General features: G+C 66.6%; 52 protein-coding genes (2 of these 52 cut by a window edge). 25 read left to right on the plus strand and 27 right to left on the minus strand.

Translation table 11 applies throughout. The annotated features are described in order from the left end of the window. Window positions 1-28: the beginning of a hypothetical protein gene (locus DT603_RS09350; RefSeq protein ID WP_162349609.1), read on the minus strand. The gene continues 287 nt to the left of window position 1, outside the view; the window shows 28 of its 315 coding nt (coding positions 1-28); it begins with the start codon at window positions 26-28; its stop codon lies beyond the left edge, outside the window. A 2-nt stretch (window positions 29-30) separates the two neighbouring features. Here DT603_RS09350 and DT603_RS09355 point away from each other — a divergent pair, with 2 nt between their 5' ends. Both DT603_RS09355 and DT603_RS09360 read left to right on the plus strand, forming a co-directional pair. Then, window positions 31-318 carry a hypothetical protein gene (locus DT603_RS09355; RefSeq protein ID WP_162349610.1) on the plus strand — a complete coding sequence of 96 codons (288 nt, stop codon included), beginning with the start codon at window positions 31-33 and terminating at the stop codon, window positions 316-318. 49 nt (window positions 319-367) lie between these two features. Then, entirely contained in the window at window positions 368-595 is a 228-nt protein-coding gene (locus tag DT603_RS09360; protein ID WP_162349611.1) for a hypothetical protein, read from the plus strand. Between the two features lie 167 nt (window positions 596-762). Here the strand turns inward: DT603_RS09360 and DT603_RS09365 are convergent, their stop codons facing one another. After that, window positions 763-1,674 (minus strand): AraC family transcriptional regulator, encoded by a 912-nt coding sequence (locus tag DT603_RS09365; RefSeq protein ID WP_162349612.1) that lies wholly within the window; start codon window positions 1,672-1,674, stop codon window positions 763-765. Window positions 1,675-1,776: 102 nt separating this feature from the next. Between DT603_RS09365 and DT603_RS09370 the strand changes: the two genes are divergently transcribed. After that, the gene (locus DT603_RS09370; RefSeq protein WP_162349613.1) at window positions 1,777-2,562 is read left to right on the plus strand and encodes an SDR family oxidoreductase; all 786 of its coding nucleotides are present in this window, start codon (window positions 1,777-1,779) and stop codon (window positions 2,560-2,562) included. Between the two features lie 321 nt (window positions 2,563-2,883). On the opposite strand, the gene DT603_RS09375 is transcribed toward DT603_RS09370, so the two are convergent. From DT603_RS09375 to DT603_RS09405, 7 genes are all read right to left on the minus strand, one after another. Continuing rightward, window positions 2,884-4,230 carry a serine hydrolase domain-containing protein gene (locus tag DT603_RS09375; RefSeq protein WP_162349614.1) on the minus strand — a complete coding sequence of 449 codons (1,347 nt, stop codon included), beginning with the start codon at window positions 4,228-4,230 and terminating at the stop codon, window positions 2,884-2,886. 224 nt (window positions 4,231-4,454) lie between these two features. Then, window positions 4,455-7,067 (minus strand): putative bifunctional diguanylate cyclase/phosphodiesterase, encoded by a 2,613-nt coding sequence (locus tag DT603_RS09380; protein ID WP_162349615.1) that lies wholly within the window; start codon window positions 7,065-7,067, stop codon window positions 4,455-4,457. Window positions 7,068-7,137: 70 nt separating this feature from the next. Further along, on the minus strand, window positions 7,138-7,620 hold the full coding sequence (locus DT603_RS09385; protein ID WP_162349616.1) for a type II secretion system protein: 483 nt from the start codon (window positions 7,618-7,620) through the stop codon (window positions 7,138-7,140). A gap of 394 nt (window positions 7,621-8,014) precedes the next feature. Beyond that, the gene (locus DT603_RS09390; RefSeq protein ID WP_162349617.1) at window positions 8,015-8,248 is read right to left on the minus strand and encodes a hypothetical protein; all 234 of its coding nucleotides are present in this window, start codon (window positions 8,246-8,248) and stop codon (window positions 8,015-8,017) included. A gap of 279 nt (window positions 8,249-8,527) precedes the next feature. Next, on the minus strand, window positions 8,528-10,060 hold the full coding sequence (locus DT603_RS09395) for an ABC transporter permease (RefSeq protein WP_162349618.1): 1,533 nt from the start codon (window positions 10,058-10,060) through the stop codon (window positions 8,528-8,530). Continuing rightward, window positions 10,057-10,941, minus strand: a complete 885-nt coding sequence (locus DT603_RS09400; protein WP_162349619.1) for an ABC transporter ATP-binding protein — start codon at window positions 10,939-10,941, stop codon at window positions 10,057-10,059. Before DT603_RS09400 ends, DT603_RS09395 begins: the two co-directional genes overlap by 4 nt. A 221-nt stretch (window positions 10,942-11,162) precedes the next feature. Continuing rightward, the gene (locus tag DT603_RS09405; protein ID WP_162349620.1) at window positions 11,163-12,059 is read right to left on the minus strand and encodes an AraC family transcriptional regulator; all 897 of its coding nucleotides are present in this window, start codon (window positions 12,057-12,059) and stop codon (window positions 11,163-11,165) included. A 132-nt stretch (window positions 12,060-12,191) separates the two neighbouring features. Here DT603_RS09405 and DT603_RS09410 point away from each other — a divergent pair, with 132 nt between their 5' ends. Beyond that, window positions 12,192-12,947: an SDR family oxidoreductase gene (locus tag DT603_RS09410; RefSeq protein ID WP_162349621.1), complete on the plus strand. Its 756-nt coding sequence runs from the start codon at window positions 12,192-12,194 to the stop codon at window positions 12,945-12,947. Between the two features lie 201 nt (window positions 12,948-13,148). Here the strand turns inward: DT603_RS09410 and DT603_RS09415 are convergent, their stop codons facing one another. Both DT603_RS09415 and DT603_RS09420 read right to left on the minus strand, forming a co-directional pair. After that, window positions 13,149-15,683 (minus strand): diguanylate cyclase, encoded by a 2,535-nt coding sequence (locus DT603_RS09415; RefSeq protein ID WP_162349622.1) that lies wholly within the window; start codon window positions 15,681-15,683, stop codon window positions 13,149-13,151. A 29-nt stretch (window positions 15,684-15,712) separates the two neighbouring features. After that, on the minus strand, window positions 15,713-15,937 hold the full coding sequence (locus tag DT603_RS09420) for a hypothetical protein (protein ID WP_162349623.1): 225 nt from the start codon (window positions 15,935-15,937) through the stop codon (window positions 15,713-15,715). Window positions 15,938-16,267: 330 nt separating this feature from the next. Between DT603_RS09420 and DT603_RS09425 the strand changes: the two genes are divergently transcribed. From DT603_RS09425 to DT603_RS09450, 6 genes are all read left to right on the plus strand, one after another. Beyond that, entirely contained in the window at window positions 16,268-17,269 is a 1,002-nt protein-coding gene (locus DT603_RS09425) for a GGDEF domain-containing response regulator (protein WP_211368368.1), read from the plus strand. After that, window positions 17,262-19,397, plus strand: coding sequence for a GAF domain-containing sensor histidine kinase (locus tag DT603_RS09430; RefSeq protein ID WP_162349624.1), 2,136 nt, complete (start codon window positions 17,262-17,264; stop codon window positions 19,395-19,397). The genes DT603_RS09425 and DT603_RS09430 overlap by 8 nt, the downstream gene beginning before the upstream one ends. Further along, window positions 19,397-19,798, plus strand: coding sequence for a response regulator (locus tag DT603_RS09435; RefSeq protein WP_162349625.1), 402 nt, complete (start codon window positions 19,397-19,399; stop codon window positions 19,796-19,798). Before DT603_RS09430 ends, DT603_RS09435 begins: the two co-directional genes overlap by 1 nt. Before the next feature lie 369 nt (window positions 19,799-20,167). Beyond that, complete coding sequence (locus DT603_RS09440) at window positions 20,168-21,319, plus strand: SPFH domain-containing protein (protein ID WP_162349626.1); 1,152 nt, start codon at window positions 20,168-20,170, stop codon at window positions 21,317-21,319. Window positions 21,320-21,336: 17 nt separating this feature from the next. After that, window positions 21,337-22,647 carry a TFIIB-type zinc ribbon-containing protein gene (locus tag DT603_RS09445; RefSeq protein WP_162349627.1) on the plus strand — a complete coding sequence of 437 codons (1,311 nt, stop codon included), beginning with the start codon at window positions 21,337-21,339 and terminating at the stop codon, window positions 22,645-22,647. Then, the gene (locus DT603_RS09450) at window positions 22,644-22,904 is read left to right on the plus strand and encodes a hypothetical protein (protein ID WP_162349628.1); all 261 of its coding nucleotides are present in this window, start codon (window positions 22,644-22,646) and stop codon (window positions 22,902-22,904) included. Before DT603_RS09445 ends, DT603_RS09450 begins: the two co-directional genes overlap by 4 nt. 160 nt (window positions 22,905-23,064) lie before the next feature. Here the strand turns inward: DT603_RS09450 and DT603_RS16250 are convergent, their stop codons facing one another. Next, complete coding sequence (locus DT603_RS16250) at window positions 23,065-23,835, minus strand: AraC family transcriptional regulator (protein WP_211368369.1); 771 nt, start codon at window positions 23,833-23,835, stop codon at window positions 23,065-23,067. A gap of 88 nt (window positions 23,836-23,923) precedes the next feature. Here DT603_RS16250 and DT603_RS09460 point away from each other — a divergent pair, with 88 nt between their 5' ends. Then, window positions 23,924-24,769, plus strand: a complete 846-nt coding sequence (locus DT603_RS09460) for an NAD-dependent epimerase/dehydratase family protein (RefSeq protein WP_162349630.1) — start codon at window positions 23,924-23,926, stop codon at window positions 24,767-24,769. A gap of 100 nt (window positions 24,770-24,869) precedes the next feature. On the opposite strand, the gene DT603_RS09465 is transcribed toward DT603_RS09460, so the two are convergent. The 3 genes from DT603_RS09465 to DT603_RS09475 all read right to left on the minus strand — a co-directional run bounded on the left by DT603_RS09465 (window position 24,870) and on the right by DT603_RS09475 (window position 27,284). Further along, complete coding sequence (locus tag DT603_RS09465; protein WP_162349631.1) at window positions 24,870-25,310, minus strand: SRPBCC family protein; 441 nt, start codon at window positions 25,308-25,310, stop codon at window positions 24,870-24,872. 114 nt (window positions 25,311-25,424) lie between these two features. After that, entirely contained in the window at window positions 25,425-26,348 is a 924-nt protein-coding gene (locus DT603_RS09470) for an alpha/beta hydrolase (RefSeq protein WP_162349632.1), read from the minus strand. A gap of 108 nt (window positions 26,349-26,456) precedes the next feature. Beyond that, complete coding sequence (locus DT603_RS09475; protein ID WP_162349633.1) at window positions 26,457-27,284, minus strand: type II toxin-antitoxin system RelE/ParE family toxin; 828 nt, start codon at window positions 27,282-27,284, stop codon at window positions 26,457-26,459. Window positions 27,285-27,790: 506 nt separating this feature from the next. Between DT603_RS09475 and DT603_RS09480 the strand changes: the two genes are divergently transcribed. After that, window positions 27,791-28,504, plus strand: coding sequence for a VTT domain-containing protein (locus tag DT603_RS09480; protein WP_211368370.1), 714 nt, complete (start codon window positions 27,791-27,793; stop codon window positions 28,502-28,504). Between the two features lie 90 nt (window positions 28,505-28,594). On the opposite strand, the gene DT603_RS09485 is transcribed toward DT603_RS09480, so the two are convergent. Both DT603_RS09485 and DT603_RS09490 read right to left on the minus strand, forming a co-directional pair. Next, complete coding sequence (locus tag DT603_RS09485) at window positions 28,595-28,942, minus strand: hypothetical protein (RefSeq protein ID WP_162349634.1); 348 nt, start codon at window positions 28,940-28,942, stop codon at window positions 28,595-28,597. Beyond that, window positions 28,921-29,724, minus strand: a complete 804-nt coding sequence (locus tag DT603_RS09490) for a serine hydrolase domain-containing protein (RefSeq protein WP_246191737.1) — start codon at window positions 29,722-29,724, stop codon at window positions 28,921-28,923. Before DT603_RS09490 ends, DT603_RS09485 begins: the two co-directional genes overlap by 22 nt. Window positions 29,725-29,917: 193 nt before the next feature. Between DT603_RS09490 and DT603_RS09495 the strand changes: the two genes are divergently transcribed. The 3 genes from DT603_RS09495 to DT603_RS09505 all read left to right on the plus strand — a co-directional run bounded on the left by DT603_RS09495 (window position 29,918) and on the right by DT603_RS09505 (window position 33,040). Next, a complete protein-coding gene (locus tag DT603_RS09495; protein ID WP_425500950.1) occupies window positions 29,918-30,712 on the plus strand; it encodes an EAL domain-containing protein in 795 nt (264 codons plus the stop codon). A 159-nt stretch (window positions 30,713-30,871) separates the two neighbouring features. Then, window positions 30,872-32,644: a sensor domain-containing diguanylate cyclase gene (locus tag DT603_RS09500; protein WP_162349636.1), complete on the plus strand. Its 1,773-nt coding sequence runs from the start codon at window positions 30,872-30,874 to the stop codon at window positions 32,642-32,644. 243 nt (window positions 32,645-32,887) lie between these two features. Beyond that, entirely contained in the window at window positions 32,888-33,040 is a 153-nt protein-coding gene (locus DT603_RS09505) for a hypothetical protein (RefSeq protein ID WP_162349637.1), read from the plus strand. Window positions 33,041-33,292: 252 nt separating this feature from the next. On the opposite strand, the gene DT603_RS09510 is transcribed toward DT603_RS09505, so the two are convergent. Next, window positions 33,293-34,084, minus strand: a complete 792-nt coding sequence (locus tag DT603_RS09510; protein ID WP_162349638.1) for a hypothetical protein — start codon at window positions 34,082-34,084, stop codon at window positions 33,293-33,295. 11 nt (window positions 34,085-34,095) lie between these two features. Further along, on the minus strand, window positions 34,096-34,662 hold the full coding sequence (locus tag DT603_RS09515; RefSeq protein WP_162349639.1) for a hypothetical protein: 567 nt from the start codon (window positions 34,660-34,662) through the stop codon (window positions 34,096-34,098). A 623-nt stretch (window positions 34,663-35,285) separates the two neighbouring features. Here DT603_RS09515 and DT603_RS09520 point away from each other — a divergent pair. The 3 genes from DT603_RS09520 to lnt are packed head-to-tail and all read left to right on the plus strand — an operon-like array spanning window position 35,286 to window position 39,555. Continuing rightward, window positions 35,286-36,374, plus strand: coding sequence for an SGNH/GDSL hydrolase family protein (locus DT603_RS09520; RefSeq protein ID WP_211368371.1), 1,089 nt, complete (start codon window positions 35,286-35,288; stop codon window positions 36,372-36,374). Between the two features lie 20 nt (window positions 36,375-36,394). Further along, window positions 36,395-37,054, plus strand: a complete 660-nt coding sequence (locus tag DT603_RS09525; RefSeq protein ID WP_162349640.1) for a hypothetical protein — start codon at window positions 36,395-36,397, stop codon at window positions 37,052-37,054. A 59-nt stretch (window positions 37,055-37,113) separates the two neighbouring features. After that, window positions 37,114-39,555, plus strand: coding sequence for an apolipoprotein N-acyltransferase (gene lnt / locus DT603_RS09530; RefSeq protein WP_162349641.1), 2,442 nt, complete (start codon window positions 37,114-37,116; stop codon window positions 39,553-39,555). A gap of 174 nt (window positions 39,556-39,729) precedes the next feature. On the opposite strand, the gene DT603_RS09535 is transcribed toward lnt, so the two are convergent. Together DT603_RS09535 and DT603_RS09540 are read right to left on the minus strand one after the other, a co-directional pair. After that, a complete protein-coding gene (locus DT603_RS09535) occupies window positions 39,730-41,454 on the minus strand; it encodes a TPR end-of-group domain-containing protein (RefSeq protein ID WP_162349642.1) in 1,725 nt (574 codons plus the stop codon). A gap of 370 nt (window positions 41,455-41,824) precedes the next feature. Beyond that, window positions 41,825-42,178 (minus strand): YkgJ family cysteine cluster protein, encoded by a 354-nt coding sequence (locus DT603_RS09540; RefSeq protein ID WP_246191724.1) that lies wholly within the window; start codon window positions 42,176-42,178, stop codon window positions 41,825-41,827. Between the two features lie 612 nt (window positions 42,179-42,790). On the opposite strand from DT603_RS09540, the gene DT603_RS09545 reads away from it, so the two are divergent. The 4 genes from DT603_RS09545 (at window position 42,791) to DT603_RS09560 (ending at window position 50,113) form a co-directional block, all read left to right on the plus strand. Further along, entirely contained in the window at window positions 42,791-45,802 is a 3,012-nt protein-coding gene (locus DT603_RS09545) for a bifunctional diguanylate cyclase/phosphodiesterase (protein ID WP_162349644.1), read from the plus strand. Between the two features lie 468 nt (window positions 45,803-46,270). Further along, window positions 46,271-47,851, plus strand: coding sequence for a CocE/NonD family hydrolase (locus DT603_RS09550; protein ID WP_162349645.1), 1,581 nt, complete (start codon window positions 46,271-46,273; stop codon window positions 47,849-47,851). Window positions 47,852-48,416: 565 nt separating this feature from the next. Continuing rightward, complete coding sequence (locus DT603_RS09555; protein WP_162349646.1) at window positions 48,417-49,388, plus strand: HPP family protein; 972 nt, start codon at window positions 48,417-48,419, stop codon at window positions 49,386-49,388. A 263-nt stretch (window positions 49,389-49,651) separates the two neighbouring features. Beyond that, entirely contained in the window at window positions 49,652-50,113 is a 462-nt protein-coding gene (locus tag DT603_RS09560; RefSeq protein WP_162349647.1) for a hypothetical protein, read from the plus strand. Between the two features lie 130 nt (window positions 50,114-50,243). Here the strand turns inward: DT603_RS09560 and DT603_RS09565 are convergent, their stop codons facing one another. Then, a complete protein-coding gene (locus DT603_RS09565; RefSeq protein WP_162349648.1) occupies window positions 50,244-50,627 on the minus strand; it encodes a hypothetical protein in 384 nt (127 codons plus the stop codon). Window positions 50,628-50,897: 270 nt separating this feature from the next. Between DT603_RS09565 and DT603_RS09570 the strand changes: the two genes are divergently transcribed. Continuing rightward, on the plus strand, window positions 50,898-51,173 hold the full coding sequence (locus DT603_RS09570; RefSeq protein ID WP_162349649.1) for a hypothetical protein: 276 nt from the start codon (window positions 50,898-50,900) through the stop codon (window positions 51,171-51,173). A gap of 68 nt (window positions 51,174-51,241) precedes the next feature. On the opposite strand, the gene DT603_RS09575 is transcribed toward DT603_RS09570, so the two are convergent. The 5 genes from DT603_RS09575 to DT603_RS09595 form a co-directional block, all read right to left on the minus strand. After that, the gene (locus DT603_RS09575) at window positions 51,242-52,084 is read right to left on the minus strand and encodes a class I SAM-dependent methyltransferase (RefSeq protein ID WP_162349650.1); all 843 of its coding nucleotides are present in this window, start codon (window positions 52,082-52,084) and stop codon (window positions 51,242-51,244) included. A 118-nt stretch (window positions 52,085-52,202) separates the two neighbouring features. Beyond that, window positions 52,203-52,670 carry a hypothetical protein gene (locus DT603_RS09580; protein ID WP_162349651.1) on the minus strand — a complete coding sequence of 156 codons (468 nt, stop codon included), beginning with the start codon at window positions 52,668-52,670 and terminating at the stop codon, window positions 52,203-52,205. Between the two features lie 177 nt (window positions 52,671-52,847). Beyond that, window positions 52,848-53,852 (minus strand): DUF2272 domain-containing protein, encoded by a 1,005-nt coding sequence (locus DT603_RS09585; protein WP_162349652.1) that lies wholly within the window; start codon window positions 53,850-53,852, stop codon window positions 52,848-52,850. A gap of 122 nt (window positions 53,853-53,974) precedes the next feature. Beyond that, a complete protein-coding gene (locus DT603_RS09590) occupies window positions 53,975-54,400 on the minus strand; it encodes an organic hydroperoxide resistance protein (protein ID WP_162349653.1) in 426 nt (141 codons plus the stop codon). A 143-nt stretch (window positions 54,401-54,543) separates the two neighbouring features. Next, window positions 54,544-54,999 carry a MarR family winged helix-turn-helix transcriptional regulator gene (locus DT603_RS09595; RefSeq protein ID WP_162349654.1) on the minus strand — a complete coding sequence of 152 codons (456 nt, stop codon included), beginning with the start codon at window positions 54,997-54,999 and terminating at the stop codon, window positions 54,544-54,546. A 143-nt stretch (window positions 55,000-55,142) separates the two neighbouring features. Here DT603_RS09595 and DT603_RS09600 point away from each other — a divergent pair, with 143 nt between their 5' ends. Both DT603_RS09600 and DT603_RS09605 read left to right on the plus strand, forming a co-directional pair. After that, window positions 55,143-56,240, plus strand: coding sequence for a DNA glycosylase AlkZ-like family protein (locus tag DT603_RS09600; RefSeq protein ID WP_246191725.1), 1,098 nt, complete (start codon window positions 55,143-55,145; stop codon window positions 56,238-56,240). A gap of 123 nt (window positions 56,241-56,363) precedes the next feature. Beyond that, on the plus strand, window positions 56,364-56,711 hold the 5' portion of the coding sequence (locus tag DT603_RS09605) for a VOC family protein (protein ID WP_162349692.1). Its footprint extends 63 nt past the window's final position; the window shows 348 of its 411 coding nt (coding positions 1-348); it begins with the start codon at window positions 56,364-56,366; the stop codon falls past the right edge of the window.

The following is a 56,711-nucleotide window of genomic DNA, read 5'->3' on the forward strand; positions in this document are numbered from 1 at the left end:
CGTCACCACCCAGCGTCAAAAGCGTCATGCATGACGCTCAAAGCGTCATCGTTGCCGCTTTCAACGCCATCGATGCCGCTTTTTTCGCCATCGACGGCGCTTTTGACGTTGAAAGCAGCGTCGACTTCGCTATCCATTGACGCTTTGAACGCCAGCGATGACGCTCAAAGCGGCATCGATGGGGAAAAAAGCGCCAGCGATGACGAAAAAAGCGTCACCGCTGGCGAAAAAAGCGTCATCCCTTCTTCCCGCCGGCTGCCCCGGCAGGGTCGGGCGCCGCCAAAAAAATTAGCGGGCAAGCCCATCACGGACCGGTAATGAGAACGGGTCCAGGCTGGCTTCCTCCTCCTTTTTCCAGGTAAACGCCATGGACGATATCCCCAAGTACATCCAGGAAATCCATCGAGTCGGACACCACACCGTGGACGGCGTCGAGAGCTGGACGGCCACGCCGGCGATCCGCGTCAACGAAAATGGCGAGACGCAAACCGTGAATCTGGATGCGGTGGAAGCAGCCAACGAGGACGACGTCAGGAACCTGGCCAGCGCCGCCTCGGAAAAATGGATCCACGAGGATATGAAAAAGCCCAGGTGAGCAATGGCGCCGGGCTGATCCATATCTGCATTGGCGGCGGCCCCGCTGCTCGCATCGGGCAGAACGTGGCGCCCATGCAATCGATCGGGCAGCCCACAACGCAGCCGTAGGAAATGAACCTGATCCCATTTCGCTAATACGCTCACCACCCCCGGCCGGATCTGGTTTCATCCGACAGCGCGCGCGGCCTGGTGCGAATACTGGCTGGGGGTCATGCCGGCATGGCGGCGGAACGCCACGCTGAAGGCGCTGGCCGAGGCATAGCCCACGCGCTCGGCGATTTCCGACGCCCGCAGGTCGCCCTGGCGCAGCCATTGCCGGGCCAGCTGCATGCGCCAGGCCAGCAGGTATTCCATGGGCGCCACCCCGACCACGCGGGTGAAGCGCTCGAAGAAGCTCGAGCGTGACAGCGCGGCGGCGCTGGCCAGCTGCGCCACCGTCCACGGCCGTTGCATGTGCGCGTGCATCAGGCTCAGCGCCACCGCCAGGCGTTCGTCACCCAGGCCCTTGAGCAGTCCGGGCGGCGCACTGCCCGCGGTGGTCGAACGCATGGCTTCGATCAACAGCAGTTCGACCAGCCGCGACAACGCGGACTCGCTTCCCGGCTGCGCCGCCACGGTTTCCTCGGCCACCATCGCCACCAGCTGCGACAGGCGCGTGGAGCCGGACACGTGCACCACCGCAGGCAGCAGCGACACCAGCAGGGCCGGGTCGCCGCGGTCGAACACGAAGGCGCCGCCCAGCGAGCGCATGTCCGGCGCCCCGTCCGCTTCGCCGTAGCGCACTTCGCTGCCGTCGCTGGGCAAGGTGTCGGGATCGCGCACCGTGGGCGTGGGCGGATCGTCGCTGCACAGGGTGAAGGCAGGCGTGGCCGGCAGCAGGATGAAATCGCCCGCACCGATGGCGAAGGGCGCGTGGCCGTCGACGGCCAGCTGGCAGCCGCCCTCGAGCACGATGCAGAAGCTGGGCCTGCCGTATTCGGCGTAGCGCACGGCCCAGCGGCCCTTGCCGCTGATGACATTGGCGAAGGCGGCCCGCGGGTGCAGCAGGCCGATGACCTGGGACAGGGGGTCGCTCATTTCCGGATGATCACGACAGGAAAGTGGACTGGTGGCTATCGATCATCCGGCGAGGCTGGCCCAAGCTGGCCGCCCAGTCAACCACTACCAGGGAGTCACCTCATGAAGACCGCACTGATCACCGGCTGCTCGTCGGGCTACGGCCTGGCCACCGCCCTCCATTTCCACGCCCAGGGCTGGCAGGTCATTGCGACCATGCGTCGGCCGCGAGCCGACCTGTTGCCCGCCGCCGCAGGCATCCGCGTGCTGGCCCTGGACGTGACCGACGCCGAAAGCATCGCCCGCGCACTGGATCACGCCGGGCCCATCGACGTGCTGGTCAACAACGCCGGCGTGGGCCTGTTCGGTGCGTTCGAGGCCACGCCCATGGCCACGGTGCGTGAGATCTTCGACACCAACACCTTCGGCACCATGGCGATGTGCCAGGCCGCCATCCCGCGTTTCCGCGAACGCGGCGCGGGCACGATCGTCAACGTGACCTCCAGCGCCACGCTCGCACCCTTTCCGCTGGTCGCCGCCTACACCGCCAGCAAGACCGCGATCGAAGGCTTCAGCGAATCCCTGGCCCTGGAACTCGCCCAGTTCGGCGTGCGCACCAGACTGGTCGAACCCGGCTATTGCCCCGACACGCGTTTCGCCGACAACGGCGCCGCGCGCACCGACGGCCTGGTCACCGAACCCTATGCGGCGTTCGCGGGAAAATTCTTCGAAGGCTTCGCCCAGCCCGCCGCCACCACCCACCCGCAGGACGTGGCCGAGGCGGTGTGGCAGGCCCCCCCCCCCACCACCCACCGCCCTCGTTTCCCCGCCCCCCCCCCCCCCGTGGGGCTGGCCCGGCGCCCCCGTTGTTCTCCGCGCCCGCCCCGGAGGCTGGCGCCACTATGGTAACCACACCTCCATGTGGCGCCCCAGCCATCGGCCGGATGCGCGCGAGCGTAGGAAAGGAACCTGACCCCATTTCGGTCGCTCTCCATTCCGCCGCCAACGCAATCGGATGCACGGCCATGGTGGGTCGGGGCCCACCCTATGCGCTGCATGCCGAGGTGGGCGGACGGATGGCAATGGCGGGTCAAGACCCGCCCTGCGTTTTGTTGAGGGCAGTCTTGTCGCCCGAAAAAGGTCAGCCCCATAGGGTGGGCTCAAGCCCACCGCTCTCCATTCCGTAGCCAACGCAATCGGATGCATGGCCAGGGTGGGCCGGGGGCCACCCTATGTTCTCCCAATCACGGTGTCCTGCCGGCGCACCAGCTTGAACACCGCCGCGACCACTCCCAGCAGCACCGCCACGGCGACGGTGAGGGTGATGTCGGGCGCACCTTCCCACATGGCGCGGTAGGACACGTGGAAGATGCGTGGCGCGACAACAATCGCCGCCAGCGGCAGCAGCAGGTCGAAGGCGATGATCTTCCACTTCTCCTTCCCGCCTGGCTGGCGGAGCGCCCGCACCAGGCCGTGCACGGCGAAGCCCAGCAGCAGCAGCGAGCCGACCGCCACCAGGGCGTACACCTGGCGCAGGGGGCGGAATCCTTCGGGACGCGGGCCCTGTTCCATCGACGCCACCACGCCGGCCGCGATCTCGCGCGTGTGGTCGGCGAACATCGTCGACATGTTGGTCAGCACGATCACCCCGCTGCGCGACTGCGGGATCATCACCACCGCGCCGCGGTAGGACGGCACCGCGCCTCCATGCCACAGCGACGGCACGCCGGCCGTCGTGCCTTCGCGCCAGCCCATGGCGTACGAAAAATACTCCGACTTGCCGACACCGCGATGCAGCAGGGCGCGCGACTCGTCGCTGAGGATCCGCGGCTCGCCACCGAGCTGCCAGAGGACGAAACGGGACAGGTCGTCGGCCGAGGCGACGATCGAGGCGGTGGGCAGGCGGCCCGGCTCCCACCGGTAGGTCGACGGTCCCGCCCAACCCCACCAGAGGTTGTGTCCCGGAGCCGCGTTCCCGGCACCCTTCGTGGAACTCGAGGTCATCTGCAACGGATCCAGCACGCGGCGCTGCACGTAGTCGCCAAACGATTCGCCGCTGACCACCTCCACGATGCGGCCCAGCAGCTGGTAGTTGGGGCTGGAATACAGATGCTGCGTGCCCGGGGTCGAGACCAGCCGCACGCCTCGCAACGCCGCCACGTGCGCCGCCAGCGAGGCGTCATGGCCATCGGCCCTGGGCGCGTCAGCCGGCAGTCCGCTGGTCTGGTTCAGCAGCTGCCGCACGGTCACGCCAGCCATGCCCGGGTCATCGAACGTGCTGGCGGGCAGGTAACGCTGCATGGGCGCGTCGAGGTCGATCTTGCCAGCCTCGACCAGCGTCATCACCGCCGTCGCCGTGAAGGCCTTGCTGAGTGAACCGATGATGATGGGTTGCGCAGTCCCAAGCTCGCCGAAGCCGCGACGGTGCACGACCTTGCCCTCGCGGATCACCACCAGGGCCAGCCCGGGAATAAGGTGATCGGCCATCTTCGCCTCCACGTAGCGGTCGACCTCCGGCATCGCGGCGGAGACGGACAGGGACACGGGCAACAGCAGCAAGGCCAGTAGCAACTTCATCAGTTGAGGTCCCTGAAGGTAGAAAAAGCGGTCAGCTTCATTCTAGGCCGGTGTCCACTCCAGGCTGGCGCGCGGTCTCTGACTAAAGGACGAGGCTGTTGAACAGTCTTGGCCTCGGGCCAACCGCCTGCCTGCGAGCTTGCACCGGGCCAGGGCAAGTGGGAGCGCAGTGTGTGAGTAGCCCCTCGCAGAACGCGCCGCTGGCGATCAGGGATCGGTAGCCTTCAGGCGCCTGCGTCCCTGATCCTCGGCAGCAACGCCGCCAGGGATTCCGGCGGCAGCGGCGGAAAGTACACGAAGCCCTGCACGATATGGCAATCCCACGAGTTCAGAAGCTTGACCTGCTCGGAGCTCTCTACCCCTTCGGCCACGATGGTCTTGCCCAGGGTCTGGCCCAGCGCAATGATCGACCGGACTACCGCCTGGGTATCACGCGCGTGAAGTGAGCCAATGAAACTGCGGTCGATCTTGATGGTGTCCGTCGGCAGGTTGGCCAGGTAGGCAAGGGACGAATAGCCGGTGCCGAAGTCATCAATGGCCACAGTACATCCGGCCTCGCGCAGGCGCTGCAGTTGCTCGCTGGCAAACACCGAATCCTTGACCAGCACCGACTCGGTTATCTCGATCTCCAGCTGGCTCCAATCAAGGCCGTGGGTAGCCAATGCCTTGGCAATGGAATCGAACAGGTCTCCTGCACGCAACTGATGGGGCGACACGTTGACGGCCAACATCGGAAGATCCAATCCGGCCGCTTGCCAGGCTGCCAACTGCCGGCATGCACGATCCAGCACCAGTGCGCCGATCGCGCCGATGAGTCCGCATTCCTCCGCCAGGCCAATGAACTCACCGGGCCCGATGTTCCCTGCGACAGGATGGGTCCACCTCAACAAGGCTTCGGCCCCGACGATGGACCCGTCCCTGCTGTCGATCCGCGGCTGGTAGTGCAGATGCAGCTGGTCCAGCTCCATGGCGAGCCGCAGATCGTGCTCCAGCTGCACGCGCTTTTCGGCGGCCTGGTTCATCTCGGCATCGAAGGGCATGGCGCTGGCCCCGCCCAACTGCTTGGCGCGATACATCGCCAGGTCGGCGTTGCGCATCAGCATGTCGGCGTCTTCGCCGTCTGTGGGATACATGGCGATGCCACTGGAGAGTCCGATGAACAATGAATTGTTCTCGACCACCAGCGGCTCTTCGAACGCTTCGCGGATTGCGTCATCCATGGCGATGGCAGCGGCGCGATCACGTGCGTAGGGCGCAACCACGAAAAACTCATCGCCTCCCAGGCGCGCCACCAGGGTATCGGGCCCTGCGGCGCTTCTGAGCCGGCGCGCGACCTCCACCAGCACGGTATCGCCCAGCGTGTGGCCCAGCCCATCGTTGATGGCCTTGAATCGATCCAGGTCAACGAAGAGCGTGGCGAAGCCGTGCATCGACTGCTGCGCCTGTCCGATGATGCCCGGCAGCAATTCGAAAACGGCGAGCCGGTTGGGAAGGTCGGTGAGCAGATCGTGACGGGCCTGGTGCACGAGGCGCTGTTCGTGGGCCTCTGCCGCCAGTGCTACCGCTACGCGCCCGGCGAGTTCTTCGAGTTCGCCGTGGCCGTTGTACCTGGCCGGCAGGTTCTCGCCCGCTTCTGCCTGCAATTGACCCAGGCTCACCCTGACCAGCGGCCCGCTGTCCTGGCCAACAGTAAGACACCACACCGACGCGAGTCCGAATTCGGCCAGGCCGGGCGCGATGGCCTTTGCTTCCTGCCAGTCATGGGGACGCATGCGCGAAGGGCGTCGTTCGTCCCCGGCCGGTCCGCCGCGCAGCGACACTGTGGACAACACGCCATCGGGCCGCAGCAGGAAATCCTGTTCGGAGAAGTCTCCGACCGCGCTGGAAACGGAAATTGCGATCGGTCTTGCACCTACCATCGTCCTGATGCGTTTGAGTACCAACTCGATGACGCCGCCCAGCGGGCTACGCGCCAGGATCAGCTGGTCGATTTCCTGCAGTGTCTTCAGCGCCAGGATCTGGCCGGTAATGCGCGACTGCAGGGAGTGGAATGTCTGATGCAGCATCACGAATTCATCGTCCCCGCTTACGCTCGGGGCCCGGCCGCCGCCAAGGGCCGCGATCTTTTCAAGCAGTGTTTCCAGCGGAACCAGGATTCTGCGAATTTCAATTGAGCTCAACAGCAGTGCCGTCAGCAGCATGCCGACCGCAAGGGGCAACAACAGGCCTGCATACTCGGAGAAAGAGTCGTGTTTCCGCCTGACCGCGAGGAAACGCCAGGCGCCCACACCGTATTCGGGTTTCAGGACCAGGTCCCACTGGTCCCGCAACACCTGGTCATCCAGCACGGAAGGGGCGCTGCCGACGCAGGTCAGGTCAATGCCTTCCGCCTGCACGCAGATCCGGCCGTTGGAGATGGCCGCCTCAGGGTCACCCCAGAGAAAGTCGGGCGCGAGTGTTCCCTGCAGCCGCCGCCGCCCCGTGTCCTGGTTGCTGGCAATGACCGCGATCTCGGGTAGCCCGGACCGCGTGCGGCGGATCAGCAGCAGCTCATCCGGCAACGCAGGCGACCCGGATTCGGGCGCAGCGGCGGCGCCAAGTTCCGTTACCGCGGTGAACATGGAACCGGTTGCAGTGCCTGATGCGCGTTCAACGCCTTGGGAAATTCGTTCCAGCGTGGATCTTGCAATGTTCAGGCGTTCGAACACGGCAAGTGCGTAGCCCTTGTTGACCACCCTCAGGGTCTCCGCCTCGCTGGCCGAAGCCAGGTTGGCGGCGTTTCGGTAAGTCAGGTAGAAGACCAGGACCGCGGGAACGATCACGGCCAGGCCGAACATGAAGAATATCCGCCGACCGAATCTGCTTCTGAGAAACGCCCCCTCCAATTTCATCGGGTGATCGCACTCATCAGAAGTCCTCGGCCAGCCCGACATAGGCACCATTGCGCGCACGGATGATGTCGTCGAGGCTGTCTTTCTGGCTGACCTGCGGCTTGTAGACCCCATTCTTGCCCGTGCTGAACAGATCGTAGTCGCTGTTCAATGGGTTCAGTGCATGGTCCTTGCGTGCGGAGCCATTTCCCTTGACGCCTTCCAGCTTGGTGTAGATGTATGGCCGATCCCACGGGTCACGACGATCAGAGGGCAGCACATCGGGAAGTGTGCTGTTCTGGCTCTGGTAGCGCTGGATTTCCATCTGGATGATCGAAATGTCCGCCACGGCGGCTGCCACCTTGGATTTGTCGATGGCTTTGGTAAACAGGGAGATGGCCAGCACCGCCAGTATCGCCGTGATAGCCAGGGCGAACAGAAGCTCAAGCAAGGTGAAGCCGGCGGAAAGAAAAGGGGCTTTCCCGCGATCCAGATATTCCGAACGCAGCGCTGGAGTCATAGGGATCGGATCATGCGATGGAGGAGGCCGGATGCATGCCTCTCTGGACAGCGCCGATTGTCAGGGTGGGCACGGGCCGGTTCACTCTGCGTGAATCGCCTTGTACGTGCGCCGGGCATGGAAGACTTCCCAAGGCTGATACGAGGCTCACCGCGTCGGGAGAGCCTCACAACCAGCCTGGTCGTCAAGCGATCAAAGCAGCGTCGATTTGAGGATGCGTCGGCGCCTTGAGCGGCATCGATGGCGAAAAGAGCGTCATCGGGGCGGTCGTAGGGTGGGCTTCAGCCCACCGCTCTTCGCGGCCTGCCGAGGTGGTCTTACAGAGGGCAATGGCGGTCAAGACCGCCCTACGTTTGGTGTTCGGCCGTTTTCAACGGGCAGCGTGCACCCGCGGTCAGTGGTAGAGGTCTTTTCCGGTGGCGTCGGATTTCTCGATGCTTACATCCGTGCCTGGCGTGGCTTGCTGGCCCGAGGGGTCCAGCGTCTCGGCGGACTGGTCGCCGTCCTTGTTCTCGCCTTCGTCCTCGCCCAGATCCTTCTCGTCCTGGCCCTCGCTGGGCTGCGGATCCTTGTCGGTAGGCCGTACGCCGTGGTCGGCCGCTGGGATGTCGCCCTGTTGAGTGGTCATTGCCTGATTCCTTCGTATTTGATTTGAATGCGGACCGATGCAGCCCATTGGTTCGGGTGACCGTGATGACGGAGGCACCCGGGCATGGGTCCGAGCATCGGCGCGCCGGCGTTAACAAGGCGCGAGTCTGCAGAGCGTGGATCGAGCGGCGCTTCGTGGCGTCGGTCGTGGCAACGAACTACGCAGCCCCGTGCATGGCCTGCGTCAGCCAACACGCCTGGCTTCCTGCCCAATGCGCCTAGCCTGATGGCAGGGCGGGGCAGAGGCCCGGCCGGTGTCCTACGCCACCCGTGCCACCAGCGGCCGCCATGCCGTCAGCAGCATCGCCACGGCAATGGGCAGTGCGATGGCATGGCCGGTCAGTGTCGACATCGGGTCGGCCAGCGCGTCGAGCACCAGTGCGCCTTGCAGGCTGACGTAGGCTGCCGCCACCAGCACCAGCTCGAACGGCCGCGCATTGCGGAACAGCGCGCCCAGCGCCAGGCCCCAGACCGCGATCGATACACCGGCCACGGCCACCGCGACCGCCGCCGTCGGGTTCTGCACGCCCAGGCGCACCAGTGCCGGCAAGGTCACCAGCCAGGCCATGCCGATGCCGGTCAGCACGCGCGCGGCCAGCAGGCGCTGGCGCATGCCCGGGGCGGTGAACACCAGCGCCCCGGTGCGGGTGTCGTGCTCGCGCAGGACCGCGCGGGCGAAGTGGTCCATCGACAGCAGCCAGCCGGCGAGGATCGCGGCCACCAGGCCCTTTTCGGGGGCGAAGGCCTGCGCGGCGAAGATTGCCGCCATCGCCAGGAACCAGCGCCAGCGGCGCGGGCGCAGGGCCAGGCTGACTTCGGCGCTGACCAGGGCGCCGAAGGCGGTCCAGCGCAGCGGGGCCAGCAGCACGTCGAGCAGGCGCAGGCGGCGGCCTTCGGTGGACGCGGCGCGGGCGCCACCGCGATGGGCGGCGAAGCGGTCGAGCAGCGGGGCGGCGGCCAGCAGCCCAAGCACCGCCACGGCCAGCCAGAAACCGCGCGAGGCCAGCACGTCCAGCCCGACCTGCCAGTGCGTCCATTCGAACAGCACCGGCGCCTTGCCCTGCAGCGACTGCCCGCCGATGCTGAGGCCGCCCTTGGCAAATCCCGCCGGCAGGTCGGCGCCCTTGGCCAGCGCCTGCTGCACGGCCATCATCCCCTGCGGATCCCCCGGCCAGGCGCCCGCGCCGCGCACGATGCTGCCGGTCATCAGGAACGTCCACACGAAGAAATAGAGAATGTTGCCGGCGCTGCGCCGCAGCCACGGCACCAGGTCGAACCACACCGCGAAGGTGGCGCTGATGGCCAGCGCCGGCAAGGCGATCAGCAGCACCGGCTTCAGCAGTTCGATCAGGTCCAGGGTGGTGACTTCGCCACGCACCTGCTGGGCGACCAGGCCCACCGCGATGCCGGCCGCCAGCACCAGCACGAACAGGACCACGTGGCTCAGCCACTTGGCCAGCAGGTAGCCGGCGCGATTCATCGGCGTGGCCACCAGGATCTGCCAGGTGCCGGCTTCCAGGTCACGCACCACGGTGCCGCGCACCACGTAGAAGCCGACCAGCGACAGCAGGCCGCCGTAGATGGAGGAGATGACCAGCCCGATCCAGGCGCTGGAGTAGTAGGCACGCGCGCCGGCGCCGAACCAGACCGCCAGGTAGTCGGCATCGGCCGGTGGAAAGCTCCACCAGGACGCGGCGGCCAGCGCCCCCAGCAGCACCCACATGCGCGGGGTGCGCAGGCGCTGGCGCAGGTCGGCCATGCAGATCGCAATGATGATCCGCGCCGCGCTCATGCGGCCAGTCCCGTGCGGTGCAGGCGCCACAGGTAGGCGTCTTCCAGGTCGGGGGCGACCGCGCGGGCGTCGTTCGACGGCAGCTGCTCGCCCACCACGCGGATCTCCACGCCGTCGCTGCGGCGCTGGGCGCGGCTGATGCGGTGGGCGGCGCGCACTTCGGCCAGGCGCTCGGACGGCACCGTCCACGACCACACATGGCCGACGGCATCGGCGATCAGCGCCTCGGGGGTGCCGTGGAAGCGCAGCTGCCCGCCGGCCATCACCGCCAGCTCGCCGGCGCTGGCTTCGATGTCCGAGACGATATGCGTGGACAGGATGACCAGGCGGTCGGCCGCCAGCTCGGCCAGCAGGTGGCGGAAGCGCACGCGTTCCTCCGGATCCAGGCCGACGGTGGGTTCGTCGACGATCAGCAGGCGCGGGTCGTTGAGCAGCGCCTGGGCGATGCCGACCCGCTGGCGCATGCCGCCGGAAAAGCCGCCGAGGCGGCGGTCGGCCATGTCGGTCAGGCCGACCATCTCCAGGCACTGCGCCACCCGTTCGCCGACCTGGCGCGACGGGGTGCCCTTGACCGCGGCCAGGAAGGCCAGGAACTCGCGCGCCGACAGGGCGTCGTAGACGCCGAAGTCCTGCGGCAGGTAGCCGAGCTCGGCGCGCAATGCGTCCGGCTTGCGGGCGATGTCCTCGCCCCGCCAGGTCACCCGCCCGCTGCTGGCCCGCGCGAGGGTGGCCAGCACCCGCATCAGGCTGGACTTGCCGGCGCCGTTGGGCCCCAGCAGGCCCAGGACCCCGGCCCCGAGGCGCATGCCCACCCCATCCACCGCGCGCTGCCCGCCGGGATAGGTGAAACCAACGGATTCCAACACCAGTTCGACGCCCATCCCGACACTCCCAACCCTGATTGTGTTGGTAGTGTAGTGAGGTATAACACCAGATGTCTCTGTGCCGATTGGCAGGGGCGGGGGTGGCGGCGAGGCTCGGGCCATTGCCCGGGACTCATAGGGTGGGCTCAAGCCCACCGCTCTTGGCTGCCGACCCATGGTCCGCCGGATGGCAATGGCGGGTCGAGACCCGCCCTACGTTTCAAGGACACATGGTCTGCTCAAGCCGCCGCGTCCGCCCATTGCCGGGTTGCCTGCGCGTCCGTGGCCGGTGGCAGGCCGAACATGCGGCCGTATTCGCGGGTGAATTGCGGCACGCTCTCGTAGCCTACGGCGAAGGCGGCGCTGCTGGCCGTGCGGCCTTCGGCCATCATCAAGCGGCGCGCCTCGATCAGGCGCAGCTGCTTCTGGAACTGCACCGGCGACAGCGAGGTCTGCGCGCGGAAATGCTGGTGGAACGAAGACGGGCTCATGCCCGCGACCGCCGCCAGTTCCTCGACGGCCAGGACGCTGGCGAAACGTTCGCGCAACACGGCGACCGCGCGTCCCACCCGCTGCGCGTGGCCATCGGGCCAGCCCAGGCGGCGGATCGCGGCGCCATGCCGGCCCTCCAGCAGCCAGTAATGCAGTTCGCGCAGCAGCGGCGCATGCAGCACCGGGATCGCCGCCGGGCGATCCAGCAGGCGCATCAGCCGCAGCGCCGCGTCGGCGACTTCGGCATCGGTGGGATCCACGCGTACCGGCGCGTGCCTGTCACTGGTCGCTTCGTCCTTGCCCTGCAGCGCCAGCTCGGCGATCACCGCCGGGTCCAGTTCCACCACCAGCGACAGGTAGGGCGCCTCGGCGCTGGCGCGGGTGATCTGGCTGACGATCGGCACGTCGGCGGTGATCAGCAGCGAATCGCCGGCGCCGAAGGAAAACGACTGCGTGCCCATCGCCACCTGCTTGCGTCCCTGCAGCACCAGGCACACCAGCGGCCGCGAAATCGCATGCAGCAGTCCGCTGGGCGTGGTCGAGCGGATGGTGGTCAGGCCGGCGATGGGCGTGTGCGCCAGGCCAGCCGGATCGGCGTGGGTATCGACGTAGCGGCGCACCGCCTGCAGCAGGGTCTCGGTCATGCCGCGATGCTAACCACGCCGGGGCAATGCGCAAGCCCGGTCTGGAGGAATGGGCAAGGACCGGCGAGGTTCCGGTAACGACGGCGCGGGCCCCGGCCGGGATCATGGCGCTCCCCCAACAGGAGCTTCCACATGAACAAGATCGCCCTCGTCACTGGAGCCAGCCGCGGGCTGGGCCGCAATACCGCCCTCAGCATCGCCCGCAAGGGCGACGACGTCATCCTCACCTACCAGCGCCGGGCCGACGACGCCCAGGCCGTGGTCGCGGAGATTCAGGCAATGGGCCGCCAGGCCGTGGCCCTGCCGCTGGATACCGGCGTGGTCGCGACCTTCGCCGGGTTCGCCGAGCGCCTGCAGTCCGCGTTGCGCGAGACCTGGCAGCGCGACACCTTCGATTTCCTGGTGAACAACGCCGGCCACGGCGACCATGCCCTGATCGGGCAGACCACCGAAGCGCAGTTCGACGCGCTGGTGAACGTGCACTTCAAGGGCGTGTACTTCCTCACCCAGACCCTGCTGCCGCTACTCGCCGACGGCGGCCGCATCGTCAACCTGTCCTCCGGCCTGACCCGCACCTCCTATCCCGGCTATGCCGCGTACGCGGCAGCCAAGGGCGCGGTGGAAGTGCTGAGCGTGTACCTGGCCAGGGAACTGGGCGCGCGCGGCATCGCGGTCAACACGGTGGCGCCGGGCGCGATCGAAACCGACTTCGGCGGCGGCGCGGTGCGTGACAACCCGGAACTCAACAGGACCTTCGCCGAGCTGACTGCACTGGGTCGCGTCGGCCTGCCCGACGACATCGGCCCGATGATCGCCAGCCTGCTTTCCGAGGACAACCGCTGGGTCAACGCGCAGCGCATCGAGGTGTCCGGCGGGCAGCGGATCTGAGGGACAGGTGCTGCGCGGGGTGGGCTTGAACCCACCGCGTTGCTGCGATCCGGTGTGGCCTGAAGGATGGCAATGGCGGGTCGAGCCCCGGCCTGCGTGGAGCTGTTTTCCGCTTGCTGCCGAAGTGGGCTGACGGATGGCAATGGCGGGTCAAGACCCGCCCTACGGTGCTTGTTTCACTCGCTGCCCTGGCTACACGGGCTACGCGCCTGGCGCAAAAGCCGGGTCATCGCGCAACGCGCGCAGTGGCGGGATGACCAGCGTGGTGTATTCCTCGTAATGCGCCGCGGGCAGGTCGCACAGGGGAAGGCGCTGGCTGCGCGGGGTCTCGATCGGCAGTCGCGCTGCTTCGTAGAGGATCACCTCGTGTTCGGGCGGGTACCAGCGCAGCAGCTTGTCGACCAGCGCCTGCACGCCTTCGCGTTCCGCGTGCAGGCGGGTGCAGGACAGGTCGCCCGACAGCGCCACCTGCCACAGCAACACCAGGCCGGCGGTGTCGGGCTGGCGGTCGTAGACCAGGAAATGGGTCGCCTCCATCGACTGCACGCCGCGATGGCCCGGGTCTATGCCGAGGTCGGCGTACAGGCAGGCCTCGGCCGAAATCCCCGGCTCCATGCGCGCCGGGAAGCCTTCGGCTCGGGCTTTGCGCACCACTTCGTGCGGCACGTCGGCGAACACGCCGGGGTGGCCGTAGAACACCGCGCAGACCTGCTTGCCGGCGCGGACCTCGGCCATGATCGCCGCGTCGATTTCGCGATAGGTCTCGCGCCGATCCTTGCCGGCGGCGTAGTGGGCGCCAAGATTGACCACGTCGGGACGCAGGCCATGGATCATCGCCAGCGCGAACGGGTCGGTCAGGCAGAACACGACCTGGGCCTCGCGGATTTCCGACAGGCAGCGTTCGCTGGCGTGGCGACCGAACTGGATGCCGCTGCCCACCACCACCAGGCCCGCCGCCGGCGCCGATGCGAAGGCGGCATCGGCCGCGCGGACCACGCGGTTCCGACCTTCGTCCTTGGCCTGGTACAAGGCCTGGTCCGCCTCGTGGATCAATTGCTCCAGGGTGACGGCCTGCCCCTCGGCCTGGCAGACCCCGGAGCTGATGTTGAAGCGGAACGTGTGCCCGAACACGGTGATCGGTTGCATCCGGTCGCGCAGGCGTTGCAGCAGCGCCTGGGCTTGCGCCGCGTCGGCCTCGAGCAGGATCGTGAACTCGTCGCCGCCGCTGCGCCCGGCGATACCGTCCGCGCCGACCGTTTCACTGATCCACGCGCCCAGGGCGCGCAGCGCCTCATCGCCGGCGGCGTGGCCGTGGCGGTCGTTGACCTGCTTGAACAGGTCGATGTCGGTGACGATCGCGGTGAACGGCTGCCCGCTGGCACGGGTGCGTGCGAACGCCTCCGCGCCGAGCTTGCGCACCTGCTGGTAGTTGAGCAGGCGGGTCAGGCTGTCGTGCTCGGACAGCCAGCGGTAGCGGCGGCGCTGGAGGAATGACCGGCGCAGCAGGATGGACAGCAGGATGGCGGTGACCAGGAACCCGGCCATGCCCATGGCCAGCATCAGTTGCCGGCGCTTGTTCGCGGTGACCTGCACCGCGGCCAGCGCCTTCTCGGTTTCGAGCAGGGCGATCTGCTGTTCCTTCAGCCGGGTATCGAACTGGACCTGCAGGAAGGCCAGCCGTCGCTCGCGGGCGACGACCTCGACCGCTTCCGATACCGCCATCGCCTGCCGGGTGTGGGCCAGCGCGGCGGCGATGTCATTGCGCTTCTCGGCCAGCCTGGCGAGCAGGCGTTCGGTCTCGGCGATGGCCAGGTCCGATTCCTGTTCCCGGTAATAGCGGAGGGTGTCGACCAGCATCGCCTGGGCCTGGTCGAGCTGCCGGTTGGTAGCGATGAGGCTTTCGGCGATGACCAGCCGGGCACTGTAGGCGCCGACTTCAAAGCCCACGGCCTGGAACTCGGCCAGTGCCTCGCTCGCCCACTTCAATGCCTCTTCATGACGTCCTTGCGCGGCGGCCATCTTGCCGACGCCGTACTTGCCGTTGGCGATGAAGACCGGATCGCCGGCGCGGACACAGGCATCGATCTGGCGATGGCGCCATTTCTCCGCCTCGCTGAAATGGCCTGCGTGGTCCTCCGCCAGTCCCACGTCGCTCAGGGCCATGCACAGCGCGCGCGGGTCGTCCTGCTTTTCGACGATCTGCAGGGCCTGCAGCGCCAGTTCCCTGGCCCGCCCGGTCTCGCCGACCAGCGTATGCAGGTAGCTGGCGGCACCCAGCAGCCTGGCCGCTTCCGTGGGGGTCTCGTGCAGGTATTTCAGGCCTTCGTTGAGCCAGGCGAACGCCCGCGGCCAGTCCTCGAGGTTGGCCGCAACGCTGGTGGCCGTGGTGTAGATACGCACGCGCAACGGCACCGGCAGGTCCTGCTTCAACAGTTCGGCCAGACCCTTCAGCGCGGCAGGCTGGTCACCTGCAAGCGCGCGGTTGCGCAAGCGCACGTAATCGATGCGGTGCCGCTGCAGTGGCGTGAGCGCATCCAGCCGCGACGCCAGCGCACCGATCTTCCTGTCCGAGTCCCGCCAGTGCGCGGTGACCGCAAGCTGCTCGATATCCTTGACCTGCGCCTCCAGCGCCATCGCCTCCGACGGCGACACGCCGGCGGAGGGCGACTGGGCCAGGGCGGCCGGCGCGCAGGCGAATGCCAGCCACAGCAATGCGATCGCGGCGGGCCGGAACATTGGCAGGCGCCTGCCGAGGGGCCCGACGGCTACGCGTTGTAGGTCTTGATGGTGTGGTTGGTGGCGTACTGCCCCTCCTCCAACCCGGTAAGTTTCCCGACCGCCGCGTAGTCACTTGCCAGCATCGCCTTGCGCTCATCGTCGGAAACCCCGGCGCGATCCAGCACCGCCTCGGGATCCTTCAGGTATTCCGCCTCCAGCGCAGCGTCGCTTCCAAGCTTATTCATCAGGTCAAGCAGTTTCGACTTCGACATGTCATCTCCCTTGGGAATCAATCCGGCATCGGTCAGCGCACGCCCGCGACCCGCAGGCGATGCAGTCTCCACATGGCAATCGCCCCGGCGTGTGTGCAAGTACTCCGCCGCCCTTCGAGGCAAGCGGACATTAGCATGGAACGGCAGGCTCCCCGGCGCGCCGGCAGGGGCCCCTCGGCCCGCAGGATCGGGGCCTGCAAAACCCGGTGGTGATGCCCTTGCTTGCCGCAGTTGCAACCGCCCAGCGCCGGATTCAACCGTGCGCGCGGAAAGGGCCGGGCCTCTACAGGCATACCTGTATAAAGAGTGCGGGCAACACCTTGGTGGCACTTGGAAAAGAAGAGCATCATCCTGTGCGTGGACGACGATTCGACGGTGCTGAACGCGCTGCGGACCATGCTATCCAGCCATTTCGGACCCGAAGTCCAGGTCGAATTCGCAGAAAGCGGCGACGAGGCGCTGGAGATCGCAGCCGAGCTGCATGCCCAAGGGGGCGAGCTGGGCCTGGTGATCTCGGACTTCATGATGCCGGGCCTGCGCGGCGACGAGCTGCTGGTCAAACTGCATGAGGCTTCCGCCAACACCGTCAAGATCCTGCTCACGGGACAAAGCGACATGTCCGGCGTAAAGCGCGCCATCAACGAGGCCAACCTTTACCGCTTCCTGGAAAAACCATTCCTCAACGACGACATCGTGCTGACGGTACGGGCGGCCCTGCGCGCCTACTGGCAGGAACGTGACCTGATCCGCCACAACGAGGAGCTGCGGCGCATGAATGCCGAGCTCGAGGACATCGTGGCTGCCCGCACGGAAGAACTGGTGGAAAAAAACCGCCTGCTGGAAGTGCTTTCTGTGACCGACAAGCTGACCGGCCTGTACAACCGACGCAAGCTCGACGAACTGCTCGAAGAGGAAATCGTCCGCGCCCAACGCTATCAGGCCGAGCTCTCGGTCATCATGCTGGACATCGATCGCTTCAAGCGGGTGAATGACACCTACGGCCATGGTGCGGGTGACGAGGTGTTGATCGAAGTCGCGGGATTACTGCGCCGGCATACCCGTGACGCCGATGTACTGGGCCGGCTGGGGGGTGAGGAGTTCCTGCTGGTGTGTCCGCACAGCAGCGCCGCCGCCGCCCTGGGCATCGCGGTGAAACTGCGCGATGCGATGGCCGCGCATCCTTTCCCCATTGTCGGCCAGGTGACATCGAGTTTTGGAATTGCGTCCTGCCGACCCGACGACACCGCCGCGGCCCTGCTGGCCCGTGCCGATGCCGCGCTTTATCGGGCCAAGGGCGCGGGCCGCAATCGGGTGGAGCTCGAGAATGCCTGATTCAACCGGGCAACTGGCCAGCCGCATCATTGAACTGGAGACAGAGCTGGCCGAACGCCGCCGCGCCGAGGAACTGCAGCGTGCGCTCTACGAGATTGCGTCGCTGTCGGTGGCCGACAGTCCGGAGCATGAGCACTACGTGGAACTGCATGACATCGTGGGCCGGCTGATGTATGCGAAAAATTTCATCATCGCCACCTATGATGCGGACGACGGGATGATCCGCCAGCAATACCTGGTAGACGAAGACCCAGGCGAGGTCATGGAATCCTTCCCGTTTGGCGAAGGCATTTCCTCGCTGGTCATCCGTAGCCGCCTGCCGTGGCTGCTGGACCATGCCCTGTTCCAGTCACTGGTAGAGGCCGGCGAGATTCGTGCGCCGCGCGGCCTGGTTGATTTCAACAGCTGGATGGGCGCGCCGCTGATTGCACAGGACACGGTATACGGCGTGATAATCGTGCAGAGCTACAGCACGGACGTCACCTACACGCAGGCCGACCTCGACCTTTTGAACTACGTGGCCAGCCACGTGGCGGCGATCGTCGCGCGCTGGCAGTCGAACATCGCGTTGAAGCAGGCCAATGACGAACTCGCCGCATCGGCTGAAACATTGCGCCTGCTGGGCGACGTGGGCAAGGATCTGACCGCCAGCCTGGACACGCTGGCGATCTGCAAGACCATGGAGCGCCACATTGGCGCGCTGTTGCCTATGGATGCCTTCGGCGTGGCCTTGCTGTCACCGGCCGGGGACGCCCTGGATTACGCCTATTACATCGAGGATGGCGTAGTCGATGCCTCCAACTCCTACCCGTTGGACCATCCCACCTCGCTGGCGGTATTGACCTTCCGCGAGGACCGTGAGTTGACCCTGTTCAACGACCCGCAGTTGGCCAATGCCCCAAGCGCGTCGACAATCGAAGAGTCTGCGCCAATTCGTTCGGCCGTGTTCCGGCCCCTCATCGCAAACGGCCGGCGCATCGGCGTGGTGACCGTGCAAAGCCACCAGGCCGATGCCTACGGCGAGCGCCACATCGAAGTGTTCCGGTCGGCAACGGCGTACGCAGCCATCGCCCTGGCCAATGCCGATGCCTACGCCACTGCCGAGGCAGCGCGCAAGCAGGCAGCGCAGGCACTGCATGATCTGCACCAGGCCGAGGCCCAGCTGGTGCACTCGGAAAAGATGGCGGCCCTGGGGCAGCTGATAGCCGGGGTCGCACACGAGATCAACACGCCGATCGGCGCGATCAAGTCCAGCGGGCGGAATATCACCGAAGCACTCGGCAGTGCCTTGCTGGATCTGCCCGCCCTGCTCGACGAACTGGATGCAGCCCATCGCGTCTATTTCAGCGAGCTGCTCACGCGTGCCAGTCGACCCAAGGCCGTGATGAGCACGCGCGAGGAGCGCGGCATCGTACGCGAGGTGACCGCCCAGCTCGAGGCGCTTGGCGTGGCCCAACCCCGCCACAACGCTGGCTTGCTGGTGCAACTGCAGTCGCACACCGACCTGGAGCAGGTGCTGCCGCTGCTGCGCCACCCGGCAGGCGACCGCATTCTGAACACCGCGTACGGCATTGCCACCATCACCACCAATGCCGACAACATCAACACCGCGGTCGATCGCGTGGCCAAGATCATCTTCGCGCTGAAGTCCTTCTCGCGCTTCGGTGGCGTGCAGGTCTGGACCGGGTCGGACCTGCGCGAAGGGATCGAGACGGTGCTTACGATCTACCAGAACCAGATCAAGCACGGCATCGAGCTGGTCCGCCAATTCGAAGAGGTACCGCCGGTGCGCTGCCTGCCCGACGAGATCAGCCAGGTGTGGACCAACCTGATCCACAATGCATTGCAGGCCATGGATCAAAAGGGCGTCCTGACCCTGGGCTTGCGCCGCGACGGCGACAACGCGCTGGTGTCGATTACAGACACCGGCTGCGGCATGACGCCGGAGGTAAGGGAGCGGATTTTCGACGCCTTCTTCACCACCAAGCCGGCGGGCGAAGGCACTGGCCTGGGCCTGGACATCGTACGCAAGATCATCGAGAAACATGGTGGCCAGATTTACGTGACCAGCGAGGTCGGCCGCGGCAGTACCTTCACGGTCAGTTTGCCAATTGCAGGAGTCGGATGATGGAAAAGGGCGTGTTGCTTTGCGTTGACGACGAGATCATCGTGCTGACCGCGTTGAAGGACCAGCTTCGCCGGGCATTCGGCAGCGAGTTCCATATCGACGTTGCCGAAAGCGCCGAGGAGGCACTGGAGTTGCTCGAAGAGCTGGCGCTCGATGGCCACACGCTGCTGGTGATCGTTTCGGATTGGCTCATGCCGGGCATGAAGGGCGACGAGTTCCTGATCCAGGCGCACGGGCGCTTTCCGTCGGTAGTGAAGATCATGCTGTCGGGCCAGGCAGAGTCAGCCGCTGTCGATCGCGCGCGCCGCGAGGCGGGCCTGCATGATTTCCTGTCCAAGCCCTGGAATGCCGAGGCGCTGGTGGAATCGATCAACCAAGGCCTGCAGGAACGAGCGGCCTAGTCCCAGATCGTCTGGCTGAACCAAGCGCACGCTTGGCGATTCTGCTTGATGCGGCGGGCAAGGAAATGAACCCCCGTTCCCGCAGCCGTTCCCTCCGGCGTACCACCGATGTGCCGGTATGTGCTCCGAGAAGAGCGTACGGTATCCGAACCCGGCCTTGACCCGATCTCGCGGGAAGGCGCGCCGCAGGTTCTGGTCGTCCGTGTAACCGGACAGCGCGGTTACGCGCTCGGGCTGTCGTCCGCCGGGAAAGCATGCCTGCCGGATAAGCCGTAGCGCCTGGGGTTCGCAAGCTCTTCCAGCCGGGAATGTATAGTGCGGCCGGTATGGCAGGCACGGTGCCCGGCCACGAATTCACGGAGAGATGTCATGGGTCTTGTGCAAGCGGTGGTCGGTGCGGTCGGTGGCATGCTCGGCGACCAGTGGAAGGACTTCTACACCGTGCCGGCGGGCCTGCCGTCGACGGCGGCGCTGTTCGCCGCGGTGCCGCAGGGCACCAACGCCGGACGCGGTTCCAACACGCACGGCTCCTCCAACATCATCACCAACGGCTCCAAGATCGTGGTGCCCGAAGGCTACGGCCTGCTGCTGTTCCAGGACGGCAAGATCACCGGCTTCGCCGCCGAGCCGGGTGGCTACGAATGGCGTTCGGACGACATCAACTCGCAGTCGATCTTCGCCGGCGACGGCATCGTCAGCCCGCTGATCAAGCAGAGCTGGGAGCGCTTCAAGTTCGGCGGCCAGCCGGGTTCGCAGCAGGCGGCCTTCTTCGTCTCGCTGAAGGAGCTGCCGGACAACCGCTTCGGCACCCAGTCGGAAATCTACTGGGACGACGGCTTCCTCAACACCCAGGTCGGCGCGGTCACGCGCGGCTCGTACACGCTGAAGATCGTCGACCCGATCCTGTTCGTGAAGAACTTCGTCCCGGCCAGCTACCTGCAGCCCGGCCAGGTCTTCGACTTCACCGACATGGACAATGCCGCCGCCGGCCAGCTGTTCAATGAAGTGGTCGGCTCGCTGGCGCCGGCCTTCAGCCTGTATTCGAACGATCCGGCCAAGGGCAACCGCATCACCAAGCTGCAGCAGGATTCGCTGGGTTTCGCCCAGAGCCTGTCGGCGGCGGTGGAGAACGGCTACCAGTGGAAATCCGATCGCGGCCTGGCCATCGTCAAGACCGCCATCGTCTCGATCGAATACGACGCCAATACGCGCGAGCTGCTCAAGACCGTGCAGCGTGCCGACGCATTGGCCGGTTCGCGTGGCAATGCCAACCTGCAGGCCAGTGTCGCCCAGGGCATCCAGTCGGCCGGCGAGAACGGCGGCGCGGCCGGGCTGGTCGGCGTGGGCATGGCCTCGGGCATGCTCGGCGGCATCGGCAACCTGCAGCAACCGGTGGCCCCGGCCGCGCCTGCGGCCGATGACCCGGTGGCCAAATTGAAGAAGGCCAAGGAGATGCTGGACCTGGGTTTGATCACCCAGCAGGACTACGACGCGCTCAAGGCCAAGGCGCTGGGCCTGTAAGCCCCGGGCCCGCGACCATGCCCACTCCGAACACCCCGCCGCCGTTGCCGCCTGTCAACGGCCCGGGATCGCCGCAGGATGTCCCACCCCTGCCGGGCAGCCTGCCGATCGATCCGGCCACGCTGCCCGATGCCATCCGCGAGGAACTCGAGGCGCCCGATCCGGTGGCCATCGACACCTCGGCCACCGAGCTCAAGGACGGCATCAACCGCTGCCCGAAGTGCGGTTCCACCGAGATCCGCCACAAGACCGGCAGCGACCTGCTGGTGTGCCTGTACTGCCGCAACGAGTGGGATGGGGCGCGGGTCGAGGAGGAATTCGGCTTCGGCGCGGGCATCGGCGAGCTCAAGGGCACGGTCCTGGCCTCGGGTGCGCGCGACATCGCCGCCGACGCCGCCCACCTGATGAGTTTCAAGTGCACCGGCTGCGGCGCCGAAGTGACGGTCAACACCGACAACGCCATGACCGCGCGCTGCCACTGGTGCCGGCACGTGCTGGGCGTCAACGAGCAGGTGGCCAACGGCGCGGTGCCCGACGCGGTGCTGCCCTTCCACATCAGGAAGGAAGACGCGGTGGCACGCATCCGCCAGTTCGTCGACAAGCGTCGGCTGTTCGCGCTGAAGGAATTCAAGGAACAGTTCACGCCCGAAAACGTGGTCGGTGTGTACCTGCCCTACATGATCGTGGACGGCAACGTCAGCGTGGACGTCGCCGGCCACGGTGAAATCCAGACGGCCAGCTACACGCGCGGCAGCGGCAACCAGAAGAAGACCTACTACGACGCCGACGTGTACCAGGTGCAGCGCCACGTGGACTTCACCATCGACGACCTGCCGCTGGAATCCTCGAGCGAGCGCGGCAACCTGGACACGGCCGCCAACACCAACAACATCATCAACACCATCCTGCCCTTCGACACCAAGAACGCAGTGAAGTGGAACGCGTCCTACCTGTCGGGCTTCAGCTCCGAGCGACGCAACAGCGACGTCGAGCAGCTGCGGCCGCGCCTGGAGGACCAGTTGCTGTCGGTTGGCCGCGCCCAGGTCGAAAGCTCGGTGCGCGGCTACGATCGCGGCGTGCGCTGGGAGCAGGAGCGCCTGGCCGTGCACGGCACGCGCTGGGTTTCCATGTACCTGCCGGTCTGGCTGTATTCCTTCCACCAGCCCGGCAGCAACGGCGGCATGCTGCATTACATCGCGGTCAACGGCCGCACCGGCGAAACCATGGGCAGCGTGCCGGTGCAGCAGTGGAAGCTGCTGGCCGCCGCGCTCACCGTCGGCACCTTCCTGGAAGCCATCGCAATGTGGATATTGGTAGCCACCTCATGAGCGACGACAACGGCCTCTGGCTGCTCGCCATCGGTCCCGCCGGCGCCACCGCGCTGTATTGGGCCCTGTACCGCTATTACCGCAACACCGACAAATCGCACGCCTACGAACGCGAAACCGCCGTCGAAGCCCAGCCGGTGACGGGCTCGGACGAGAAGGTGGACGAAGTGAAGGGCACGCAGAAGACCCGCATTCCCGGCAACAACGTCGGCGAATACCGCACGCGCGTGGAGCGTCTCCGCGAAGACGACGGGTAGCGGGTCCACCAGAGTCGGAAGCGCTCGCGTGGAGTGGGTGGGTCGAGTCATCCCGCGGGAGTACGGTTTCGTTCACGGCGGGTCAAGACCCGCCCTCCGGTGATGCGATGGGAGGGCGGGTCTTGACCCGCCATGGCGATCACGTACTGCGGCAGCCCACTCAGCCCGCTGCCCGAAGCTCGGCAAGCAACGCGCGCGGCGTGGCGCCGGCGATGGCGCGGAACTCGGCAATGAGGTGGGCCTGGTCGTAATAGCCCGCGCTGGCCGCGATGTCCGCCCAGCCCGCGCCTCCGCCGTTGCGCGCGGCGGCCAGGGCGTGATGGAAACGCGTCAGCTTGGCGAAGGTCTTGGGGCTGACCCCGACGGCCTGGCGGAACACCCGGCGCAGATGCCGTTCACTCACGCCCAGGTCGAAGGCCACGCCATCGAGGTTGCCACTGCCCAGCCTTTGCATGGCGCTGGAAGCAAGTTGCGCACGCGCGCCGGAGGAAGCATCAGACCGTGCAATGCGTTCGGCGATCGCCTCTTCCAGGACGGAGGCAACGCCGGCCGTGTCCCTGGCTTCGGCAATCCGGCCGAGCAGGCGCTGTGAGGCGGCGACGCCCCACAACTCCTCGATTGCGACGATGCGCCCGGCCACTTCCGAAGCCGGCATGCCGAGCACCGCCTCGCAACTGTTCCAGTGCAGGCGCGCGAACACGGTGCGTTGCCCGCCGCGGATGATCTTGCGGTGCGCCTGCGGATGTATTCCCATTGCATGCACATCGAGGCCATCACGCGCCGCCGATCCCAGGCGAACGACCAGCTGCACCTCCGGCTGTGGAATGGCGACGCGGGGCTGGTCGTGCTCGCATTCGTGCACGAACAGATCCGCCACCGCGGTCGTGGCCGAGCGGGCGGTTCCGTGATGCGAAAGGAGGCGAGCGTGCACGCACCGGAGTCTGCTCGCGGCGCGGGGGCGGTGCAAGCCTGGCCGTTTCTTCCAATCCATGCGCCGCGGCGGGCACTACGCTGCACCCATGAAGACCATCCTTGTTACCGGTGCCACCGGAAAAGTGGGCAGCCGACTCCTCCGTCGCCTTGCCGAACGCGGCCATCACCTGCGCGCACTGGTGCGTGACCTGGAGCGCAACGCGGCACTGCGCAATGAACACGTGGAGCTGGTCCAGGGTGACCTGCTGGATCCCGGCTCACTCGCGGCCGCCGTGCGTGGCGTCGATGCCGTGGTCCACTGCGCCGCCTTCTTCCGCGGCGCCATGCCTGAGCAGGCCCACGCGGTCAATGAACTGGGTACGCGGCATCTGGCCGACGCGGCCCGCGCCGCCGATGTGGGGCGCTTCGTGTTCACCAGCACCGGCCTGGTGTATGGACCCAAAGGCGGTGGCCTTGCGCGCGAGGATGACGATTGCGCGCCGGTCGACGCCTATCCCGTGAGCAAACTGGCCGCCGAGCGCCTGCTGCTGTCGATGCAGGACCTGGACGTGCGGGTGCTGCGCCTGCCGTTCGTCTATGGCGATGGCGATCCACACATTGCCGAGACCGTACCGATGATGCGCGCGTTCGCACCGGGCCAGCGCCTGTCGATCGGCCACCACGCCGACATCGCCCAGGCCGTGGCCCTGCTGTTGGACGCACACGAACCGGTGCACCGAATCTACAACGTGGTGGCCGAATCGCCCGACCTGGCCACGCTGTTCGCCGCGGTCGGCGAGCCGCCACCGGATGGCTCGCGGGCCGAAGGCGGCCGTGCGTTCGATGTGGTGCTGGAGGGAAGCCGACTGCGCGAAGAACTGGGTTTCAGGCCGCTGTTCCCGCGCGTGCAGGCTGCGCTCCAGGCAGAGGCAGTGCACCCGTCAGCGCGATAGCGTGGGGTGGACCGTCACCGTCGCACCGTGCAGTAAGTGCACGGCTTTCCGGCTTCGCCACTGCCTGGATCACGTCAGCAAGGCTTCGCGAAAAGCCGGTTCAGCCGCTCGCCGATTCGGCGGCCTGCTTGATGTCCTGCAGGTGCTGGTCCCAGCCGGAGGCGCAGTCTGCATAGCAGTCCAGCAGTGGTGTCAGGCCCTGGTGATGCAGGGACAGCAGGGTGGAGGCATCGAGTTCTTCCTGCAGGTGGAAGGCCATCGAGGTGTTCAACCACTCACCGCCATAGCCACTGTCTTCAAGCACGGACCAGGCAACGTCGGTGGGGAACACTCTGGCCGTGACCTCGATCCGCGTGTAGTCGTCCGAATCGTGGATGCCGAAGCGCAGCTCGCCCAGCTCGGCCGGGTCGCCCGATACGCTGCCCTTCCACCACGCCTGGATGCCTTCCAGCGTGGTCAGCAAGGCGAACACCTGGTCGACCGGCGCCTGGATATGGATCCGGCTGGAATAGGTGCCCTCCGGGGCCTCTTCGACACGCATGGTTCACCTCTCAAAGGCAGCGAAGATCGGGTATCGACTGTCTCGAAACTAGCCCGGGATGGGTGAACATGACGTCAGCGAGGAAGCCGACTGCGGCCCTTGCAGGGGCGTGATTCAACGCGGCGGCGGTGGGGTCGGTTTCCAGTCTCCGAACAGGAAGGTCAGCGCGCCGGGCAGGCGCTTTTCCCACGCGGGTTCGTTGTGCTCGGCTTCGGCGTCCACCACGAAGCGGAAGTTCGTGTCGTCGTAGCCGGCGGCCCGAAAATTGGTTTCGACCTGGCGGATCAAGCCCACCATTTTTTCGTTGTACTTCGGCTCGGAGGATTCCTTGCCGCCGAAGCCGACGAACACCTTCTGCGGCATGACCACCAACGGGTTGGTGTCGCGCACCAGCTGGCCCATGCCTACCCACAGCGTCGGACTCTCGATCAGGCCATAGCCGAACGTGTTGGGCTTGGCCAGCAACGCATACAAACTCGCGACACCGCCGTAGGACGAACCGCCGATGCCGGTGTTGGGCGGGCCGGTCAGGGTGCGGTAATTGCCGTCGACCAAGGGCATCACTTCCTTGGTCATGAAGTCAGGGAATTGCTTGCCGGCTGGCTCGTCCATGTCGGGATTGCCGGTGAAATCCTTGTACGGCAGGTATTCGCGCGCACGGTCCTTGCCGGCGTGGTCTACGCCGACCACGATCAGCGGCGGGATCTTCTTCTCCGCGACCAGTCGCCGCACCGTTTCGTCCACGCTCCATTCGCGGTGGCTGACATCGCTGAGGCAGGCGTCGAACACGTTCTGGCCATCGAGCATGTACAGGACCGGATAGCGGCGATCCTTGTTGGCGGCGTCGCCGTAGCCTGCAGGCAGGAGCACGCGGATCTTGCGCTCATTGCCGAAGATCGTGCTTTTCAGGGTGTGCACATGCAGGTCGCCGCTGGCCGTCGACTTGCAGGCCGCCGCCGCTGGGGGCGTCTGGGCGAGCGCCACGCCGGTCACCGACAGGCTGGTGCACAGGGCCAGGCAGAGCAGGATGTTTCGCATCAGGATTTCCTCCGGGTTTGTCGGGATGGTAAATCAGCACAACGACCAATCCTCGAGGGTGCTGCAATGGGTCGGCGTGAACCACGTCGGCCCAGGGTTTCAACGGGTCTATTTGTACGGCCCTGGCCCGCTCCAGACCACTTCGCCTTGCCTGTAGACCTTCTGCATGTTGATGGCCTGGCGCGCATCACCAATCGTGGCCAGTTCCGGCGAGTCCGGCTCGAGCAGGCGGCAGGGGCCAGACTCGCGCCGCAGTGCGGTTTCCAGCGGACAGACCATGTAGCGCCGCGTGCCGGGAAGCGGCAGGAAAAGCTCGGTCATGCCCTGGTCGCGCCAGGCGCGCAGCCGGCTTTCGCTGAGCAGGTCGTAATAGACCTGGTAACCGCCCACTTCCATGCTGGGCTGGGCGCTGGAGGCATCGTTGCCGCGGCCGCGGTTGATGGCCGGGCTGCGGGCCAGCCCCGCGTTTTCCGGGGCGAGGTCTTCCTGCAGCATGCCCGGAGGCTGGCCCCAGACGTGCGAGCGACGCTGTGGCGGGGGCGTGGGCATCGGCGGCGGCGCGGCCGGCGTGGCGGCTGCCACTTCATCAGGTTCTTGCGCCACTTCGTCGGGGACATTCGGCGGCACCGGGTCTTCGGCATGCGTGACCGCAGTGGACTGCACGCGTGACGCCGCCGGGCGCCGGGCGGCGGCTGGGGAAGGTTTGTTGGCCGGCGCCTTGGTGGGTGGCGGCGGGGTCACGCCGATGAAATCCACCGCCATCCGGCTGCCGGCGTCCGCGCCTTGCGGCGGCGTCGTGGTGATTGTCGAAGACCACATCGCCAGAAGCACCAACAGCACGTGCAGCAACGCGCTGCACAGCACCGCGATCCAGTGCTGCCAGCGTTCGATCCGGGATTGGGCCCTGGCTTCCGCGCGGCGGGACGTCCTGCTCATGCCGCCGCAAGCGCGTCGGGGGTGGGGGCCTTCATGCGCAATCTGTGGCGTGCCAACGGTGGGGTGCGGCATCGTAACGCGGGCGGGCTGTATGCCGGGCCAGTTGCAGTGGTTGACCAGATCAATGAGTTGAAGCAGGCATGCACTGCAGGAAGTGGCGCAAGGCCGACTCTCGACCATGCGGTCAGGCGCAGCGGCGGACTGCTGCTTTCGGACTGGACTGCCCGGATGCGGAAAGTGCGCACGGCTCCTTTCCCTCCGCCAGGACGTGGCCGACAAGCACGCGGTCATGGGTATCCGCGTGAACAAGCTTCGATGGACGCGAGGGACGACAGCTGTTGCGTCGCTGGCCCGCGACCACCCTGATTGCCGCGGTTCGCATCCTCCACCACCTCCTGCAGAGCGCCTGACGTCGAAGGCGGGAACAGTTACGCTGGGCCTGTCCTCCGCCGCACCTGGCCGGTGGCCGCCTCGGTGGCCGCTCTCCCAAATTCCCATTGCAGGTCGTGCGCCCACCCGTGGACAAGAGCAGTGACGACAGCCTGAGTCCTCGCCCCGGGCTGCAATGGCGGCGTGCGCTGGCCATGTTGCTGGCGTGCGCGGTGCTGGCGTTGCTACTGTCGTTCGATGCGCTGTACGCGCTGCTGCAGCAGGGCTTGGACGCGGCCAGGCCGGTGATCCAGGCATATCCGCTGTGGGGTGGCGTGCTGTTCGTACTGCTGTCGGCCGCATCGGCCCTGCTGGCGTTTTTCTCCAGCGCGCTGCTGGTACCGGTGGCGATCTACAGCTGGGGGCGCACGATCACCATCGTGCTGTTGTGGCTGGGCTGGCTGCTGGGTGGCGCCTGCGCCTACGGCATGGGCCGCGCCTTCGGTCGACCGCTGTTGCGCAACCTGGCCTCGGCGCGGCTCAGTGACTTCTACCTGCAGCGGCTGCCCTCACACGTGGACCTGCCGGTCGCGCTGCTGATCCAGCTGGCCTTGCCGTCCGAACTGCCCGGCTACCTGTTCGGCCTGCTGCGGGTGCGCTTCCGCATCTACCTGGCGGCGTTGGCGCTGGTAGAACTGCCGTTCGCCGTGGGCACCGTGTTGCTGGGCGAAAACGTGATCCGGCGCCAGGGCGGCTGGCTGCTGGTCCTGGCTGCGCTGGGCATCGGCAGCAGCCTGCTGGCACTGTACGTGCTGCACCGGCGGCTGGGCCGCGGCGCGCAAGGTATGTAGCAGGCTTGCTTCTTGGTGTTGGCCTGTGTCCACCGGCGGGCGGCGACGCGTGCTGGCTCGGCAACCAATAGCCAACCTGGGGTTCGCCGCTCAGCGCTCCACCGAATCGATGACTTCCTGGACCAGGTTGTTGACCCGGATCGCGGTGGGTTGCTGGTCGTAGGCACCGGCGCTGGTCACGATGGCGAGGTCCAGGCCGGGCACCAGGTACAGCCGCTGTCCGCCATTGCCGAATGCGGCATGCCAGGGCATCGCCTGCCCGTGCCAGCGGGCCGTGCCCGCCCACCATTGCCGGGCATAGCGGTAGTCACGCACATCAGTGGCGAAGCGCGGTACCAGCGACTGCTCGATCCATGTGGAAGGCACGACCTGCCGACCCTGCCAGCGGCCGTGGTCCAGCACCAGGCGGCCGATCTTCAGCAGGTCGCGCGGACGCATGCGCAGGCCATTGAATGCCATCGGGCGGCGTGCAGGTCCGCGACCCATTCCCAGTCGTCGATGCCCAAGGGTTGGAACAGCCGGCTCCGTGCATAGGCATCCAGTGACTGGCCACTGCCGCGCGTGATCAGGTCGGCGAGCAGCGCGGTGCCGCCGCCGTTGTAGTTGAAGCGGGTGTCGGGCGCGACCGCCATCTCGTGCCCGAGCACGTAACGTGCAAGGTCGCGCTTCCAGAACAGGCGCAGCTCGTCGTTGACGCCCGTGCCGCCCTCCTGCCAGCGCAAGCCGCTGGCCATGTTGAGCAGGTCCTCGATGCGGATGCGCTGCCTGGCGGGCGTGGCCAGGTCAGCCAGCGCGGGGTACGCGCCCAGCACCGGGGTCGAGGGTGCCGGCACCTTGCCCTCCTGCAGGGCGATGCCGTACAGCAGGCCGGTGATGCTCTTGCCGACCGAACGGACGTCCTGGCGGGTGGTGGGTCCGAAACTGCGACGGGTCGATACCAGCGCATACACCGAGCGATCGGTCCCGCCCTGGTAGTACTCGGCGACCAGCGCCCCGTGACGTTCCACCAGTACGCCATGCACGTTCAGCGGCGCGTCGAGCAGCGAGTTGAGGGCCCGGTCCAGGGCCAGGCCGTCGATGCCCTGCGCCGCGGGCGTGCTGCGTTTCCAGCCGTCGCCGATATCGACCGGATCGGGACCGACCCGCGGCGAGACGGGGCGCAGCAGGCAGGCCCACAGTGCGAGCAGGAGCAGGACCAGCAGGAACCCGCGCCGGATCATCTTCAATGGCGATCCCGGAAAGCAGCGATCATGTCGGGAGCAAGTGCGTTGCTGGAGGTGGCCCAGCCTAATGGCCGGCGGCGCGGCCGGCGAGCGATCCGCGGATCCTCGACGCGGCGCCAACCACGGCCGCTTCAAGCCATGTGCATGTCGGCAGGTGCAGCATGCCGGCTCGGACCTGGAGGCGGCGCGCATGTTTCTCACTCGATTCTTTGGCGCGGGCACCACGCCCAATCCCTGCGCCAGTTGCCAGGATGATGACCGGCTGGAGTTCGAGGTCAGGATGGCGTTCCAGCCGATCCTCGACGCCACGACCCGCGAGGTCTACGCCTACGAGGCCCTGGTGCGTGGCGCCAATGGCGAAGGCGCGGCCGAGGTGATCGCCGGGGTGCGCCCGGAACAGATGTATCGCTTCGACCAGACCTGCCGGGTGCAGGCCATCAGTACCGCGGCGCGGCTGGGCATGGGCGCGCGCCTGTCGATCAACTTCAATCCCAATGCGGTCTACGAGCCGGCGACGTGCATCCGCCTGACCCTGGCGGCGGCGAAGATGTCCGGTTTCGACACTGGCAGGCTGATCTTCGAGGTCACTGAAGCCGAACGCGTGCGCGACGGCTCGCATCTGGTGAAGATCTTCAGGGACTACCAGCAACGGGGCTTCATGACGGCGATCGACGATTTCGGCGCGGGCTACGCCGGGCTCAACCTGCTGGCCGAGTTCCAGCCAGACCTGGTCAAGCTGGACATGGCCCTGGTTCGCGGCATCGACCAGAGTGCAGTGCGGCGCACGATCGTGGCCGGCATCGTGGCCATCTGCGCCGGGTTGCGCTGCCGCGTGCTGGCCGAAGGGGTGGAGACGCAGGCCGAATATCGCGTGCTGCGCACCTTGGGCATTGAATTGTTCCAGGGCTACCTGTTCGCGCGGCCGCAGCTCGAGGCGCTGCCAGTGGTGGACGCGGCGCTGTGGGAGGCGCTTGAAGCCGGCTAGCCGTCGCCATTGGGCCGGCGTGCCGGCATCGTTTCCCACGTCCAACATCGCGGCAACATGCGCGAGCGTATGCTCTGATCCCGTTACTTGCGTGCAGGAAGTTTCCAGCTGAACGATCCATCGCGTCCGTCGTACCGGTTCAGGCTCCTACGCGATCGCATGCTGGTAGTGCTGATCGTCGCCATCACTGCCGCGGTGTCACTCACCCTGGCCCGGCTGCCAGGTGAAATAGCCTCGGTGTGGATCACCAACGGCGTGCTCGCCGGCTGGCTGCTGTCTCGACGGACCGCGCTGTGGCCGGGTTACCTGCTGGCCGGGTTCGCCAGCGAATTGTCCGTGCGGCTGCTGATCGGGGACGGGGTCTTCGTCGGCGCGGCGTTGAGTGCGATCAATCTTGTCGAAATACTGATCATCGCCGTTCTGGTGCGGCGCGCCATCCCCGACATCGCCAACCCCAGGAGATGGCTGGGCCTGGGTGGCGTGGCCACCACCAGCACGTTGCTTGCCTGCGCAGTGGCCGGGCTACTGGCCGGCGCGGTGGTGTCGGGGACGTCCGGGACGCCGTTCCTTATCCGGTTCCTGACCTGGTATTCGGCGCACGTGGTCGGCATGGTGATCGTGGGCACCCTGACCCTGGTCGTGCACCGGAAGGGAATCCGCCTGATCAAGGCGCCCGGCCAGCGTTGGGATTTCGTCCGTTGCATGCTGTTGCTGGCCGTGGTGTGTGGCGGTGTGTTTGCCCAGTCCACCTACCCGTTGCTGTTCCTGGTCTATCCGGCCTTGTTGTTCGGCGTCTACCGGCATCGCTTCGCCGGCGTCGTGGTGGGTATTTCGCTGTTGGGAATCATCGGTATCATCGCCACCACGATGGGCTACGGCCCATTGACGCTGGTAGGCGATGGCAGCGGCATCGAACGCACCATCCTGCTGCAGCTGTTCCTGGCCGCAGCCTGCGTGATGAGTTTCCCGGTGGCGCTGGGCATGGCCGAGCGCGCGCGCATGATCGCGCGGGTACGCGAGAGCGAAATGCGCTACCGCATGCTGGCCGATTATTCGCACGAAGTGGTGGTGCGGATGGATGCCAGCGGCAACCGGCTCTACGTTTCGCCCTCGGCCTCGGACATCCTGGGCTGGGAACCCTCGGAATTGCTGGGTCCCAGCCAGGACCTGGTGCACGCCGACGACCGCGCCATCCAGCAGCAGACCCTTGCCGCGGTGCTGGCCTCCGGGCATCCGGTCACGGCGATTTACCGCATGCGCCACAAGGACGGACGCTATGTCTGGATGGAGGCAATGGCCCGGCCCATACCCAGCGAGCAGGCCCAGTCCACCGACATCATATTTTCCGGCCGCGACGTCACCCAGCGCGTCGCCGCCGAACAGGCCTTGCAGGCGAGCAGGCGGGAACTGGAAAAGCAGGCGCGGGTCGACAGCCTGACCGGCCTTGCCAATCGCCGCCAATTCGATGAGCGCCTTGCGCTTGCCCTGACGCGTGCGCGCCGGCAAGGCCTGGCCGTGGCCCTGATGTACATGGACATCGACCACTTCAAGCAGATCAACGACACGCTTGGGCATCTGGCGGGCGATAAGGTGCTGCGCATTTTCGGTGAACGCCTGAGCGGATGCGTGCGTGCAGGCGACCTGGTGGCTCGCCTGGGCGGTGACGAGTTCATCGTGCTGGTCGAGGACCTGAGCGCGCCGGCGGGGGCTGAATCCATCGCCCGCAAGTTGATCTCGGTAATGGGCGAAGGCATGGCCATCGACGGCGCCGTGCTGCAGGTCACGACCAGCATCGGCATCGCCTACTCCTCGCATCCGGCGGTCGCCGCGACGCTGACGGCCACAGCGGACTCGGCGCTGTATGACGCAAAGCATTCAGGGCGGAATACCTATCGGCTGGTGATGGCCGATGAGGCAGCGGACGCGTCCTGAGCATTGGCGGGACGAATGCTTCGCGTAGTCGGGACAATCCACGACAGACGCCGGTGCGCCTTGCTGGGATCACGCAGGCTGGGACTTGATGAGGCATCGAGGCTGCCACCTCGCCGTGCATTGCCTGCGTTGAGGTCAGCATGGCCGGAAAGCGGGGAGCGGCAGGCGTTAGGTCATCTGCCATATAGCTGTAAGACAGGGGCTGGTGATGCTGCTGGCTCCCGTTTTCCGAGGAGCTGCCTCATGCTGGACCAGTGGCGGCCGTCAGAGGCGGAGAAGGAGGTGGTCTTCCTGCTTTTCAAGGGTTTCAGCCTGAAAGATATCCCCGAGGTGCGCGGAACGACGGGGAAAATGGCGCGTGCAGTCGAGCGCGTTTTTACACCAAGTCGGGCCTAGCGGGGCGTTCGGAACTGAAGAGAGGGCGGGATTGCGATGCAATTGCTGAGGCCTTCGCCACCCAGCACGAAAGTCCTGGTTGAAGCGATAACGCTGCTACGACCAGACTTGCTGCGTCTGAGCTGGTCGCGTCAATGAAGAAGGGGTCGTGGCAACGCCTGCTCGCCGCATGCTGCGTTGCCAACCACGCTGGCTGCAACGGGAGGTACCGCGCCGTACCCGGAAAGGCATTCAAGTGACGGGACGACGGGATCACTCCAGTGAGTTGAATGTCATCCGGCAAAATCCGTCGAAGTAGCCCTGTCCTCTGCTGAGCGATCCTGCTTCGCCTATGAACGAGCGGATATCCAGGTAAGCCGCCGAAAACATGTCGGCGGATCGTCGTTGTGACCGGCTCAGGCCCTCGATTCCGGTGGCTGCGATATCGCCTTCCAGTGCATAACCCCTGGTGTCCCCGAAGACCTCCATCTCGACGCACGATTCCATCAGGCTTGCCAGGTACTCCTCCCGTGCTCTGGAAATCTTCCACCCGGCAGCGGCCCGATTCAGATGCAGGAGTTCATGCACGTACACCCTGACAGCGTTCCGGCGCAGGGCTTCGCTTCCACGGTCGTAGCGCACCGACACTGCCATCGACAGGTGTTCTGGCTTTTCGACGAAGCTCGCAACCTCGCTGTATCCGACTCCGCTGGGAACAAGCACGACACGGTTCCGAGCAATGCCGATTCCCTTGGAAAAACCCTGGTATGAAGCCGAGGCTGCAGTGAACTGTCCTGCCATCAGCGCGCGTTCCCCGGCCGACAGACCCACGCAGTCGACAAGCGCGATTGCATTGTGCTGCATCTGTTCTGGAACACACGACATTTCCGCGCGGGGTCCGGCCAGCAGGGAGCTTATCGAATAGCGAAGGTAATTGCCCTTGACCACGACCTTGGTCATGTAGCCAGAGAACGACATGCCCGTTTGCTTTGCAGGCGGAACTGCTGCACATCCGGCCAGCAACGCCAGGACAAGAAAAGCTGGCGCCATGTGCGCCAGCTTCAAGTCACATGAGGCTACTGGATTGCGCATGTGCCCACGCGGCAGGCGCCACCGCCGGACCAGGTGATTGAGCTGGACGCCCTCGTAGTGCCTTCATAGTTGACCGACATGCTCAACACATTGGCTGCGCTTGCGCCGGTGACTGGGAACGGATGCAGTTCATAGCCAATGCTGTCTGCGCCACTGGCCGACGCGTAGGCCCAGCTGTTCACGGAATCAGGGTTCGCCAACACGATGCTGCCGCCTACCAGCCTCCAGGGAAATGCCCCGGCCGCGTGCATCGTTCCGGTGCCCGAATCCATCAGTTTGATCGTAACCAATCCATTTGTCGGCAATCCTACGTTTGTACCCTGCAGGGCGAGGCTGAACTGCGCGGCATCGAACACAATTCCGGAAGCCAGGAGGGTCTCGAGGGTGCTACCAGTATTGCGCTGCTGGATGAGAAACTTGCCACCAATCTCACCACCGATCTTGCATTGATTCTTGCTCGTGCACTCTCCCTGCACTTTCCATGATCCCTCGCAGCCCGCGAGGACGCCGGTGATTGCCAACAAAGTGGCTGTTGCAAATAGCTTTTTCATGATGTGCCTGCCTTGGCTGATACCGGCTCCTTGCCGGCTGGGCCAGTGTATGGGCATGCGCCGGAGTGGTTCAATTGGAAAACGACACGTCATATGGTCAGGCTGGAGGGCTACGTGACCTCGGGAAATTCCGACGTGGTGCGCCGCCTTCTGCTAGAAAAGAGATCTCCGCAATTCATACCTGAAGGTTTTAGCTCAGTCCTCGCGCCAGTGGCCGTTCGGGGCTGCCTACACCCCACCTTTACCGAGTGACCTTCGCAAGGCGAGTCACACGCAGGAATGCCGGGTAAGACCGCTTGCGGCTGCAAGCGCCGCGCACGTCAAAGTTCCACCTTTGTCGCGGACGCATGCGGCGATGCAGCGCGGAGTCTGCGCAACTCCGCCGACAGCGATGCCCGCAGCTGAGCCCCAGTGATGCCCGCACCGCCATTTTTCAGACATGCCGCCGCGCGTGCTGCAGCGCAGATTGCGCCGCGCTTGGACCGTACGCTAGCGTCCGGCGGCGATGGCAGGGGTGGATTGCCCCGAAGCCCCACGCTTCCCCCATCGTGCAAGTGGTCAGTCGCTTTACCCCGTGCGCCAGCCGGCGCCCGGGACGCACACCATTTCGAAGGGGATTACGGATGAAGACTCTGTTCCGCAGCATGGCCGGGCGGTGGCTCCCGGCGATGGCATTGCTTGCGCTCTCCGCGCCGGGCATCGCCAGCACCATCAACCAGAACGTGTCCTGGACCATCGACCGCGCTGGCACCACCAGCAAATACCGCCTGGTGGCCTATGGCGACTCCATCTATGCCGGCTACAACGGCTCGATCAGCAACGCGGCCAAATATTCCGGGCCGACCGTGGACGCCGAGTACCTGTCGGCGCGCTGGAACGCCGACATCGAAAGCGTGCGCCGGGCCAAGTCCGGGGCGGTGGCCAGGGACGTCTACGAAAACAAGATCGTGGCCGAACGCTCGTACATGCAGGCCGCTTCGACCCGAGTGGTGACCTTCGAGATGTGCGGCAATGACGGCCTGCAGGCGCGTTCGGCATTCAAGGAACAGAGCGGCACCTGCAGCTACGCCGGCATGGACGCAGCGGTCAACAACTGCAAGACCTACGTGGCCGCGTCGATGAACTACATCAACGCCAACGCCCACGCCAATACCCGGCTCAAGGTCATCTCGAACCTGTACTACCCCGGCTACAACGCCGACAACGTGCAGAGTTCATGCCGCGATGCCGGCACCGGGCAGACGGTGAACATGCGTGACCGTTTCCTGCCGGCGATCGCGAAGATGAACTACTGGATGTGCGAATACGCACGCCAGAAGGGCTTCCAGTGCGCCGACAGCTTCGCCCAGTACATGGGCGCCGACTACGACAGCAACGGCGATGGCGTGATCGATTCGGACGCGCTGCGCTATGTGGCAGGTGAAAGTGAAGCGGCCTACGTCAACCGCACCACGGTGACCCTTCGCTCCACGCTGCGCGATGCCAACAGCAAGTTCGTCACTGCTTCCAGTTCGTACGACTACATCCAGTCCGACGACGTGCACCCGACCTATACCGGTGGCACCGTTTCGGCCGGCATCTGGGGTGGCAGCACCGGCACCGGCGCCCCGCGTTACACCAGCTTCACCGGTGGCCGCAGCCCCATTGCCAGCAGCTATGGCCATGAGCGCATGGGCTGGGCCTTGTCGGTCTACAACCCGGCTGCACCCTGAGCAACCCGCGGCACGCCATCGTGACCGAGTCCCGTCCACCGCAAGCCCCGCCGTCCCCCGAGGACGGCGCGGGCGTGCGGGTGATCCGCAAGCCTCCTGCAGCGCGCGCCCGGCTGTTGCCATGGGGCGTGGCAGTGCTGGTCGTGGCCGGCTTCGCCACGGCGTGGTGGCTGCTTGCGCCGGGAGCAAGCAATGGTGCGTCGGCCGCCACCGTCCAGGCGGGCGTGGGCGGCGCGGCATCGGCGACCTCTGACCCGGCTGCAGGCTCACCGCAGTCGGGACCTGTTTCGGAGTACCAGGCCATGAGCGGAAAAGATCCCAATGACCTGGCCAGTTATTTCAAGCCCGGCGATCCGGAGCCCACCGGTGCCGAGCTGATCGAGGCCCTGCAACATGCGGGCGTGCGTACCGGCATTGGGGCCTTCAACCCGCCCGGAACCAGTCCGCCACTGGCCGGCCTGGCCGTGCCCGATGACTTCAGATTGCCGCTGGGTTATGCACGCCACCACCAGGTGACCGACCAGGGCGTGCCGATCGAGCCGATCCTGGTGTTTTCGCCGGGATTCATCCTGCGGGATGCGCAAGGCCGGCCGATTGCGATGCCGGCCAATGGCGTGGTGCCGCCGGAACTCGCGCCGCCAGGGTTGCCGCTGCGCCCTGTCGTCATTCCGTCCCCTTAAGCGGGTTTCGCCCGCATCGACATCGCGACACGGAGTTCTTCGATTTGACCACGGAGCGGTTGTCCCTTTCCCGCTGGCGCAGCTTCGCCGGCCTTCTTGCCACTGCTGTCCTGCTCGGTCTTTATGCCCGCGGCGGCCTCGCGTGGGTGCTGGGATTCGTGGCGCTGGTGCCTTGGCTGCTGTTGCTGGAGCGGGCCAGCACGCTGCGCGGCGCGCTGCTCGGCGGCGCAGCGATGAGCGTGGCTTTCATGGCCGCTGCCTTCCACTGGTTTGGCGCGGCCATAGGCAGCTATACGGGCGTCGGGGCGCTGCCGGCGACCCTGGCGTTGATCGTGCTGGCGCCCCTGCTGCAGCCGCAGTTCATCGCCTATGCGCTGGTGCGCCATTGGGTAGGGCGCGGCCATGGCGCGTTGCTGCGCGCACTGGCGGCGGCCTCAGCGTGGGTGGCGTGCGAATGGATGCTGCCGAAACTGCTCGGCGACACGCTGGGGCACGGTCTGTTTCCCTCAGCCGTGCTGCGGCAAGCGGCCGACCTGGGTGGCGCCGCCGGCCTCACTTTCCTGCTGCTGCTGGTCAACGAAGCGGTGGCCGCCGCCCTCCGGCGCCGCGGCCAGGGCGTACGTGCGTGGCTGCAACCCCTGGCGCTGGGGGTGGCCGTCGTGGCGTGCCTGGCCGGCTACGGCATCGCGCGCCTGTCCACGCTGAAGACGCCGCCGGCGGCGGACGCGCCGACCCTGCGCGTGGCCATGGTCCAGGCCAGCATCATCGACTACGAGCGCCTGCGCGAGGAAATGGGCGCCTATGCGGTGGTCCGCCACGTTCTGGATACCCACTACGCACTGTCGTGGTCGGCCATCCGCGACCACCAGGCCGACGTGCTGCTGTGGTCGGAGACGGTGTACCCGACCACCTTCGGCAGCCCGCGCAGCGAGGACGGCGCCGCGCTGGATCGCGAACTGCAGGGTTTCGTCGACGCGGCCGGCGTGCCTCTGGTGTTCGGCACCTACGATCGCGACGAGCGCGGCGAGTACAACGCGGCGACCTTCCTGGAACCGGGCAAGGCCCGGCTTGGCACCTATCGCAAGACCCATCCCTTCCCGCTGACCGAATACGTGCCGCGCTGGCTGGACGGGCCGTGGCTGCGCGGCGCGCTGCCATGGGCCGGCACCTGGCAGCCGGGCGACGGCGCGCGCGTGCTGCCGCTGCGCAGCGCCGACGGGCGCGAGGTCAACGTGGTGCCGCTGATCTGCCTGGATGACGTGCACAGCGACCTGGCCATCGAAGGCGCCCGGCTGGGTGCGCAGGCCATCCTCGGCATGTCCAACGACTCCTGGTTCACCGCCTACCCGGTCGGCGCACGCCTGCACCTGGCGGTCGCCGCGTTCCGCAGCATCGAAACGCGGCTGCCGCAGGTGCGGGTCACCACCAACGGGCTCAGCGCCATCATCGACGATACCGGCGAAGTGCTGGCCCATACCGGCATGGGCGACCAGGCCGTGCTGACCGCCTTCATCAGTGCGCGCGATCCGTCGCCGACCCTGATGGTGCGCTGGGGCGACTGGGTGGGGCGCGCCGGCGCGCTCTTGCTGCTGGTGCTGGCGGCGCTGGCGGCGCTGCGCCGAGTACGCGCACGCGCGCCCGCCGAGGCGGAGGCGGCGACGCAGGAAGTCGTGTTGCTCACGCCGGCCTGGCGCGCACTGGCGGCCGCGTTGCGCGTGGTCGCGGGCGTGGGCCTGGCCTGGCTGGCGCTGGACATGCTGTTGCGCACCGGCCTGCAGGTGCAATCACTGGCGCAACTGCGGCTGTTCGCTGGTGCGGTGCTGCTGCCGCTGCTGGCGGCGTGGGCCATCGGGCGCGCGTTCGCGGCCCAGCTGCGCATCGAAGGCACGATGCTGGTGCTGGACCAGCGCCGCCAGCGCATCGAAATCCCGCTGGCTTCGATCAGTGCATTGCGGCCGTGGCGGCTGCCCTTGCCCGGCCACGGCTTCGACTTGCGGCTGTCCACCGGATCCTGGGCACGGGGCATCGTGGCAGCGCGCGCGCCTGCCTTGCGCGGACTGCCCGGTGCGGGTTCCGTGCCCCTTGGCAACACGCGTGGCCTGGCCACCGTCTTGCCCGGACTGGCCGAGTCACGCGCCCGTGCGCGCCGCCCGCGCCTGGACCATGCACTGGTGAAGTTCGTGCTGTTCCCGCTGCTGCCGGCGCTGGTGGCCTTCCGCCTGCACCAGGTCATCGCCTACGGCGGCTTGTTTGGCGAGTACTACAGTTACGGGCTGGCGGCCTGGCTCGGCGGCTTGCTGATCTGGTGGGCGTCGTGGTCGATCGGCCTGATGCTGTTCGCCGCGCTGCTGCGGATCGTGATCGAAGCGGTCATGGCATTGGCCGCGTGGCGGCGACCGGCCGGCGTGGCCGCATTGCGCGACACGCTGGAATGGGTGGGGCGCCTGCTGTTCTACGTGGGAGTGCCGGTGTGGCTGGTACTGCGTTTGCTGGCGGCCTGACCGCTTCTGTACAAGGCTCTCGCGGGAGAGCCGTTGTGGGAGGGGCTTCAGCCCCGAGCTTTTTCCCGCAGTATCCAGGCGCCGGGGCTGGAGTCCTTCCCACCACTTCCTGAAGTAGCTGGGATAGGGACTGAAGCCCTGCCGCAACCTCGCATCCGTGGCTGCTGCAGCCACTTATTCGAGCCGCGCCAGCAACTGCTGGTATTGCGGAAATGCATGCAGGCTGGCCAGGTCGGCATCGTTCTCGATCCAGTCGCGGAAGCCTTCGCCAGTGCGGATGGCGCGCTCCATCAGTTCCAGCGCGCGCTCGGGCTCACCGGCCAGGGCGTGGAAGCAGGCGGTGTTGTACAGGGTGCCGTAGTCCTCCGGTCCCAGCGCCAGGGCCAGATCGACATGGGCGCGCCCGGCCTCGATGTCGCCCAGGCGCAGATGCATGCCCGCGGCGAAGTAATGGGCACGCACGTTTTCCGGGTCGATCTCCAGCTGGCGCAGCGCAGCCTCCAGGCTGAGCCTGGCCAGGCGCGTGGCGCGTTCGGCCTGGCCTGCGCCATAGGCGGCGCCCACGGCGATCACCAGCGCCTGGAACTCGTCCGGCTGCGTGCGATGGGCGGCCTCCAGCAGGTCGATGGCCTCGTCGATGCGGCCGCGCGCGTAGCAATGCCGGCCGTAGTAGTAGTGGGCCTCGTACAGTTGCGGGTTCAAGGCGATGGCACGCTCGAACGCGGCCACCGCGGCTTCGTGTTCGCCGGCCAGCGACAGCACGTGGGCGTGGGCGACATGGCATTCGGCCAGTTCCGGGGCCAGCTCCAGCGCCCGGCGCGCGGCCGCCATCGCTTCGTCGACCACGTCCTCGCGCTTGGCCAGCCGCCACAGCAGCAGTTCGCTCAGCGCATCGGCCAGGCCGGCGTGGGCCTGGGCGTAGTCGGGATCGATCTCGATGGCGCGCTGGAACATCCACGGTGCCTGCTGCCAGGACGCGCGCTTGGCGTGACCTTCCAGCTGGCGGCCGCGCAGGTAGAAGTCGTAGGCACGCATGTCGCGCGGCGCATGCCGGGTGAAGTCGATTTCCACGGTCGGCTTCAGCGACACGCGCAAGGCCTCGACCACGCTGCGCGCGATCTCCTCCTGGATGGCGAAGATGTCGCGCAGCTGGCGATCGAAATTCTCCGACCACAGGTGGTAGCCGTTGCCGGCATGGATCAGCTGCGCGGTGACGCGCACGCGTTCGCCGGCCTTGCGCACGCTGCCCTCCATGATCGCGGCGACATTGAGCACGCGGCCGATCTCGCGCGCGTCGGCGTCGGCGTCGCGGAAACGGAACGAGGACGTGCGCGAGGCCACCTGCAAGCCGGGCACGCGGTTCAGCGCGGTCAGTATTTCCTCGGCCAGGCCGTCGCAGAAGTAGTCCTGGTCCTTGGCCTCGCTGAGGTCATTGAAGGGCAGGATCGCCACCGAGGCGGCGGGCGGCGGGGCGCGGCGATCCTTCATCGGCCCGTTGGCGGCCGCATGCACGGGCGTGGCAGTGGCTGCTGCCGTGGCGCCCTGGCGGCTGGCCGCGCCTGCCGCTGCCGGCAGGTCGCTGGCCACCGGCGCGATGAACCGGTAACCCAGTGCGCGCACGGTCTGGATGTAGCGGGGCTGTTCGGCATCGTCACCCAGCGCACGGCGCAACTGCGCGATGCAGCGGCTGAGCACGCCGGGGGTGACATGGCGATGGCCCCAGACCAGGTCCAGCAGGGCATCGCGCACCATCAGTTCACCGGCGTGGGCCAGCAAGGCCGTCAGCACTTCGAAGGCTTTGGGTTCCAGGGTGATGGGCACGCCATCGCGACTGAGTTCATGGCCGGACGTATCCAGGCAGAAGCCATCGAATGCGTAGGTGATCCGTGAACCTGGCACGGCGCGCCTCCTTATGAGTGCTCGCAAGGGCAGGCAGGGCCGGTCAGGTGTAGTGGTCGCAGGCTGGCCGGACCTGGCGCGGCAAATGGAAATGCCCAGAGCGCAGTCGGTGAGTCTACGCCCGCCGCCGCTTGCTCGCCCGTGCAGAAGGCAGGGCCTTGTGCACGCAGCGGCGAACGAAAAATATACAAGCGCGTGCCGCGGACAGTGGCTTCGCGCGCTGCGGCGCAATGCCATGGATGATCGCCGGTCCGGAAAAAAACGCCATGGCGGCGCGGCGTGCCCGCGCCATGCGCGCCGCGTCCAGGCCTTCGCGCAGCCCTGCATGCACAAGGCACAAGCAAATCAAAATTCAGGCGGCCGCTTGCGCCTACACCAGCACCTGGCGGGTACGGGCCAAGTAGCGGTGGATTTCCTCTTCGGTGCGCGTGTCGATCATGTAGACCGGGCGCATGCCGTTGGGACAGGCCAGCCGCGGCGTGGTGCCGAACAGGCGACAGATCAACGGACGTTCGCCGTAGACCTCGCAACCGTGCTCGCCCAAGTGTGGACAGCTGAGCTCGGCCAGGGCCGCGTCATGCTCGGCCTCGGTCTTTACCGGCAGCCTGGCCATTTCCTCGGAGGAGGCAGTGACTGGCCCACAGCAATCGTGGCAACCCACGATGCAGGTGAAGGAGGGAATGCGCTGGCGCAACGCATCAAGCAGGCCATCAGCGTGGTCCAAGCGGCGCGTCTCCTGGCGAAGGGGGAAAGTGCGGTTGCATTGTATGCCGCGGGTCGAGGCAGCCGAGGAGCAGGAATAGCGGCCTGCGCTGCCGGGCGTCCGAAAGGCGGCCGTCGTCTCGACTGCATGACGGGTGGCGAAAGCCGGGATCTGCAGGGCAGGCGGCCCCATCCGCCGTGTTGAAACTGGTAGCACTACGGGTGACCCCCGCGGGTGCCGGGATGCACGATGCAGCACGCGCCACACGCCACACGCCACGCCACCGATCGTGCGGCACGCGGGATCGTGACGAATCGAAGATCGCCGCGGTCACGCCTTGCCGCCTGCACGCTTGGCGTGCCGCGAGGCCAGCGATTGAATGCTGCTCAGGTGAGAGCCACCACGAGAGGGGCAAGCGATGTTGGGGTGCGCATTCCAGTTCCCGACGATTCCGTCTCGAATTGCCGTAATGGCGCCCGACGTTTTGCTCGATACGAAATCGAGCGCGAGTGTGGATGTGGGTTTTTGCACCGTCCTGCTTGCAGGGCATGGGTGCATGCCCGTACCGTGAAACAAAGCAGCGGAATCGCATCGCCTATGATGGCCGGGCGAGGTTGCGAGACGGGATAAATGATGCAGGGCAGGAAGCCGGCGGGGGGATTGCCGGGACTGCACGTGTTGGAAAGCGGTGATGACCGCAATGGCTTGTCCGCCCGGGCAACCTACCGCTATGGCCTGTTGCTGGCGGCCTTGCTTGGCCTGGTCCTGGTTGCGATCCTGGTCGTCGATCGGGCGCGGCGCCTGGCCGAAGCCGAGCGCGAGGTGTCGACCCTGGCGGTAGGCGCCCGCGGCCAGGTGTACTACGCCTTGCGCGATGCCGAGCGCGCCCTGCTGTTCGCGGCCCGTACCGCAGTCCCCCAGCGCGCGGCTGGCGCTGCCGGCTCGACGCCCGTGCCCGGGCCACACTGGATGGCCGATCTTCTCGCCGAGCACCCCGAGCTGAGCGACCTGCACGTGGTCGCTGCCGACGAGTCCGGCATCACCCATTGGGCATACCGGGGCAAACCCGGTGAATCGCCGATGCGGCTGGGTGCACCACGCCGCGACACGGATGGCGCGTGGATCCTGCCGCTGGCGGTGCCGCTACCCGGCCAGCCGGGGTGGATCACGGCCAACTACCGGCTTGGCGCGCTGCAGGAACTGGTTGAGCGCATGAAAGGCGGAGGCCCGGCGCTGATCACCCTGATGGACAGCCGTCGCTACATCCTGGCCCGCACCATGGCGCCGGAGTCGACTGTCGGCACGCAGATCCACGAGGCCTCTCTGGCCCGGCAGATCGCCTCCGGTGTCGAGTCAGTCATCGACCAGCACATGCACCCTGTGGACGGCGTGGCGCGCATCCGCGCCTACCAGGCTTCGATGTACTACCCGCTGGAAGTGGCATCCGGATTGCCGCGCCGGCACGTGCTGATGCCGTGGTACGTGCTGGCCACGCTTGGCGCACTCGGCTATGCGTTGTACTGGGCCGGATTCCTGCACCAGCTGCGCATCGTGCGCCGCGCCGATGCCCGGCAGACACGCCTGCTCGAGCGGATCGGGCGATCCGGCGAACTGCTGTCGTTCGCCTTGCGCGCCGGCAAGATGGGTGCCTGGGCGATGCAGGCGGATGGCGAGTTGTGGTGGTCGGACGAAGTTGCACCCCTGCATGGCGTCGATCCGGCGGACACCGAGGTCGGCGAGCCGGACCTGATCGCGCGCCTGCATCCCGACGACCGTGAACGGGTCCTGCAGAGACTGGAGTCGTTGCGCGAACGAGGCGAAGCACTGTCGCTGGACTACCGCGTCATCACCGCCGACGGCCGGGTCCGCTACCTGTCCACGCGTGGCGCGCGCTTCAACACGCCCAGCAGCGACATCGTCACCAGCGGCGTGGTCCTGGACGTCACTGATCAGGTCGAGGCGGCGCAGCGCCTGCTGGATGCCGAGCGCCAGTTCCGGCTCATGTTCGACCGCAACCCGTTGCCGTTCTGGGTATTCGACATCGACACGCTGCGCTTCCTGGAGGTCAACCAGGCTGCGATCAGCAACTATGGTTACTCGCGCGACGAGTTCCTGGCCATGACCCTGAATGACATACGCCCGGCGTCGGAGTCACTGCAATTGCTGCGCGACGTTGCCGAAGGAAGGGCGGTCGACAGCCCGCAAGTCTGGACCCACCGCCGCAAGGACGGGTCCGAGCTGGAAGCGCGCGTCCACGCTGCCGATATCGAGTTCTCCGGCCAGCCGGCCCGACTGGTGCTGGCCGAGGATGTCAGCGAGCAGCATCGCGTGCAGCGCGAACTGGCGTACCGCGCCAACCACGACCTGCTGACCGCGCTGCCCAATGAGATGGCGTTCGCACATCGCCTGCAGGAGCTGATGTCATTGCCGGGCCAAGGCGTCAACGTGGTCCGCGTGACCTTGCAACGGCATGGCCTGATCAGCGACAGCCTGGGTACCGGCGTAGGCGACGAAGTACTGGTGCAGGCCGCCGCACGCCTGATCGAGCAGGTGCCCGAGCCCGGAGTGGTGGCGCGAATGCAGGGCGCCGAGTTCATCCTGGCCACGCCCGCGACCGATGCCGATCCCCGCGGCGAGCGGCTGCTGGCGGCGCTGTCCGAGGCCATGGGCGCGCCGGTCCGGGCTGCCGACGCATCGCACTACCTGGATGCGGCGTTTGGCCTGGCGATGTATCCCGGCGATGGCGCGACCGCCGATGTCCTGGTGCGCAATGCCGGCCTGGCTGCGCGCGACGCCACCCAGCAACTGGCGACCGACACGGTCCGCTACAGCGCCGGGCTGGCCGGCACGGTGTCTTCGCGGCTCGAGATGCTGGCGCGGGTGCAGCAGGCGATCGAGAGCGGCGGCTTCGAGCTGCATTTCCAGCCCATCTTCGACCTGGCCACGAACCAGGTCTGCTGCTACGAAGCACTGGCACGCTGGCCGCAACCTGGCGGCGGTTTCATCCCGCCCCAGGACTTCATCCCGCTGTGCGAGGACAGCGCCCTGATCGTGCCGTTCGGGCGCTGGGTTTTGCACGAAGCCGCCCACGCCTGGCTCAGGTTCGCCAGCGCTGGCCAGCCGGCTTGCCCGATCGCGGTGAACGTATCGGTCAGCCAGTTCACGCGCAGTGACCTGGTCGCCGAACTGCGCACGCTGATCGAAGTGCACGGCTTGCCGCCGGGGGCGATCGAGCTGGAGCTGACCGAAGGCGTGGTGATGGGCGACCCCGAGCAGGTCATCGCTACCCTGGCCGAGCTGCGCGCGATGGGCGTACTCCTGGCCATCGATGATTTCGGCACCGGGTACTCGAACCTGTCCTACCTGCGGCGGCTGCCGGCGCACACGCTGAAGATCGACCGCGTGTTCGTGCACCAGATCGAGACCGACCCGCAGAACGCGGCGATCTGCCGGTCGATCATGGCCCTGGCCACGCTGTTCGGCATGCGGGTGACCGCCGAGGGCATTGAGACCCCGGCCCAGTTGCAGTGGTTCCGCGACAACGGCGGCCACATGGCCCAGGGCTTCCTGCTGGGCAGGCCGGTGCCGCAGTCGGCCCTGCTGGCTTCGCCCGCGCGCATGCTGCCCCGCGAGCCGCTGGCGTAGCGAAGCCATCCCGCCTCGTTGCATTGCACTGCAGTGCAGTGCGTTTGCTCTGCATTGCCTGTCGCGTTATCCGCCAGTCCTTGTGGGAGCGGCTTCAGCCCCGACGCTCCGACAGTGGGGGCGAGGGACTTGGACTTCGGTCGCGATGGTCCGGCAGTTGTGGGAGGGGCTTCAGCCCCGACGCTCCGGGTGCATGCAAGCGCGATCGCGCAAGCGTCGGGGCTGAAGCCCCTCCCACAAAGGCAGCCTCGCTCCCGACGAACGCCACCATTGGAGACTGCGGCCGTCAGATGCGCCTGACACAGATGATGTCGACGGCTGCACCTGCTGCCGCGCCACCATGACGCAGTGCGGCGTGTGCCACTCCATACCCACTGGTACGGTGCGACCACTGGTCCCCCGCAGTCTCTTCGACCAACCCTGGTTCCGCTGGGCCATTCCGGTCCGGCAACATCCGGAGTGCGCTTCATGCACAGGTTCGCCCCTCGTCTTATCGTCGTGATCGCCTTGCTGTCCGCTTCGGCGGCGGCAGCGGCGGGATCCTTCAGCAAGAGCTATCAACGCATCGGAAGTTTCGACGGCACCCAGCTCGGCGCGCTGGTACTGGTGCCCAGGGACCAGGGTCCCGGTCCGTTTCCACTGGTGGTGATGCCGGCCAGCTGGTCCCTGCCCAACCTGGAATACCTCGGCCGTGCCAGCCAGATGGCCAGCGACGGCTACGTGGTGGTCAGCTATACCTCGCGGGGTTTCTGGGATTCGGCCGGCAGGATCGATATCGCCGGCGCGGCCACGGTGGAGGACGTCAGCGCGGTGATCGACTGGGCCCTGGCCCACACACCGTCCGACCCGGGCAGGATCGGTGCCTCGGGCATCTCCTACGGTGCCGGCACCAGCCTGCTGGCGGCCGGGCGCGACTCGCGCATCAAGGCCGTGGCCGCGCTCAGTGGTTGGGGCGACCTGCAGGCTTCGCTGTATGCCAACCAGACCACCAGCAAGCAGGGCATCACCTTGCTGGTGGCTGCCGGCACCATCACCGGGCGGCCCGGCCCGGAACTGGCCCAGGTGACCGCCCGCGCCCTGCTCAACGACTTCGACGGCGCGGTCAATGCGGTGCTGCCGGTGGCCGCCGAACGTGGTGCACGCAGCGAGCTGGCCCACCTCAATGCCAATGGCACGGCGGTGCTGCTGGCCAACTCCTATAACGATGGCCTGTTCCCGCCGGGCCAGTACGTGGAGTTCTACAAGGGCCTGACCGGGCCCAGGCAACTGATGTTCAGCCACGGCGACCATGCGACCGCCGAGCTGCCCGGCGCGCTGGGCCTGCCCAATGCGGTCTATGACGCCACCGTGCGCTGGTTCGACCACCATCTGAAGGGTCGCGCCAACGGCGTACCGGCCGAGCCACGGGTGAAATTGGCCACTCCCTCCAGTGGCTGGCTGGGCTACGCGGACTGGAACGCGGTGCAGGCGTCGCCCGCGACCTACGTGCTGACCAAACCGACGGGGCTGCTGGTGCCGACCGGCAGCCTGGCCGCGGCGGCCAGCACCGGCTGGAGCCACGGCATCCTCACCGCGGTGCCGACCGTGGCCGATTCGGGCGTGGTCCTGGTCAGCGGCCTGCTGCAGGGTTTGGGCCTGCCGGCTGTCGCCTCGATCCCGCTGGTCAACCGCAGTGGCGCGGCGGTCTGGACCGGTCCGACGTATGCCAGCAAGCGCGTGCTTGCCGGCAGTCCCTCGCTGCGGGTCACGGTCACGCCCAGCCAGTCCAGCGTGTCGCTGTTCGCCTATCTCTACAGCGTCGATGCGGCGGGCATGGGCAAGCTGCTGAGTTACAAGCCCTACTCGTTGCGCAACGTCACCGCGCGCGTGGCCCGGACCGTGCAGATCGACCTGGAAGCGACCAGCGCGGAGATTCCCGCTGGCCACCGCCTGGCGCTGGTCATCGACACCAAGGATCCACGTTATGCCGATGTCACCTCGCTGGCCGGCACGGTGAGCTTTTCCTCGCCGGCCTCGGCGCCCTCGCAGTTGTTGGTGCCGCTGCGCTGAGGCGAGCACAGTCGCGGACAGTGCCGGCGGCCGCCTCCAGGGGCAATCCGCCCACTGCAACCCGACCGATCCGGCCTGGCGCCGGTTTTGGGCGGCGGGAAAGAGGTGGCGCCGGGCCCATGGAGAGGGCGCGAAGCCTTGCGGAGAGGTCCGGGAGCCCTCTGGAGAGGTCGCGCAGGTATTGGGAGCGCCCGGCAAGTCATATGGAGAGGTCCGTGACCTCTATGGAGGACTCGCGGACAACTACGGAGAGGTCGCCGGGCTCTCCGTAGTTGTTGGCGGGCCCTATGGAAGGGTCCGGGACCTCTCGCGAGTTGTTGCGCAGGTATAGGGAAGGGTCGCGGACCCTTCGGCAGGGGTTTCCGACTCGTCGCGAACTGATTCCGGGGCAAGAGCCTGCACGCGGGCCTGGGGCTGCAGGAGCGACACTGGTCGCCAGGCACGGAGGAGTGCCAGAGCAGGCGCGATCGCACCGTGCTGCACTACCGTGGTGGCGCTCTTCCCGGTGTTTCCCCCGGTGGCCATTGACCTAGACTTCAGGGCTTCCGCCCGTAGCGTGCCGCCGATGACCCCGCCTGCCCGTTTCCACGAACTGCGCCTGTGGCTCGGCATCGAACGCAACACTACCCGTCATGGCGAGAAGTGGATTTCGGCTGTCGGCGCGTTGCTGGGCATCGTGGCGGTGTACTGGATAACCCGCGCGGTGTTGCCGTCGCACGCCCTGGTCCTGCCGGGTGGCGTGCTCATGCTGACCTCGATGGGCGCCTCGGCGGTGTTGCTGTTCGCCGTGCCCCAAGGCGCGCTGTCGCAGCCCTGGGCGGTGATCGGCGGGCACCTGGTTTCAGCGGCCATCGGCGTCACCTGCCAGAAACTGTTTCCCGACCAGACGTGGACCGCGGCGCTGGCGGTCGGCCTGGCAGTGGGCAGCATGCATTACCTGCGCTGCATCCATCCGCCGGGAGGCGCCACCGCGCTTGCCGCCGTGATTGGCGGCACCCAGGTGCATTCGCTGGGCTATCACTACCTGCTGGTTCCGGTGCTCATCAACGTCGCGGCGATCCTGGCAATGGCGCTGGCATTCAATGCGCTGTTCCCATGGCGCCGCTACCCCGCACACCTGCACAAGCGCGCGCAGGCTTCGCCCATCACCCAGCCTGCGCAACGCCAGTTCGAACTCACCCAGGAAGACCTGTACGCGGCGATGGAGCAACTGAACTCCTACGTCGACATCACCTCGGAAAGCCTGACCGAGCTGCTGGAACTGGCCAAGCAGCATGCCGAAAGGAACATCACCCATCCCGGGGAAATAATTGCGGGCCGCTGCTACAGCAATGGCAAGTTGGGCAAGCAGTGGAGCGTGCGCCATGTGCTGGCGTCAGATGCCTTGCCTGCACCCCGCGCCGACGGAATGGACTATCGGGTGCTGGCGGGCGACGACATCGGCACGCTTGCGCGTTGCAGCGTCGACGAACTCCGCCAGTGGGCGCGATTCGAAGTGAAGCCGCAGGGCAACGGTCGCTGGTTGAAGGTGGAGTAGGCGCACGCCAATCCAGGAGCGACGGATTAGACAAGCCGTGGAGCCCGAACAGTGCAGTCGCTTCGCGACTCTCCTCGCTCATGCAGCTGCAACTGGCGTGTGCACTCCGTTGACGTAGAACAACGCACGCTAAACATTCCGTTGATGTGAGTTGAGAGCGTTGCGCGCTTCACATGGCGCAACTACCGCATCGGTAACAGTCCATCGCACTGAAGCCATGCAGCGCTCAGTCCTTTCACTCATACCCACTCGGAGCAATACACATGAGCGACATCAAGAAAGACCACAGCATTGGTGCAGGCACCGGCGCCATCAGCGGCGCGATCGCCGGCGGCGTGGCAGGCTCCACCGTAGGCCCGATCGGCACCGTAGTCGGTGCTATCGCAGGCGGCGTGATCGGCGCCAAGGCCGGTGACTCCATCGCCGAAGCGGTCAACCCGACCGAATACATCAGCAGCTTCGAAAATGGCTACCGCCAGGCCCCTTATTACGCCGAAGGCCGCGAGTGGAACGACTACAAGCCCGCCTACAAGTACGGCTATGACACCTATGGCGAGTACCGCGGCCAGAAGTTCGACGACGTGGAAGCCGAGCTGGGCCGCAAGTGGGATGCCACCCGCGCCGAGTCGCGCCTGGAGTGGAACGAAGCCAAGGGTGCGGTCAGGGATGGCTGGCACTACATCGAGAACAAGCTGCCGGGTGACCTCGACCGTGACGGTCGCTGATCCCTGCCAGTAACATGATCGACCCGGAACGGGCCGCCTGCTGGCGGCCCGTTTTTTTATGCGCGCGAATTGGGTTGGGCGGGGCGCCTGCTTGGTTGCGCCCGCACCTATCGCCAATCCAACTGCGCGCTCAGCCGGTCTTTACAAGCCGGTGCTGCGGCTGCGCACAGACCACCACTTCATCCGGTGCGGTGACCGTACCGATGACCTGGACGCGATCGCCGGGCTTGAGTGCCTGGACGTCGCCTGGGGGCGGAGCCTTGCACAGGTTCCATCGTGCCGGCAGCTGCACACCCACGTTGCCCGTGGCGGTGGCGATCACCACCACTGCGTTGCCGTCATAGGCCCAGGGCGCCGTGTCCACGCTGACCACCTGACCTTCCAGCGTGGATTGCTGCCCGGTCGCGAGTGCCGCGTTGACAGCCGGAGACGTGGTGCAGGCGCCCAATACAAGCACGGTGCCGGCAACCAGGGTCAGGCGGCAGACGGCAAGTGTGCGGATCGGCTGGATCATCGGCGAAGCTCCGGTGGGAAGGGATGGATGGCAGCCGCGCGAGCATGCTGTGGCAGCAAGCATATTCGAGCGAAGTATCAGCAGGCGTGATCTCCCGGCGTTGGCGCTCTGGCCCTGCGGAAATGAACAATTCCTGCGAGCCGCTGCAACGCAATCACGCCTTCTATACAAGCCTGCCGCGATAGTTGGGTCACACGTGGCCCGGACGACCGGTGCCAGTTGCATGTGGCAGCCCACTGGACAAACCGCGTTACCAACAGGAGTTTCACTATGAAGAACATCACCACCAAGACCGCCTTCCTTGCTGTATCCGCCTCGCTCCTGTTCGCGCTGTCGGGCTGCAAGGTCGAGCAGACCGAAGAAGGCAAGCTTCCGAATGTGGAAGTGAAAGCCGACGGCGGCAACCTGCCCAAGTACGACGTCGAAACACCGGAAGTGTCGGTTGGCACCAAGACCGTGGAAGTGGAAGTTCCCACCGCAACCGTCGAAATGCCGAACGACCCGGACAACAAGGTCACCGACGAGACGGATTCTTCGAAGAAGTAATTCTTCCGTTACATGATTGCTGCAAAGGCTCCCTTGTGGAGCCTTTGTTTTTTGCATCGCATAGGCCTCTAGCGCCTTACCGCAAGCACTCCGTCCAGGGCCAGTTGCGCCTTGAACCCGGCGCTCTCCAGCCTGCGCGAAACCTCGCCCGGCACATCGCGCCCGCTGGTGAGCCTGTTCGGGCTTCCGGTGTAGTGGAACAGGCGGCCGCCGGGGCGTAGCACGCGCGCCAGCTGGGCATAGAACGCACCCGAATACAGTTCGCCGGCAATGCCGAAGCGCGGCGGGTCATGCAGCACTGCATCCATCGAGGCATTGCCCAGTGCACCCACGGCCATCGTCACGTCGGCATGCGCCAGTTGCAGGCGGCCGCCGCTTGCGGGTGCGTCCGGATCGGGTGACCAGGGGTTCAGGGTCCGCAGCCAGAGTACGTCGGCGTTCTTCTCGAACGACTGGATGCCGGCAACGCCATCCTCCAGGCAGCACGCGGCGAAGTAACCCAGGCCGCCACAGGTATCGAGCACCTGCTTGCCGCGCGGCTGCACCAGCGCCACCTTGCGGCGCGCATCCTCGAGCGGCGCGGTCCTGGCGCTGACCAGCATCTTGATGCCGTCGATCTCGAACGTCGGTGCGCCCCATTCGGTCGGCACCAGCTTGATCAGCGATCCATCGAAGCGTGAGACCGGCGCCCAGTCCTCGCCATCGTGGTAGTAGATCGTGCGGTCCTTGAGCTTGCCCGGATAGGCCTGTGGCAAGCCCCGCCAGAGCCAGTGACCGTCGGCCAGGGTGATGTTGTCCTGGCTGCGCCCCAGATCCAGCGAGCCGGTCCAGCTGCCGTGGCCGGCCTGGCGGGCAGCGAGCAGCGCCTCGCCAGTGTCGCGGGTCAGCAGGGGAACGGTAGCGTGGGGCAAGGTGAAGTCCGCAGGCGAGGGGCTGGCATCGGGGCGCAAGGCATACGGGAACAGGGCGTCCGGGGTGGCCGTGCCGGTACCGGCGGCTTGATTGCCGCCAGCATTCTTTTACCTGCCATCAAGTGCGTTCGTAGTCGGCCTTCAAGCCGGCCGAGGCGGCCAGTTCGTCCAGCGCCGCACGAGCGGTCTCCAGCAACGGAGCCAGCTTGGCTGGGTCATCCCAGCTGCCATCGGCGGGCTTGCCGCCCTGGAACAGGTGGTTGCGCACCAGGCGCAGCAGCAGGGTCACCTTCTGCAACTCGAACTCGGTCTCGGCGAACTGCAGCTCCTGCCAGCCGAGTTGCGCGTTGGCGGTGACCACCTGCTGGCGCGGCCTGGCCTTGATCAACGCCAGCGCGGCCGTGGCAGGCGCGTACTTGTTGCGATTGCGTTTGACGAACATGTCCCAGTTCGGTTCTGCCTTTTTGCCGGTGTCGGTGGACTTCAGGTAGCCATTCTTCTTCAGGGCATATTCGAAGCGGGCGAACCAGAACAGGAAATCAAACGCGGCGGCGTTCAGATCCGGAGTGACGTCACTGCGTTTCATGCAGGGCCTTGCTGGAATGGGTGGGGCAAGGATAAGCCCGCAACCTGCCTGGCGCCGCAAAAAAGTGTCCCGGGCATCGTCCGGTCACCGCTTTCCGGTCTGTCGGCAGCGTGAGCCCGGGACTTCCTCTTTACATCCCGGCTTTCGGTAACTGCTGCCCGGCGCAATCCGGGCGACTCAATCCCGATTGGAAGGCGGGCAGCGCGGCACGCCCGAGCCCACCACGCAATTGATGCAGCAACGCGGTGCGGTTGCCTGCGTGGGCAGCACGGGACTGGCGAAGATGCCGACGGGCGCAGGCAACGAGGCGAGTTCCGCAGCCGGCTTCAGCTTCAGCAGCACCGCCCAGTCCTGGCGGTTGAAGTTGCAGCCTGATTGGGTGTCAGGCGCACACGGCGTGTCGTTGTCGGTGCGCTGCGGCAGCCCCCAGAACTCGCCGCTGCGATTGAGCGCCAGCATGCGCAGGGTCACGCCCTGCTGGACATTGCCGCCGATCAGGTAGGCGGTGCCATCGTTGCCCGGATTGGCGGCCACCACGATTTCACAATGCATGGGCAGCCCGTCCTGTCCCTGCAGCACGGACTGCAGTCCTGCATAGCCGAGCACCTGTCCGTCCTGACGCACATAGCACAGCAGGTCGCCCACGGCTGGGCGCGCATGGGCAGGATCCAGGTACCGGTAGGCATTGGTCTGGGGTTCGCGATAGGCCGCGCGCACGTAGCCGACGTGGCTGGCATCGGGCCGGAAGCCGGGCAGGCGTGCCTTCATCAGCACCCACGACACGAAGGTCGCCGACCAGGCGTTGTCGATCACGAAGCCCCGGCAGTTCGGGGCCGGGTTGTTCTGGTTGCCGGCGTATTCGCACTCGGTGGCACCCGGCAGGTACGCGGTCGAATGCAACAGGCCGCTTTCCTGCCAGTAGCGCGCCACGCGTCGCCAGGCCCGGCTGTAGCCGTCGTCCAGCACGCTGGAATCACCTTCATGGACGCTGGCGCTGGCAAGCCTGCCATCGCGGTCGATGAAGGGTCGGTACCAGATCACATGCTCGTTGCAGGCCACGGCCGCGATGCGCGTGGCGATGTCCGGGGACGCGGTCTGGCCGCGCAGCGCCGGACAGACATCGGCGGCATCGACGCGGGCGGCGGCCGACAGTAAAAACAGGGCAAGCATCCATCGATGCATGGGGATTCCTGGCGGTGGAACTGCGCGAACCCCATCATGCCAGAGGGCGGCGAAACACTGCCTTCACCACGTCGCCGCCATGGGCTGCGATGACAGCCCATGGCCGTGCCTGGACGCCGCGCTCAGACCACCGTCAGGGTCACGTCGATGTTGTTGCGCGTGGCGTTGGAATACGGGCAGACCTGGTGCGCGCTGGCGACCAGCGCCTCGGCCTGCTCGCGCGCCAGGCCCGGCAGGGAAATGCGCAGCGCGGCTTCGATGCCGAAGCCGTTGGCAACCTGGCCGATGCCGACCGTGCCTTCCACCGAGGCATCGGCCGGCAGGGCGATCTTCTGGCTGGCGGCAACGTGCTTGAGCGCGCTCAGGAAACACGCCGAATAGCCGGCGGCGAATAGCTGTTCCGGATTGGTGCCTTCACCGCCGGCGCCGCCCAGCTGGCGTGGCGTGGACAGTTTGGCATCCAGTGCGCCATCGGAAGAGACTGCGCGGCCGTCGCGACCGCCGGTGGCCGTGGCCGTGGCTTGGTACAGGACTTTTTCAATCGACATGTTGTTCTCCATGGGGGTGGGTGGGTAGTTGGAATTGTTCCGTGTCGCGCGGCTCGCAGAAGCGCGACGCGGTGGCTGACGCGGCCGGGGAGCGTGCTCCGCTAGCCGTGCGCGGTGGTGCCTGCTGGAATGAAAACAAACTCTCAGCCGTTGCGCAGCAGGCTGTCGCGCAACGCGTCCAGCTTCTTCTTCATGGCAACCAGTTCCGTGGCCGAGCATCCGGTGGCGCAGAAGAGTTCTGGCGGAATGGCGTGGGCTCTTTTCTTCAGGGCGCGTCCGGCGCCGGTCAGGGCAATCAACACCTGGCGTTCGTCCTGGGTGGCGCGGGTACGGGTGACCAGCCCGCTGCTTTCCAGGCGCTTGAGCAAAGGCGTCAGCGTGGCTGAATCCAGCATCAGGCGCGTGCCGATGTCGGAAACCGTCACCCCATCGCCTTGCCACAGCACCATCATCACCAGGTATTGCGGGTAGGTCAGCCCCAGTGGATCCAGCAGCGTGCGATACACCTTGTTCATTGCGCGCGTCGCCGAGTACAGGGAAAAGCAGACCTGGTCGTCGATGTTCAGCGAGGGCAGTGGGTTGGCAGCTGGCTTGGGCATGGAACGAATATACATAGCGCACGATCTAATGGCAAGCGCTTTAATTCTGGCAAGGCCAGGGCCAGGGCCAGAGGCGGGCGGCATCTGTTCGCGCAACTCGACTGGGGACAGGTCGCTATGGGCGCGCGGCGGGTGCTGGCATCATGACCGGCATGCCGCTGACCCTGGACCACCTGCGCCGCTACGCGATCGCACGTTCGCTGTTCAAGCCGACCACGCTGATGCGGGCCATCCACAAGCTCGGCTTCGTGCAGGCCGACCCGATCCGTGCGCCGGCGCGCGCGCAGGACCTGACCCTGCGCCACCGCGTCATCGACTATCGCGCCGGTGAGCTGGAGCGCCGCTATCCGCGGCTGGCGCTGGAGGAAGACTTCTTCGTCAACTACGGCTTCCTGCCACGCGCCCACCACGCCTTGATGCATCCGCGCAGCGCACGCCAGGCGTGGACGCCGACGCGCTGGAAGCAGGCCCAGGCCGTACGCGAGTTCATCGCCGAGCGCGGCGTGGTGCATCCGCGCGAGGTCGATGCGCACTTCGCCCATGGCAAGACCACCAACTGGTTTGGAGGCTCCTCCAATGCCAGTACCCAGTTGCTGGACGGCATGCATTACCGCGGCCTGCTGCGCGTGGCCGGGCGCGCCAGCGGCACCCGTACCTATGCCGTGCGCGAGGAGGATGTGCCGGTCGACGCGCCCGGCATAGATGCGCGCCTGGACGCATTGATCGACGTGATCGTGCACAAGTACGCGCCGCTGCCCGATGCCAGCCTGGGCCAGCTGGTGGGCTACCTGGCTCGCGGCGTGCCGCAGTGGGAGGCCGCGCGCAAACCGGCACTGCAACGCGCGCGGCAACGCCTGCAACGCGCTCGTGTGGAAGGGATCGACTGGCTGTGGCCGCCGGACGAGCGTGCCGACAGCCGTCGCTGGAAACCGGACGACCAGGTGCGCCTGCTCACCCCGTTTGACCCGGTGGTCTGGGATCGCCGGCGCTTCGAGCTGTTCTGGGGCTGGGCGTACCGCTTCGAGGCCTACACGCCCGCGCCCAAGCGCAGGCTCGGCTATTACGCGCTGCCGTTGCTGTGGCGGGAGCGGGTGGTGGGCTGGGGCAACCTGGCGGTCGTGGACGGTGCCTTGGCGGCCCAATTGCAGTACGTGGCAGGTGCGGCGCCCCAGGAAGCCGCGTTCCTCGAGGGACTTGATGCCGAGTTGGCACGCATGCGCGTATTCCTCGCGGTTGATTGAAGGCGGCAGTTCGCCCGTTGGGGCATTGCCGCATGCCTGTCGAATCCGGCCATGCCCGTTCGTCCGCATGGCAAGGAGCGCGGTTGGCGCGCGTCCTGCGCCAACCGACAGGAGAATGAAACCATGCGCCTGATTCCCTACCTGAGCTTCGATGGCCAGTGCCGCGAAGCCTTTGATTTCTACGCCGCCGCCCTCGGTGGCAAGCTGCTGGGACCGATGACCTATGGCGAGTCCCCCATGCGCGACGAGATGCCGGCCGAGTCGCGCGACCGGGTCATGCACGTGCAGCTGGATGCCGACGGCGCCACCCTGATGGGAGCGGATGGACCACCGCCACATGACGGACGCGGCAACACCTGCATCAATGTCGATGTGCAGACGATCGCGGAAGCCGAGCGAATTTTCGCCGCGCTGGCCGAAGGCGGGCAGGTGCAGATGCCCCTCGCGGAAACCTTCTGGGCCCACCGCTGG

It is taken from the genome of Pseudoxanthomonas gei (genome assembly GCF_010119615.1).
GTDB lineage: Bacteria > Pseudomonadota > Gammaproteobacteria > Xanthomonadales > Xanthomonadaceae > Pseudoxanthomonas_A > Pseudoxanthomonas_A gei.

Bases quoted from the DNA above. Each gene is read 5' to 3' on its own strand.
- DT603_RS09505 (WP_162349637.1), top strand. From the start codon at position 32,888: ATGCTGGACCAGTGGCGGCCGTCAGAGGCGGAGAAGGAGGTGGTCTTC.
- DT603_RS09370 (WP_162349613.1), top strand. From the start codon at position 1,777: ATGAAGACCGCACTGATCACCGGCTGCTCGTCGGGCTACGGCCTGGCC.
- DT603_RS09360 (WP_162349611.1), top strand. From the start codon at position 368: ATGGACGATATCCCCAAGTACATCCAGGAAATCCATCGAGTCGGACAC.
- DT603_RS09395 (WP_162349618.1), bottom strand. From the start codon at position 10,060: ATGAGCGCGGCGCGGATCATCATTGCGATCTGCATGGCCGACCTGCGC.
- DT603_RS09490 (WP_246191737.1), bottom strand. From the start codon at position 29,724: ATGATCCGGCGCGGGTTCCTGCTGGTCCTGCTCCTGCTCGCACTGTGG.
- DT603_RS09365 (WP_162349612.1), bottom strand. From the start codon at position 1,674: ATGAGCGACCCCCTGTCCCAGGTCATCGGCCTGCTGCACCCGCGGGCC.
- DT603_RS09475 (WP_162349633.1), bottom strand. From the start codon at position 27,284: ATGAGCAGGACGTCCCGCCGCGCGGAAGCCAGGGCCCAATCCCGGATC.
- DT603_RS09390 (WP_162349617.1), bottom strand. From the start codon at position 8,248: ATGACCACTCAACAGGGCGACATCCCAGCGGCCGACCACGGCGTACGG.
- DT603_RS09590 (WP_162349653.1), bottom strand. From the start codon at position 54,400: ATGTCGATTGAAAAAGTCCTGTACCAAGCCACGGCCACGGCCACCGGC.
- DT603_RS09385 (WP_162349616.1), bottom strand. From the start codon at position 7,620: ATGACTCCAGCGCTGCGTTCGGAATATCTGGATCGCGGGAAAGCCCCT.
- DT603_RS09485 (WP_162349634.1), bottom strand. From the start codon at position 28,942: ATGCGTCCGCGCGACCTGCTGAAGATCGGCCGCCTGGTGCTGGACCAC.
- DT603_RS09415 (WP_162349622.1), bottom strand. From the start codon at position 15,683: ATGTTCCGGCCCGCCGCGATCGCATTGCTGTGGCTGGCATTCGCCTGC.
- DT603_RS09555 (WP_162349646.1), top strand. From the start codon at position 48,417: ATGACCCCGCCTGCCCGTTTCCACGAACTGCGCCTGTGGCTCGGCATC.
- DT603_RS09465 (WP_162349631.1), bottom strand. From the start codon at position 25,310: ATGCGTGTCGAAGAGGCCCCGGAGGGCACCTATTCCAGCCGGATCCAT.
- DT603_RS09600 (WP_246191725.1), top strand. From the start codon at position 55,143: ATGACCGGCATGCCGCTGACCCTGGACCACCTGCGCCGCTACGCGATC.
- DT603_RS09435 (WP_162349625.1), top strand. From the start codon at position 19,397: ATGGAAAAGGGCGTGTTGCTTTGCGTTGACGACGAGATCATCGTGCTG.
- DT603_RS09470 (WP_162349632.1), bottom strand. From the start codon at position 26,348: ATGCGAAACATCCTGCTCTGCCTGGCCCTGTGCACCAGCCTGTCGGTG.
- DT603_RS09585 (WP_162349652.1), bottom strand. From the start codon at position 53,852: ATGCATCGATGGATGCTTGCCCTGTTTTTACTGTCGGCCGCCGCCCGC.
- DT603_RS09410 (WP_162349621.1), top strand. From the start codon at position 12,192: ATGAACAAGATCGCCCTCGTCACTGGAGCCAGCCGCGGGCTGGGCCGC.
- DT603_RS09570 (WP_162349649.1), top strand. From the start codon at position 50,898: ATGAAGAACATCACCACCAAGACCGCCTTCCTTGCTGTATCCGCCTCG.
- DT603_RS09515 (WP_162349639.1), bottom strand. From the start codon at position 34,662: ATGAAAAAGCTATTTGCAACAGCCACTTTGTTGGCAATCACCGGCGTC.
- DT603_RS09580 (WP_162349651.1), bottom strand. From the start codon at position 52,670: ATGAAACGCAGTGACGTCACTCCGGATCTGAACGCCGCCGCGTTTGAT.
- DT603_RS09500 (WP_162349636.1), top strand. From the start codon at position 30,872: ATGCTGGTAGTGCTGATCGTCGCCATCACTGCCGCGGTGTCACTCACC.
- DT603_RS09560 (WP_162349647.1), top strand. From the start codon at position 49,652: ATGAGCGACATCAAGAAAGACCACAGCATTGGTGCAGGCACCGGCGCC.
- DT603_RS09375 (WP_162349614.1), bottom strand. From the start codon at position 4,230: ATGAAGTTGCTACTGGCCTTGCTGCTGTTGCCCGTGTCCCTGTCCGTC.
- DT603_RS09450 (WP_162349628.1), top strand. From the start codon at position 22,644: ATGAGCGACGACAACGGCCTCTGGCTGCTCGCCATCGGTCCCGCCGGC.
- DT603_RS09430 (WP_162349624.1), top strand. From the start codon at position 17,262: ATGCCTGATTCAACCGGGCAACTGGCCAGCCGCATCATTGAACTGGAG.
- DT603_RS09495 (WP_425500950.1), top strand. From the start codon at position 29,918: ATGTTTCTCACTCGATTCTTTGGCGCGGGCACCACGCCCAATCCCTGC.
- DT603_RS09355 (WP_162349610.1), top strand. From the start codon at position 31: ATGACGCTCAAAGCGTCATCGTTGCCGCTTTCAACGCCATCGATGCCG.
- DT603_RS09545 (WP_162349644.1), top strand. From the start codon at position 42,791: ATGCAGGGCAGGAAGCCGGCGGGGGGATTGCCGGGACTGCACGTGTTG.
- DT603_RS09440 (WP_162349626.1), top strand. From the start codon at position 20,168: ATGGGTCTTGTGCAAGCGGTGGTCGGTGCGGTCGGTGGCATGCTCGGC.
- DT603_RS09565 (WP_162349648.1), bottom strand. From the start codon at position 50,627: ATGATCCAGCCGATCCGCACACTTGCCGTCTGCCGCCTGACCCTGGTT.
- DT603_RS09400 (WP_162349619.1), bottom strand. From the start codon at position 10,941: ATGGGCGTCGAACTGGTGTTGGAATCCGTTGGTTTCACCTATCCCGGC.
- DT603_RS09460 (WP_162349630.1), top strand. From the start codon at position 23,924: ATGAAGACCATCCTTGTTACCGGTGCCACCGGAAAAGTGGGCAGCCGA.
- DT603_RS09520 (WP_211368371.1), top strand. From the start codon at position 35,286: ATGAAGACTCTGTTCCGCAGCATGGCCGGGCGGTGGCTCCCGGCGATG.
- DT603_RS09595 (WP_162349654.1), bottom strand. From the start codon at position 54,999: ATGCCCAAGCCAGCTGCCAACCCACTGCCCTCGCTGAACATCGACGAC.
- DT603_RS09405 (WP_162349620.1), bottom strand. From the start codon at position 12,059: ATGACCGAGACCCTGCTGCAGGCGGTGCGCCGCTACGTCGATACCCAC.
- DT603_RS09420 (WP_162349623.1), bottom strand. From the start codon at position 15,937: ATGTCGAAGTCGAAACTGCTTGACCTGATGAATAAGCTTGGAAGCGAC.
- DT603_RS09550 (WP_162349645.1), top strand. From the start codon at position 46,271: ATGCACAGGTTCGCCCCTCGTCTTATCGTCGTGATCGCCTTGCTGTCC.
- DT603_RS09380 (WP_162349615.1), bottom strand. From the start codon at position 7,067: ATGTTCGGCCTGGCCGTGATCGTTCCCGCGGTCCTGGTCTTCTACCTG.
- DT603_RS09445 (WP_162349627.1), top strand. From the start codon at position 21,337: ATGCCCACTCCGAACACCCCGCCGCCGTTGCCGCCTGTCAACGGCCCG.